The sequence below is a fragment of the Lacrimispora sanguinis genome, from assembly GCF_044987295.1.
Classification (GTDB): domain Bacteria; phylum Bacillota; class Clostridia; order Lachnospirales; family Lachnospiraceae; genus Lacrimispora; species Lacrimispora celerecrescens_B.
Genome location: NZ_CP173277.1, coordinates 173,015 through 230,685 on the forward strand (window position 1 = coordinate 173,015; position 57,671 = coordinate 230,685).

General features: G+C 44.0%; 53 protein-coding genes and 5 tRNA genes (2 of these 58 running past the window's edge). 40 read left to right on the forward strand and 18 right to left on the reverse strand.

Going from position 1 to position 57,671, the window contains the following annotated elements:
• The 8 genes from ACHZES_RS00780 to ACHZES_RS00815 all read left to right on the forward strand — a co-directional run.
• Window positions 1-559: the 3' portion of a flavodoxin family protein gene (locus tag ACHZES_RS00780; protein WP_038280819.1), read on the forward strand. It extends 62 nt beyond the left edge of the window; only the last 559 of its 621 coding nucleotides appear in the window; its start codon lies beyond the left edge, outside the window; its stop codon occupies window positions 557-559.
• 114 nt (window positions 560-673) lie between these two features.
• Entirely contained in the window at window positions 674-2,803 is a 2,130-nt protein-coding gene (gene nrdD / locus ACHZES_RS00785) for an anaerobic ribonucleoside-triphosphate reductase (protein ID WP_038280887.1), read from the forward strand.
• 10 nt (window positions 2,804-2,813) lie between these two features.
• Window positions 2,814-3,332: an anaerobic ribonucleoside-triphosphate reductase activating protein gene (gene nrdG / locus ACHZES_RS00790; protein ID WP_154520837.1), complete on the forward strand. Its 519-nt coding sequence runs from the start codon at window positions 2,814-2,816 to the stop codon at window positions 3,330-3,332.
• 160 nt (window positions 3,333-3,492) lie between these two features.
• Complete coding sequence (locus ACHZES_RS00795) at window positions 3,493-3,951, forward strand: LytTR family DNA-binding domain-containing protein (protein ID WP_395547313.1); 459 nt, start codon at window positions 3,493-3,495, stop codon at window positions 3,949-3,951.
• Entirely contained in the window at window positions 3,944-4,579 is a 636-nt protein-coding gene (locus ACHZES_RS00800; protein WP_395547312.1) for a DUF4318 domain-containing protein, read from the forward strand. Before ACHZES_RS00795 ends, ACHZES_RS00800 begins: the two co-directional genes overlap by 8 nt.
• A 98-nt stretch (window positions 4,580-4,677) precedes the next feature.
• The gene (locus ACHZES_RS00805; protein ID WP_038284631.1) at window positions 4,678-5,247 is read left to right on the forward strand and encodes a TetR/AcrR family transcriptional regulator C-terminal domain-containing protein; all 570 of its coding nucleotides are present in this window, start codon (window positions 4,678-4,680) and stop codon (window positions 5,245-5,247) included.
• A 150-nt stretch (window positions 5,248-5,397) separates the two neighbouring features.
• Window positions 5,398-6,546 carry a lactaldehyde reductase gene (gene fucO, locus ACHZES_RS00810; RefSeq protein WP_395547311.1) on the forward strand — a complete coding sequence of 383 codons (1,149 nt, stop codon included), beginning with the start codon at window positions 5,398-5,400 and terminating at the stop codon, window positions 6,544-6,546.
• A gap of 129 nt (window positions 6,547-6,675) precedes the next feature.
• Window positions 6,676-7,380, forward strand: coding sequence for a hypothetical protein (locus ACHZES_RS00815; RefSeq protein ID WP_395547310.1), 705 nt, complete (start codon window positions 6,676-6,678; stop codon window positions 7,378-7,380).
• A gap of 64 nt (window positions 7,381-7,444) precedes the next feature.
• On the opposite strand, the gene xdh is transcribed toward ACHZES_RS00815, so the two are convergent.
• The 6 genes from xdh to ACHZES_RS00845 form a co-directional block, all read right to left on the reverse strand.
• Window positions 7,445-10,009, reverse strand: coding sequence for a selenium-dependent xanthine dehydrogenase (gene xdh / locus ACHZES_RS00820; protein ID WP_395547309.1), 2,565 nt, complete (start codon window positions 10,007-10,009; stop codon window positions 7,445-7,447).
• A 17-nt stretch (window positions 10,010-10,026) separates the two neighbouring features.
• Window positions 10,027-10,845: an FAD binding domain-containing protein gene (locus ACHZES_RS00825; RefSeq protein ID WP_395547307.1), complete on the reverse strand. Its 819-nt coding sequence runs from the start codon at window positions 10,843-10,845 to the stop codon at window positions 10,027-10,029.
• On the reverse strand, window positions 10,839-11,312 hold the full coding sequence (locus ACHZES_RS00830; protein ID WP_154520830.1) for a (2Fe-2S)-binding protein: 474 nt from the start codon (window positions 11,310-11,312) through the stop codon (window positions 10,839-10,841). The genes ACHZES_RS00825 and ACHZES_RS00830 overlap by 7 nt, the downstream gene beginning before the upstream one ends.
• Entirely contained in the window at window positions 11,312-13,438 is a 2,127-nt protein-coding gene (locus ACHZES_RS00835; protein WP_395547306.1) for a xanthine dehydrogenase family protein molybdopterin-binding subunit, read from the reverse strand. Before ACHZES_RS00835 ends, ACHZES_RS00830 begins: the two co-directional genes overlap by 1 nt.
• A gap of 17 nt (window positions 13,439-13,455) precedes the next feature.
• Entirely contained in the window at window positions 13,456-14,079 is a 624-nt protein-coding gene (locus tag ACHZES_RS00840) for an NTP transferase domain-containing protein (RefSeq protein WP_395547305.1), read from the reverse strand.
• A gap of 93 nt (window positions 14,080-14,172) precedes the next feature.
• Window positions 14,173-15,102 (reverse strand): NTP transferase domain-containing protein, encoded by a 930-nt coding sequence (locus ACHZES_RS00845; protein ID WP_395547304.1) that lies wholly within the window; start codon window positions 15,100-15,102, stop codon window positions 14,173-14,175.
• Between the two features lie 235 nt (window positions 15,103-15,337).
• Here ACHZES_RS00845 and ACHZES_RS00850 point away from each other — a divergent pair, with 235 nt between their 5' ends.
• The 6 genes from ACHZES_RS00850 to ACHZES_RS00875 all read left to right on the forward strand — a co-directional run bounded on the left by ACHZES_RS00850 (window position 15,338) and on the right by ACHZES_RS00875 (window position 22,565).
• Window positions 15,338-16,702, forward strand: a complete 1,365-nt coding sequence (locus tag ACHZES_RS00850) for an MATE family efflux transporter (protein WP_395547303.1) — start codon at window positions 15,338-15,340, stop codon at window positions 16,700-16,702.
• A gap of 12 nt (window positions 16,703-16,714) precedes the next feature.
• The gene (locus ACHZES_RS00855; protein ID WP_395547302.1) at window positions 16,715-17,626 is read left to right on the forward strand and encodes an acetamidase/formamidase family protein; all 912 of its coding nucleotides are present in this window, start codon (window positions 16,715-16,717) and stop codon (window positions 17,624-17,626) included.
• A gap of 101 nt (window positions 17,627-17,727) precedes the next feature.
• Entirely contained in the window at window positions 17,728-18,798 is a 1,071-nt protein-coding gene (locus tag ACHZES_RS00860; protein WP_395547301.1) for a branched-chain amino acid aminotransferase, read from the forward strand.
• Between the two features lie 84 nt (window positions 18,799-18,882).
• Window positions 18,883-19,794, forward strand: a complete 912-nt coding sequence (locus ACHZES_RS00865) for an AEC family transporter (protein WP_154520824.1) — start codon at window positions 18,883-18,885, stop codon at window positions 19,792-19,794.
• A 378-nt stretch (window positions 19,795-20,172) separates the two neighbouring features.
• Entirely contained in the window at window positions 20,173-22,134 is a 1,962-nt protein-coding gene (gene thrS, locus ACHZES_RS00870; RefSeq protein ID WP_395547300.1) for a threonine--tRNA ligase, read from the forward strand.
• Between the two features lie 116 nt (window positions 22,135-22,250).
• The gene (locus ACHZES_RS00875) at window positions 22,251-22,565 is read left to right on the forward strand and encodes a DUF1540 domain-containing protein (protein WP_038284645.1); all 315 of its coding nucleotides are present in this window, start codon (window positions 22,251-22,253) and stop codon (window positions 22,563-22,565) included.
• Window positions 22,566-22,631: 66 nt separating this feature from the next.
• Here the strand turns inward: ACHZES_RS00875 and ACHZES_RS00880 are convergent, their stop codons facing one another.
• Window positions 22,632-23,045, reverse strand: a complete 414-nt coding sequence (locus tag ACHZES_RS00880) for an EamA family transporter (protein WP_038284646.1) — start codon at window positions 23,043-23,045, stop codon at window positions 22,632-22,634.
• A 364-nt stretch (window positions 23,046-23,409) separates the two neighbouring features.
• Between ACHZES_RS00880 and infC the strand changes: the two genes are divergently transcribed.
• Genes infC through rplT form a run of 3 tightly spaced genes read left to right on the forward strand, consistent with a single transcriptional unit; the run spans window position 23,410 to window position 24,515 of the window.
• Window positions 23,410-23,907, forward strand: coding sequence for a translation initiation factor IF-3 (gene infC, locus ACHZES_RS00885; protein WP_038284647.1), 498 nt, complete (start codon window positions 23,410-23,412; stop codon window positions 23,905-23,907).
• 23 nt (window positions 23,908-23,930) lie between these two features.
• Entirely contained in the window at window positions 23,931-24,128 is a 198-nt protein-coding gene (gene rpmI, locus ACHZES_RS00890; protein WP_013272956.1) for a 50S ribosomal protein L35, read from the forward strand.
• Between the two features lie 30 nt (window positions 24,129-24,158).
• Window positions 24,159-24,515: a 50S ribosomal protein L20 gene (gene rplT, locus ACHZES_RS00895; protein ID WP_024295099.1), complete on the forward strand. Its 357-nt coding sequence runs from the start codon at window positions 24,159-24,161 to the stop codon at window positions 24,513-24,515.
• A gap of 146 nt (window positions 24,516-24,661) precedes the next feature.
• On the opposite strand, the gene ACHZES_RS00900 is transcribed toward rplT, so the two are convergent.
• Window positions 24,662-25,252 (reverse strand): TetR/AcrR family transcriptional regulator, encoded by a 591-nt coding sequence (locus ACHZES_RS00900; protein WP_195841061.1) that lies wholly within the window; start codon window positions 25,250-25,252, stop codon window positions 24,662-24,664.
• A gap of 141 nt (window positions 25,253-25,393) precedes the next feature.
• Here ACHZES_RS00900 and ACHZES_RS00905 point away from each other — a divergent pair, with 141 nt between their 5' ends.
• The gene (locus ACHZES_RS00905; protein WP_395547299.1) at window positions 25,394-26,719 is read left to right on the forward strand and encodes an alpha/beta hydrolase family protein; all 1,326 of its coding nucleotides are present in this window, start codon (window positions 25,394-25,396) and stop codon (window positions 26,717-26,719) included.
• A gap of 382 nt (window positions 26,720-27,101) precedes the next feature.
• Here ACHZES_RS00905 and istB read toward each other — a convergent pair whose 3' ends face one another.
• From istB to ACHZES_RS00920, 3 genes are all read right to left on the reverse strand, one after another.
• On the reverse strand, window positions 27,102-27,878 hold the full coding sequence (istB, locus tag ACHZES_RS00910) for an IS21-like element helper ATPase IstB (protein WP_395549404.1): 777 nt from the start codon (window positions 27,876-27,878) through the stop codon (window positions 27,102-27,104).
• A 6-nt stretch (window positions 27,879-27,884) separates the two neighbouring features.
• On the reverse strand, window positions 27,885-29,435 hold the full coding sequence (gene istA, locus ACHZES_RS00915) for an IS21 family transposase (protein ID WP_395549405.1): 1,551 nt from the start codon (window positions 29,433-29,435) through the stop codon (window positions 27,885-27,887).
• Window positions 29,436-29,536: 101 nt separating this feature from the next.
• Window positions 29,537-29,674 (reverse strand): hypothetical protein, encoded by a 138-nt coding sequence (locus ACHZES_RS00920; protein WP_395548684.1) that lies wholly within the window; start codon window positions 29,672-29,674, stop codon window positions 29,537-29,539.
• Window positions 29,675-29,722: 48 nt separating this feature from the next.
• On the opposite strand from ACHZES_RS00920, the gene ACHZES_RS00925 reads away from it, so the two are divergent.
• Entirely contained in the window at window positions 29,723-29,929 is a 207-nt protein-coding gene (locus ACHZES_RS00925) for a hypothetical protein (protein WP_395548683.1), read from the forward strand.
• Window positions 29,930-30,279: 350 nt separating this feature from the next.
• On the opposite strand, the gene ACHZES_RS00930 is transcribed toward ACHZES_RS00925, so the two are convergent.
• Window positions 30,280-30,352 (reverse strand) — tRNA-Asn (locus ACHZES_RS00930).
• 65 nt (window positions 30,353-30,417) lie between these two features.
• Window positions 30,418-30,501: transfer RNA gene (locus tag ACHZES_RS00935), tRNA-Leu, on the reverse strand.
• Between the two features lie 158 nt (window positions 30,502-30,659).
• Between ACHZES_RS00935 and ACHZES_RS00940 the strand changes: the two genes are divergently transcribed.
• Together ACHZES_RS00940 and ACHZES_RS00945 are read left to right on the forward strand one after the other, a co-directional pair.
• A tRNA-Leu gene (locus ACHZES_RS00940) sits at window positions 30,660-30,743 on the forward strand.
• Window positions 30,744-30,793: 50 nt separating this feature from the next.
• Window positions 30,794-30,877: transfer RNA gene (locus ACHZES_RS00945), tRNA-Leu, on the forward strand.
• A gap of 155 nt (window positions 30,878-31,032) precedes the next feature.
• On the opposite strand, the gene ACHZES_RS00950 is transcribed toward ACHZES_RS00945, so the two are convergent.
• Window positions 31,033-31,851 (reverse strand): MerR family transcriptional regulator, encoded by an 819-nt coding sequence (locus tag ACHZES_RS00950; protein ID WP_395548682.1) that lies wholly within the window; start codon window positions 31,849-31,851, stop codon window positions 31,033-31,035.
• 156 nt (window positions 31,852-32,007) lie between these two features.
• Between ACHZES_RS00950 and ACHZES_RS00955 the strand changes: the two genes are divergently transcribed.
• From ACHZES_RS00955 to ACHZES_RS00990, 8 genes are all read left to right on the forward strand, one after another.
• A complete protein-coding gene (locus tag ACHZES_RS00955) occupies window positions 32,008-33,222 on the forward strand; it encodes a response regulator (protein WP_395548681.1) in 1,215 nt (404 codons plus the stop codon).
• A gap of 105 nt (window positions 33,223-33,327) precedes the next feature.
• Window positions 33,328-34,386, forward strand: coding sequence for an ABC transporter substrate-binding protein (locus ACHZES_RS00960; protein ID WP_038284656.1), 1,059 nt, complete (start codon window positions 33,328-33,330; stop codon window positions 34,384-34,386).
• 97 nt (window positions 34,387-34,483) lie between these two features.
• Entirely contained in the window at window positions 34,484-36,013 is a 1,530-nt protein-coding gene (locus tag ACHZES_RS00965; protein ID WP_395548680.1) for a sugar ABC transporter ATP-binding protein, read from the forward strand.
• Window positions 36,010-37,044: an ABC transporter permease gene (locus ACHZES_RS00970; protein WP_395548679.1), complete on the forward strand. Its 1,035-nt coding sequence runs from the start codon at window positions 36,010-36,012 to the stop codon at window positions 37,042-37,044. Before ACHZES_RS00965 ends, ACHZES_RS00970 begins: the two co-directional genes overlap by 4 nt.
• Window positions 37,044-38,054 carry a galactofuranose ABC transporter, permease protein YjfF gene (yjfF, locus tag ACHZES_RS00975; protein WP_395548678.1) on the forward strand — a complete coding sequence of 337 codons (1,011 nt, stop codon included), beginning with the start codon at window positions 37,044-37,046 and terminating at the stop codon, window positions 38,052-38,054. The genes ACHZES_RS00970 and yjfF overlap by 1 nt, the downstream gene beginning before the upstream one ends.
• Before the next feature lie 84 nt (window positions 38,055-38,138).
• Entirely contained in the window at window positions 38,139-39,929 is a 1,791-nt protein-coding gene (locus tag ACHZES_RS00980) for a sensor histidine kinase (protein ID WP_395548677.1), read from the forward strand.
• 1 nt (window position 39,930) lies between these two features.
• Window positions 39,931-41,802, forward strand: a complete 1,872-nt coding sequence (locus ACHZES_RS00985; RefSeq protein WP_404820308.1) for a substrate-binding domain-containing protein — start codon at window positions 39,931-39,933, stop codon at window positions 41,800-41,802.
• 115 nt (window positions 41,803-41,917) lie between these two features.
• Window positions 41,918-42,001, forward strand: a tRNA-Leu gene (locus tag ACHZES_RS00990).
• A gap of 65 nt (window positions 42,002-42,066) precedes the next feature.
• On the opposite strand, the gene ACHZES_RS00995 is transcribed toward ACHZES_RS00990, so the two are convergent.
• A complete protein-coding gene (locus tag ACHZES_RS00995) occupies window positions 42,067-43,710 on the reverse strand; it encodes a diguanylate cyclase domain-containing protein (RefSeq protein WP_395548675.1) in 1,644 nt (547 codons plus the stop codon).
• A gap of 300 nt (window positions 43,711-44,010) precedes the next feature.
• On the opposite strand from ACHZES_RS00995, the gene ACHZES_RS01000 reads away from it, so the two are divergent.
• Genes ACHZES_RS01000 through ACHZES_RS01025 form a run of 6 tightly spaced genes read left to right on the forward strand, consistent with a single transcriptional unit; the run spans window position 44,011 to window position 51,187 of the window.
• A complete protein-coding gene (locus tag ACHZES_RS01000; protein WP_395548674.1) occupies window positions 44,011-44,997 on the forward strand; it encodes a winged helix-turn-helix transcriptional regulator in 987 nt (328 codons plus the stop codon).
• A 47-nt stretch (window positions 44,998-45,044) separates the two neighbouring features.
• Complete coding sequence (locus ACHZES_RS01005) at window positions 45,045-45,740, forward strand: hypothetical protein (RefSeq protein WP_395548673.1); 696 nt, start codon at window positions 45,045-45,047, stop codon at window positions 45,738-45,740.
• A gap of 32 nt (window positions 45,741-45,772) precedes the next feature.
• Window positions 45,773-47,074 (forward strand): hypothetical protein, encoded by a 1,302-nt coding sequence (locus ACHZES_RS01010; RefSeq protein ID WP_038284681.1) that lies wholly within the window; start codon window positions 45,773-45,775, stop codon window positions 47,072-47,074.
• 25 nt (window positions 47,075-47,099) lie between these two features.
• Complete coding sequence (locus ACHZES_RS01015; protein WP_395548672.1) at window positions 47,100-49,253, forward strand: hydantoinase/oxoprolinase family protein; 2,154 nt, start codon at window positions 47,100-47,102, stop codon at window positions 49,251-49,253.
• A gap of 25 nt (window positions 49,254-49,278) precedes the next feature.
• Window positions 49,279-49,848, forward strand: a complete 570-nt coding sequence (locus ACHZES_RS01020; RefSeq protein WP_089987535.1) for a hypothetical protein — start codon at window positions 49,279-49,281, stop codon at window positions 49,846-49,848.
• A complete protein-coding gene (locus tag ACHZES_RS01025; protein ID WP_038284685.1) occupies window positions 49,826-51,187 on the forward strand; it encodes an FAD-dependent oxidoreductase in 1,362 nt (453 codons plus the stop codon). Before ACHZES_RS01020 ends, ACHZES_RS01025 begins: the two co-directional genes overlap by 23 nt.
• 29 nt (window positions 51,188-51,216) lie before the next feature.
• Here ACHZES_RS01025 and ACHZES_RS01030 read toward each other — a convergent pair whose 3' ends face one another.
• Window positions 51,217-52,434, reverse strand: a complete 1,218-nt coding sequence (locus ACHZES_RS01030; RefSeq protein ID WP_395548671.1) for a 6-phosphofructokinase — start codon at window positions 52,432-52,434, stop codon at window positions 51,217-51,219.
• A 402-nt stretch (window positions 52,435-52,836) separates the two neighbouring features.
• Complete coding sequence (locus ACHZES_RS01035) at window positions 52,837-53,211, reverse strand: hypothetical protein (RefSeq protein ID WP_395548670.1); 375 nt, start codon at window positions 53,209-53,211, stop codon at window positions 52,837-52,839.
• A gap of 85 nt (window positions 53,212-53,296) precedes the next feature.
• Between ACHZES_RS01035 and ACHZES_RS01040 the strand changes: the two genes are divergently transcribed.
• Complete coding sequence (locus ACHZES_RS01040; RefSeq protein WP_395548668.1) at window positions 53,297-53,500, forward strand: N-acetylmuramoyl-L-alanine amidase; 204 nt, start codon at window positions 53,297-53,299, stop codon at window positions 53,498-53,500.
• 209 nt (window positions 53,501-53,709) lie between these two features.
• Here ACHZES_RS01040 and ACHZES_RS01045 read toward each other — a convergent pair whose 3' ends face one another.
• Complete coding sequence (locus tag ACHZES_RS01045) at window positions 53,710-54,057, reverse strand: hypothetical protein (protein ID WP_404820309.1); 348 nt, start codon at window positions 54,055-54,057, stop codon at window positions 53,710-53,712.
• Window positions 54,058-54,095: 38 nt separating this feature from the next.
• Between ACHZES_RS01045 and ACHZES_RS01050 the strand changes: the two genes are divergently transcribed.
• The 4 genes from ACHZES_RS01050 to ACHZES_RS01065 all read left to right on the forward strand — a co-directional run.
• Window positions 54,096-54,461 carry a hypothetical protein gene (locus ACHZES_RS01050; protein ID WP_404820310.1) on the forward strand — a complete coding sequence of 122 codons (366 nt, stop codon included), beginning with the start codon at window positions 54,096-54,098 and terminating at the stop codon, window positions 54,459-54,461.
• Window positions 54,462-55,027: 566 nt separating this feature from the next.
• Window positions 55,028-55,900 carry a substrate-binding domain-containing protein gene (locus tag ACHZES_RS01055; protein WP_404820311.1) on the forward strand — a complete coding sequence of 291 codons (873 nt, stop codon included), beginning with the start codon at window positions 55,028-55,030 and terminating at the stop codon, window positions 55,898-55,900.
• A gap of 295 nt (window positions 55,901-56,195) precedes the next feature.
• On the forward strand, window positions 56,196-56,834 hold the full coding sequence (locus ACHZES_RS01060) for a hypothetical protein (protein ID WP_395548664.1): 639 nt from the start codon (window positions 56,196-56,198) through the stop codon (window positions 56,832-56,834).
• A 706-nt stretch (window positions 56,835-57,540) separates the two neighbouring features.
• Window positions 57,541-57,671 carry the beginning of a hypothetical protein gene (locus ACHZES_RS01065; RefSeq protein WP_395548663.1) on the forward strand. 325 nt of this gene lie beyond the right edge of the window, so only the first 131 of its 456 coding nucleotides appear in the window; its start codon is at window positions 57,541-57,543; its stop codon lies off the right edge, out of view.

Sequence of the window (57,671 nt, forward strand, 5' to 3'; positions counted from 1 at the left end):
TGAAGTGAGCTGGGCTTTGAATGAAGAAGGCATTGAGACAGAAATCCTTCATGTAGGAAGCCAGTCTGTCCATGGCTGTATTGCCTGTCAGAAATGTTCGGAAACAGGAAGATGCGTATTTAATTATGACTTGGTTAATCAGGTGCTGGATAAGATGGAAACAGCATCAGGGTTAATTGTAGGTTCCCCTGTTCATTATGCATCTCCCAATGGCACCGTGCTTTCCTTCTTGGACCGTTTGTTTTATGCGGGAAGAGATTTTGCCTTTAAGCCGGGAGCAGCTGTTGTTTCCGCCCGGAGGGCAGGAACCACCGCTTCTCTTGATGTCTTAAACAAATATTTTACCATTGCCCAGATGCCGGTGGTTTCCTCCACTTACTGGAACATGGTTCACGGATTTACACCTCAGGAGGTGGAGCAGGATTTGGAGGGGCTTCACACCATGAGAGCTCTCGGAAAAAATATGGCATGGCTTTTAAAATGTCTGGAAGTTGGAAAAGCCGCTGGAATCAGCCTTCCCGCCTGGGAGGAAATCCCAAGGACAAATTTCATACGATAAACAAGAAAAAATTCCCTTTACTTTTTTTAGTTGTGGTGTATAATGAGATAGGCACTATATGTAGTGATTCAAAACTTAGAGATACAAAATATAGAAGAGGTTAAGGTGACAGGGATGATTAAAGTTCAAAAACGTGACGGCAGAATTGTGGAATATGACAGGGATAAAATCATTACAGCCATTCGGAAAGCCAATGCAGAGGTGGAAGCTTCTGAGCGGGCTGGAGAGGAAATGATTGATGCAATACTGGATCATGTGGAGAGAGATAACGAAGGCGTGATCAGTGTGGAAGCCATCCAGGACATGATCGAGAGCAGTCTGGTAAATAAGAACAAATATACGCTTTCCAAAAAATACATCATTTACCGTTACCAGAGGGCTTTGCTTCGGAAGGCAAACACAACCGATGAGTCTATCTTAAAACTGATTAAAAATGAAAACAAGGAACTGGCAGAGGAAAATTCCAACAAGAATACCATTCTGGCATCGACTCAGAGAGATTACATCGCTGGAGAGGTGTCCAGAGACTTAACCAGAAGAATGCTGCTTCCGGAGCGGATTTCTCTTGCCCATGACCAGGGCTCCATTCACTTCCACGATGCGGATTATTTCGTACAGCCGATTTTTAACTGCTGTCTGATCAATATTGGTGATATGCTGGATAACGGCACCGTGATGAATGAAAAAATGATCGAGAGTCCTAAGAGTTTTCAGGTGGCGTGTACGGTCATGACCCAGATCATAGCGGCTGTTGCAAGTAACCAGTACGGCGGCCAGTCCGTAGATATCCGTCATTTGGGAAAATATTTAAGAAAAAGCAATGATAAATTCCATAAGCAGATCCGTGTAGAATTCGGGGATACGATTTCTCCTGAGATGGTGGAAAAGATGGCTGCCATCCGTCTGAGAGATGAGCTGAAATCCGGTGTCCAGACCATTCAGTACCAGATCAACACCTTAATGACAACCAACGGACAGGCTCCCTTTGTAACCCTGTTCTTATGCCTTGATGATAATGACGAATACATAAAGGAAAATGCCCTGATTGTGGAGGAAGTTCTTAGACAGAGGCTTGAGGGAATCAAGAACGAAGCCGGCGTTTATGTCACTCCTGCATTCCCTAAACTGATCTATGTTTTAGATGAGAATAACTGCTTAAAGGGCGGAAGATATGATTATATCACGAAGCTGGCGGTGAAATGCTCTTCCAAACGCATGTATCCGGATTATATTTCTGCTAAGAAGATGAGGGAAAATTACGAAGGCAATGTATTCAGCTGCATGGGCTGCCGAAGCTTCTTATCTACTTGGAAGGATGAGAATGGCAATTATAAGTTTGAGGGAAGATTTAATCAGGGAGTGGTAAGTTTAAACTTGCCGCAGATCGGTATTCTTGCAAAGGGAGACGAAGATACGTTCTGGAAGATTTTAGATGAACGTCTGAATCTTTGCTATGAGGCCCTGATGTGCAGACATAAATCACTGGAAGGCACTCTTTCCGATGTAAGCCCGATTCACTGGCAGTACGGCGCCATTGCAAGGCTTAAAAAGGGAGAAAAGATCGACCCGCTCCTTCAAAATGGCTATTCTACCATATCGTTAGGATACATCGGCCTTTATGAGACCACAAAGCTTATGAAGGGGGTCAGCCAGACCGATCCGGTAGGAGAAGAGTTTGCTCTCCGCGTCATGAATTATATGCGGAAGGTTGTAGACCAGTGGAAAAAGCAGACCGGCCTTGGCTTTGGCTTATACGGGACACCGGCGGAATCTCTCTGCTACCGGTTTGCTAAAATTGACAGAGAGCGGTTCGGAAACATACCTGATGTGACGGACAAGGGCTATTACACCAACTCCTATCACGTGGATGTGCGGGAACCCATTGATGCGTTTAAAAAATTCACCTTTGAGAGCCAGTTCCAGACTATTTCCTCCGGCGGGGCCATTTCCTATGTGGAGGTTCCTAATATGCAGAACAATCTGGAAGCTATGGAAGAAGTGGTGAAATTCATTTACGATAACATCCAGTACGCAGAGTTTAATACCAAATCAGATTATTGCCAGGAATGCGGTTTTGACGGTGAGATCATAATCAATGAAGATATGGAATGGGAATGCCCTCAGTGCCATAACAAAGATAAGAGACGGATGAACGTGACCAGAAGAACCTGTGGTTATCTGGGAGAGAATTTCTGGAACACCGGAAAGACAAAAGAGATCAAATCCAGAGTCCTTCATCTGTAGGAGGTGTGCCATGAATTATGCGACCATAAAGCCTACGGATGTAGCAAACGGCCCGGGGGTCAGGGTATCATTGTTTGTCAGCGGCTGCACTCACCGCTGTAAGGAGTGTTTTAACTCCGAAGCCTGGGATTTTCATTACGGCCAGGAATACGGGCCAGAAACCGGGTCAAAGATACTGGAATATTTAGACCATACCTATATTGCCGGCTTAAGCCTTCTGGGGGGAGAACCCATGGACCCAATGAATCAGAAGGGCATCCTGTCTTTGGTAGAGAACGTAAAGAAACGGTTTCCGGAAAAGACGATCTGGTGCTATACCGGCTATGATTTTGAAAAGGATATTCTGGGAGATATGGCAGGAAGGCTACCTGAGACAAAGCGGATATTATCCTGTCTGGATGTCCTGGTAGACGGAAAGTTTGAAGTGGAAAAAAAGGATTTAAAGCTGCGGTTTAAAGGGTCATCCAATCAGAGGATCATTAAAGTGCAGGAATCCCTTGATATGGGAAAAGTTGTGTTGTGGGAATAAGTAACAGGGTATTTTGCAGTCTGCTGTAAAAGGCGGCGGCAAAATACCCTGTTTTTTCATAGGTGAGCTTCTTACCGTTTAAAACCGGCCACTTACCTATAATCCCTGTAAAAACCGGTTCGAATATGATATGATGAACTGGCAGTCAGGAGGAAGCAGTATGAAAATTAAAATTAAAACAGTCAGTCATGAAGTGGAAGAATCTGCCGATCTGTGCATCCATGAGCGGGATGAGGCGGTGGACCGCCTTGTAGAATATCTGGAACAGGATTTGTTCCGTACGGTAACACTCTTGTGCCAGAGGGAAGAAAAGATCTGCAGGGTCCCGAGTCCTGAGATTTATTTGATTGAAACGGTGAATGAAAAGCAGGTGGTCCATACGAAAGAGGAAACCTATGAGACAAATAGGAGACTTTACGAACTGGAGCGGCTTCTTCCGTCTAATTTTATCCGGATATCCAAGTCTGTGATCATGAATATCGATAAGGTAAGGACCTATACTCCTATGCTAAATGGGCTTATGAAGGTCTCTATGATAAATTCCCAGGTAACTTATATTTCCAGGAAATATTTAAAAGAGGTAAAAGACAGGATTTTGGAGGTGAGGCATTATGAATAAGAACGAGGGAAAAAGAGAGATTTTTTGGGAAATTCTGTTTGCCGGAGCCGATCTGGGGATGATTTTATTTGTAGGTGCTTTAATGGGACTTTGGCTTTTCTCCGACAGACAAGGGCTGGAGATTGTTATGGACCGCTTGGGGCTATTTTTTGTCATTTATTTTGCGGCAGGCTGCCTGCTTCAGTTCTTTAAACGGCTACCTGAATTGGATTTAAGCTGGCTGCGGGGTATGGCTTTTATGTACTGGTTTGATATTTTATTAGTTCTCTTATTGTTTCTTGCAGCATTTCTTCCGGATTATTTAAGATACATGATCTTATCGGATGCTGTGGTGCTTGTGGGGAGATGGGCGTTAAATTACCTTTATGCAAAGCGTACTGCCAATGAACTGAATCACGCAAAGGGAGGACGTACCCTTGTCATTGATTTAAATGAAAAGCCGGGCACTAAGGAAGAATTTTACTCTGTCCTGGAAAATTACTGCATCAAAAACCGCTTGAGCCTGGAATATATAGAACGGGATATTCCGGCTGTGGTTAAGATTGACGGAGTCCTTCATGAGGTGGATTTAAGGAGTTACTATACGTATGGAGGACCTGTGTATACCATGGACATTACAAAGCTTTAAATGGCAAGTCAGGAGACTATCCGAGTATGAGAGTGTTCACAAACCTGGGAACCTATGGTAAAATAGATGAAGTAGAATGAACAGGACAGGAGCGGAACATGACTGACAATCCAAGGAAAAGTGAAAAAACAAAATATCGTCTGGCTGATTCCATAAAGGATTGCATGAAAGCCAAGCCCGTTGATAAGATTACGGTCCAGAACATTGTGGATGGATGCGGGATGACCAGACAAACCTTTTACCGTAATTTTAAAGATAAATACGATTTGATCAACTGGTATTTTGACAAGCTGGTTCTGGAATCCTTTGCACAGATCGGGGTGGATAAAACCGTACGCCAGAGCCTGAAGGAAAAATTCGAATTCATCAAGAAGGAAAAGGTATTCTTTACGGAGGCGTTCCGTTCTGACGATTATAATTCTTTAAAAGAACATGATTTTGAACTGATCATGGGATTTTATACGGAACTCATTACCAGAAAGAGACAGGAAATGCTTTCTGAGGAAATCCAGTTTCTTCTTGAGATGTATTGCAGAGGCTCCGTATATATGACGGTGAAATGGGTCCTTTCGGGCATGAAGCAGACTCCGTCCGAGATGGCGGAAAGTCTGACAGAAGCTATGCCGCCCAAGCTGGAAACGGTATTTTCAGAAGCAGGCCTGATTTAGTCATGATTGCCATAAAGTAAAAGTTACAGTTTGTGTATTTTGTAACAATTGTTACAAAGCATATGGATTGTAACTTTATTTTATGCCTACATGTTGTTAAAATTATAACATAATAACATGTCAATTTATTAAGGAGAAGGAGAGGTTATCATGGCAAACAGGATTGTATTAAACGAAACATCATACCACGGCTCCGGTGCAATTAAGGAGATTCCAGGCGAGGTAAAAAGAAGAGGATTTCAGAAGGCATTTCTAGCATCTGACCCCGATTTAATCAAATTTAACGTAACCTCAAAGATCACAAAGATCCTGGAAGAAAACGGAATGGATTATGAGATTTACTCCGATATCAAGCCGAACCCGACCATAGAAAATGTCCAGACAGGGGTAGAAGCATTTAAAGCGTCAGGAGCGGACTATATCATAGCGGTTGGCGGCGGCTCTTCCATGGATACCGCAAAAGCCATTGGCATCATCATTGCAAATCCGGAATATGAAGATGTGAGAAGCTTAGAGGGAGTGGCTCCAACCAAAAAGCCAAGCATACCGATCATCGCCGTTCCCACCACGGCAGGTACGGCAGCGGAAGTTACCATCAACTACGTGATCACTGATGTGGAAAAGAAACGCAAATTTGTCTGCGTAGATCCTCATGATATTCCCATCGTAGCCATCGTTGATCCGGACATGATGTCCAGCATGCCAAAGGGTCTGACGGCCGCTACAGGCATGGACGCCTTGACCCATGCAATCGAAGGTTATATTACAAAGGGTGCCAATCCCATCACAGATATGTTCAATTTAAAGGCAGTTGAGTTAATTGGAAAAAGCTTAAGAGGAGCCGTGGAAAACACCGCCGAAGGCCGGGAAGGCATGGCACTAGGCCAATACATTACGGGAATGGGATTTTCAAACTGCGGTCTTGGTATCGTGCATTCCATGGCACATGCGCTTGGCGCTGTCTATGACACGCCTCACGGGGTGGCAAACGCCATTCTTCTTCCAACCATCATGGAGTATAACGCCGAAACAACCGGTGAGAAGTACCGGGATATCGCAAGGGCAATGGGCGTGGAAGGAACTGAGAGCATGACGGAAGAAGAATTCCGCAAAGCAGCGGTTGATTCGGTCAAAAAACTGTCTGCAGATGTAGGGATACCGGCTGATTTGACCCAGATTGTAAAAGAGGAGGATGTGCAGTTCCTTGCAGAATCCGCAGCAGCAGATGCCTGCGCTCCGGGAAACCCAAGGGAAGCCAGCCTGGAAGATATCATCAAACTTTATAAATCACTTATGTAAGCAAAAGAAACCTCCTGGCCTTGGTCAGGAGGTTTTTCCTATACCCCGATATCTATGGAAAAAGAACTTGAAATAAGATCCAAATCGGTTATTCTGAAAGTAATATAAAAGGATAAGGAGAAGACCCATATGAATGATCGAATAAAAAAGGCCGAATCAGTCCTAGAGATGCTTCCCGGCTTTCAATATCTCTATAAGGGAGAAGTGAATACAGAAACTATGAAGTATCTGATAAAGAAGGGCTGGGCTCTGGAGGCAGAAGATTGCGGCTCTGTTCATCTGGCCTCGCTGGCCGGTATGGACAGGAACGATATTTATTTCCAGGCTCTTGATAAAGAGGCGGCAGCCATAAAAGCAGTCATTGGGACATGCAGGTTCGTTGCTTCCAGTTTAAAAGAGATAGAGCTGATCAATGAAGCGGCAGCCGGAAATCTGGCTCCGGGGCATCTGGAAGTGATAGGAATTGCCGTGATAGCAGAAGCATATGACGATGGAACAATGACGGGCTTTCGAGTGGAAGAAATATCCCAATTAGCCGCAGAAGCCAGAAAATTACGTTCCATATCCGTACGAGGCTGTTTCATCAAAGGCAATACGAAAGGCCTGTCCGGAGAAACCCTTGGAAGATATTTTAGAGACTGCTATGAAACTGCCAAATTGGTTACCACAACCATACCCTGTGGTATGTCTTATATAAACGTCGGCAATTCCATAGAACCAGCTGAGCAAACCATGATATCAGGCCAGGAAGCTCAGGAAAAGCTTCAAACTGCAGCAAAGATCATGACCAATCAGAATCAGACTGCTTTTTATGCGAAATTGCTGCTGCAATAAAGGAAAATACTCCCCGCTGCAAGAAACTCTATCTGTTTCTTGCAGCGGGGAGTGTTAAGTTCCACTATTTCTTTCTATAATATGTGTTCTTTAACGGCAGACTTTGTCTGAATACTCCATCCAGCCTGTAATAAGCATGAGCACAGGCGGGAGAGGTGGGGATCATGCACAATTCCCCGCATCCTTTGGCACCAAAGGAGTAAGGCAGTTTATCCTCTTCCTTTGGCTGGCAGAGAATGACTTCCAGTTCAGGTGCTTCGTCTGCTCTCATAAATCCGATGGTACCGAATTTGCTGGCAGGATATCCGTTTTCACATTTAAACTCTTCTGTGACGCCGTAACCGATTCCCATGATCATACCGCCTTCAATCTGGCCTTCCACGGACCCAATGTTTACTGGAGTTCCCACGTCAAAGGCAGATACTGCCTTGGTGATTTTTCCTTCTTCATTTAAAATAATTACCTGAGTCCCGTAGGAATAAGATACGTGGCTTACAGGATTATCCTTGATGGCTCCAAGTGGATCTGTCTGAGCAGAATATTCTCCGAAGAATTCGTGACCTTCTAAGTCTGCCAGGCTGTTTCCGCTGTCTAAGGCGCATTTTAGCTTTTCACCGGCTCTGCGGGCTGCTTCTCCTGTAACAACCGTCTGTCGGGAAGCTGTGGAGGTTCCGGAGTTAGGTGTCCTTACGGTATCCGCTGCTTCATAGATAAAAAGGGCAGGATCAAGTCCTGATGCATGACAAATTTCGGTTAAAGCCATTTGACCGATTCCCTGGCCCATACAGGAGGCGGAGGTACGGATGTGAACCTTTCCCTCCTCAACGGAAAGAAGAACACGGCCGACATCCATTTTACCCATTCCGGTTCCTGCGTTTTTAAAGCCGCAGGCAATTCCGGCGTATGGATTGGAATAATAGATATCCTTTACAGCGTCAAGGCAGGCTTCCATATTGGTATTAGGGTCAGCGGTCTGTCCATTTGGAAGGATATCGCCTGGCTTGATGGCATTTAGCCGGCGGATTTCCCAGGGATCAAGACCAGCCATTTCTGCTAGCAGGTTGATATTCATTTCCGTTGCAAAACAGCTCTGGGTCACGCCAAATCCCCGGAAAGCGCCGGAAACCACGTTGTTGGTATAAACGGACATACCAAAGATGTCAATGTTCTGATAGTTATAAGGGCCGGCTGCATGAGTGCAGGCGCGGTGGAGCACTGGGCCTCCCAGAGAAGCATAAGCTCCCGTATCGGCAATGATGACACCCTTCATAGCAGTCAGACGGCCGTTTTCATCACAGGCTGTGGTGAATTCCATTTCCATTGGATGGCGTTTTACATGATAATTTAGGGATTCCTGGCGGCTGTATTTGACCTTAATGGGTTTTCTGGTGTACCAGGCCATTAAGGCAGCATACTGCTGTACAGACATATCCTCCTTGCCTCCAAAACCGCCGCCCACTAAAGGTGCATGGCAATGGACCTTTTCCTTTGGAAGGTTAAGCATCTGAGCACATTCTCTCTGAACGTCATATATGGACTGGCTGGTGGTGTAAATCAGCAGGCCGTCATCCCCTTCGGGAAGTGCCACGCAGCACTCCGGTTCCATGAAACCATGCTCCTGCCAGGAGGTTTTGTATTTTCTTGTTACTACATATTTTGAATTTTTTATGGCTTCATCTGCATTTCCCCGCACCAGGTTGGCACGGCTCATAATGTTGCCGTCTTCGTGAATGAGAGGAGCATCCCCCTTTAAAGCCTCATAAGGGCTGGTGATGGCAGGAAGCTCCGTATAATCAACGTCAATGAGAGCCAGGATTTCTTCCAAGGCTTCTGCACGGGTCGCTGCAATGACTGCCAGGGCATTTCCAACGTAACGGGTAATATCTCCTTCGCCCATGAGAACATCCCAGTCCTGCTTGATGTGGCCGATCTTATTGCATGGCACATCCTTTTTCGTCAGGATTTCCACACAATCCGGATGCTCCAGAGCTTTTGATACGTCGATCCGGTTGATCATGGCTCTTGGATACTTGGAATACAGACACTTGGCATACAGCATGCCAGGCAGATACATATCATCGGCAAAGATTCCCGTTCCGTTTACTTTTTCAGCAGCGTCAATGCGCTTAAAGTGTTCATTCATGTGCAGGGCAGTAGGAGACTGTGGGATCTCCAGTTTCTCTCTGAAAAAGTCAGCCGCCAGAAGAATGGCATCTTCAATCTTTTTATAACCGGTACAGCGGCATAAATTGCCCTTGATTGCCTTTTTAACTTCCGCTCTTGTAGGAGTGAGATTTGTATCCAGAAGACTTTTGGCGGAAATGACCATGCCAGGAATACAGAAGCCGCATTGAACGGCACCGGCCTCTGCAAAGCAGTGTTCATAAACCTTCATTTCTTCCGGGGCAATTCCTTCTACAGTAAGAATGTTTTTTTCCTCCAGCGTGCTGATTTTGGGAACACAGGCCTTTACTTTTTTTCCGTCAATAAGAACGGTACAGGTTCCGCAGGCTCCTTCACTGCATCCATCCTTTGTAGCTGTGAGACGAAGATCATCCCGCAAGAAACGCAGCAGCTTTTTGTCGTGGGGTGTTTCGTAGTCCTGCCCATTGATGTGCAATATGTACATGTGCAAACTCCTTCCGGCTAAATGCCTTTTTCTTCTAAGAAATCCTTAAGCAGGTTCATACAGACTGCTTTGCGGTATTCTGCAGATACGCGGCCTCTGGTTAATACAAGGCGTTCCCCGTAAGCAGACAGCAGCTCTTCTTTGATAGCACTGGCTTCATCGAGGGTTTTTCCTGATAGTCTGTCTTCTAAATCCTGAAAGCGGAGAACGGTATCGGACACGGCGCCAAATGCGGCAGCCATCTGTTGGATCCGTCCATTTTCTACAGTCAGGAGACCGGCAAATGAAACACGGGAAATGGCAAGAGCGTTTCGCCCACCGACTTTTTTATAATAATAGTTATCCAGGCCCCGTTTAGGGAGGAGTATCTCTACAATCAGTTCCTCCGGCTTCAAATCCAGTTTTTTTCTTCCCAGATAAAAATCTTCCATGTTTACGGTCCGCTGACCGTGGACAGAGGCAAGACGTATTTTTGCGCCGCAGACAAAAAGGATCAGCACGGAATCGGCCTTGGCAGACCCGTTTCCGATATTGCCGCCAAAGGTTCCCGTATTCCGGATTGCAGGGGCGGCAATTTGTGCAACAGCTTCTTTCATAAGCGGGTGAATTAAGTCAGATTCCAGCGCCTCTGTAAAGGTGACGCAGGAACCGATGGAAATGTAATCCCCTTCCTCCTGGATATGCCTTAATTCCTCCAATCCGTTTAAGAAAAGATAGGAGACTCCTTTTCTGTTTTCCACCATCAGGTCAGTGCCGCCTGCATAAGGAACGGCATCGGTAGTTTTCTTTATTTCCAGTGCTTCCTGCAAGGAAGCTGGTCGATATCCATTTACCATAATCCATTTCCCTCCTTTGCGGCGATATGAATTGCATTTACAATGGCGTTATACCCGGTACAGCGGCACAGGTTACCGGATAGTCCTTCCCTTATCTGGCTGTCTGTGGGATTGGGAATCTTACTTAAAAGGGCTTCGGCCGCCATTACCATTCCTGGAATACAAAAACCGCACTGCACCGCCGAAGTAGCAGCAAAGGCTTTATTTAATACGGCAAAGCGCTCCGTCTTTCGAAAACCTTCCAGAGTGACAATGTTAGCTCCCTCTGCGGCACCCATAGCAACACAGCAGGAGTTTACCAGAATTCCGTTCATCAGGACGGAACAGGCGCCGCATTCTCCTTCCTTGCATCCGCATTTAACACTGGTCATACGGAAGGAATCTCTTAAAACATCCAGAAGACGGTCTGCAGCGCTGCCGTCATAAGCAGTTTCCTCTCCGTTTAACAGAAAATTGATTGCCTCCATTATAACCCCTCCTTCATAATCACTTTCATGGTATCTTCTGCTGTAAATGGGGCGCGGTTCAGCTTGACTCCATGCCCAAGGGCCTGTTCCACAGCCTCTACATAAGCGGCAGGAACCCCTACCAGAGGCAGTTCTCCGGCTCCTTTGGCCCCATAGGGTCCGTCCGGGTATTTTTCCACATGCAGCATGCATGTTAGGTTCGTCACATCGGCGGAAGTGGGTATTAAATAATCAGAGAAAGAATTGTTTCGGATTCTTCCTTTCTGGTCGTAATCCATATATTCGGTGGAAGCATAACCGATCCCCTGAAGGAATCCGCCTTCCATCTGTCCCATGACAATGTTGTAGTCAATGGGAGTGCCAACGTCAAAATTGCCGTAAGCCCCAAGAATCTTCGTCAGCCCTGTATAGGTATCTACCTCTACTTCTAAGGCGTTGACTCCCCAGGCATAGGTGGGATAAGCATCGCCCTGGAATTTATCCAGGTAGAAAGGAATGACAAAATCAGGTTCTTTAAACCGTTCTTCCACCATCTGATCTTCTCCGTCCTTCCATTGGGTGCGCAGCTTAATGGCACAGCGGCGGAGGAGTTCCCCTACAACCATAAGGGAGCGGGAGGCAACAGTAGGGCCGGAGTCCGGAACCCGGGCCGTATCCGGATGATCGTAATAAACCTTATCAAGAGGAAGGTTTAATTCCCTGGCAACGATTTTAGGAAACGTGGTACGCAGTCCCTGGCCGATTTCACCGTTGGAAGCCAGGATTTCTACCGTGCCGTCGGGATATTTGTGAAGCCTGCATACGGCTTTGATAATGTCCCGTTCCCCGGAACCGGTAAACCCGGCCCCATGAAAATGCATGGAAATTCCGATTCCTCTGCGGTACCGTCCGGTCTGAGGCTTCGCATATTCCCGGCGCTTTCTGCGGTAATCACATTCCTGGTCGATTTCTTCGATCATGGAAGGAATGGGGACAGGAAAATGGTATTTTCCGGAGGTGGAAGTGGAATCCCCTTGTTTCACAATGTGTTTTTCCTTAAATTCCAGACTATCGATTCCAAGATCCATTGCAATGTGGTCCATCATCATTTCAACTGCAAAAAATGTCTGAGGGGCGCCAAAGCCGCGGTAGGCTCCATTGGGAGTGGTGTTGGTTTTTAAGGCCCTTCCTCTTACATGGAGATTTTCAATGTTATAGATTCCGTTTGAACAGATAATTCCCCGTTGAAGAACCACGGCAGACAGGGTGGTGTAAGCTCCGCTGTTGAATTTTACATCTATGTCCATGGCGGTCACTTTGCCGTTCTTAACGGCAACCTTATATTTGCAGAGGGAAGGGTGGCGTTTTGAGGTGAATTCTAAATCTTCCCGGCGGTCAAAGATGCAGCGGACGGGAGCACCGGCCTTTTTGGCAGCAACAGCTACCTGACAGCCCAGGATTGACGGAAATGCTTCTTTTCCGCCGAAGCCTCCTCCGGTCACATCCTGTTTGATATGTACCTGATCCGGTCCGCAGCCAAGGGCCCGCATAACGGCTCCGTGCACGTAATAGGCGCATTGGAGAGAGCCGTGGATGAACATTGTTCCGTTTTCCTCAGGTTCCGCCATCATTCCCTGGGTTTCTAAATAGGTCTGGTCCTGATATCCGGTGGTGAATTCTTCTTCATAGATCTTATCGGCTTCAGCAAAGGCCTTCTCCATATTTCCTTTGCCATATTCATAGTCAAAGAATACGGTATCCGCATTGCCAAGGTCCAGGACAGGTTCCAGTTCTTCATAGGAAACCTGGATCTCGCCTAGAATGCGGTCAACCACCGCTTCTTCCGGCCCTACTACCATACCAATGGGCTCGCCGATGTATTCTACCGTTTCCCGGGCATAAACAGGCGTATCGTCCATGACGATGTTTACATGATTATCACCGGGAACATCAGACTTATCAACATAAAAATAGCCGTTGGGAAGCGGTGGGATGTTCACGGCGGAAAGCCTTGCACGGGCCAGCTTGGAACGAAGCATTTTTCCTACCAGAACCCCGTCATTTTCATAATCGCCTACGTAAACAGAGCGGCCCGCCATCTTTGCCTCATGGTCTTTTTTAACTACTGGCTGACTGATGTTTTCCATTGTTTCATTACCTCCTTTTAAAGTTTGACCGGACAAAACCGGCTGATGCAGACTTCATAATCTTCCATGGTGTCCAGATCCATCCATACCCCGTCATCATCTACCGGTACGTGGATGATGGAATCTTCCTGCTGCTTCCATAACTGGCGCAGACCGCCTTCTCCTTCAAATTGCAGTATGATGTCACGGAATCTGTAATCAATCAAAGGAGGGTGCTTCCGATATCCTCCCAATGTGGGAAAGAGGACAGAGGGCTGGTCGTCTGGCCGGGCTTTTAAAAGTTTAAGGAATGTGTTTTTTTTAACAACCGGCATGTCACCTGGGAGCAGAAAAAATGCTTTGCAATGGGGCATGGAGCGAAGACCGTATTTTATGGAAGTCAGCATATCGGTAGTTTCATAGTGAGGGTTGCAGGCGTAAATAATTTCTTTCCCATAATGAAGGCGAAGAACTGATTCAATTTCATTTCCCCGGTAACCCAGAACGATTACGATCTGTTTCACTCCTGCGGCCAGCATGCTGTCGATGGTGCTTTCAATCAGGGTTTTTCCCCGAAACGGCATCAGCGGCTTAAAATCCCCCATGCGGCTGGATAATCCTGCGGCCAGTATAAGGCCGCAGGCAGAACTGGACCCAAGCATAAAAAATCCCCCTTCCATAACGACACTATGATTATAATGCCATTATAAAAGGGGGTTATGTATGTTTCAAATTCTTCCTGGGAAGCACTCGCTTTACCGGAATAATCCGTTGTCACAAAACAGGGAGGAAAACTCCTTTTGTGTAAACTGAAATATATTATCCTCCAGCTTCTGCCATGTCTTTAAGAACTGGATGCCCTGAGGAGTCAGGGTGGTATTTCCACCGCGTTTGCCTCCATGTTTCCGCTCTGCAATGGGATATCCCGTTTCTTCTTCCAGCTTATTTAACATGTCCCAGGCTTTCCCGTAGGATAAGGCCATGCGGTCACAGGCACTGCGGACGGAATGGGTGTCAAGGATCAGATACAGCAGAAGCTTGATTCTTGTATTAAAGAAAACGGATTCCTTTTGGAGGTTTAACTGAACGGTAGGATGGAGAAGCGCCCGGTTGTGCTCTGCCAGATAGTCCTCCAATTGACGGCAGTCCCGTACACTGATAAAAATCCCGGGGTCATCCACCGGTAGAAAGATACGGCGGTCGGGCATTGAAGAAATGGCCGTCTTTAACCCTCCGATTCCAGAGAAAGCAATGATTTCGGGAACAACTGATTCTGAAAGAATGATGGGATGGCCGCCTTTGCCCTTGCAGGAAGGCGTTATAATATCTCCGTTAGCGGCCATCAGGCTATTTAAAGTAGCAGGAGTGAACATGGGTACATTTACCGGTGTAAAAACCATCCGGTCACATTTCCCCAGTAAATATTTCAGGCCTATTTTTACGGAGTCAATAAGTTCTGGCTGCTCACAGTTCTCATTGCGGATAAAGATCACACCATAGCTAGATAACTGGTATTTTACTTCATCCTCCTCTGCTCCGGTTACGACAACAATGGGAAAAATTCCCGCCTGTTGAAAGGATATAACAATACGCTTTATTATGGGGATTGTCCCGATCTGCAGCAATGGTTCCGCATCTTTTTTGCTGGCGGCTGCAATCACCCCGCCAATCCGGCTGATTTTCATATGGGGTCCTCCTCCTCAAATAAATATCTGATTCAATCATAGCATGGAGCCGGGAACCGGGCAAGTTCTTGTAACAAGGATCTTGACAGAATGGTTATGGAAGATAAGCCTATTTAAGGGATAGGAAACTCTGTTAATATGTATTAATTGCTGTTACAGGATTTTATAGGGAAAAACTGGATGCAAAATCAGAAGGAAGATGTTATGATAAAACAGGTAAGGAGATAATATTAAAATGGCAGATACAAAGAATGATTTTTCAAAAGGAAACGTGGTGGAAAACATATTAAAGCTGGCCGTCCCTATGACATTGGCCCAGCTGATCAATGTGCTTTACAACATCGTTGACAGAATTTACATAGGAAGGATTCCGGAAAATGCAACAATGGCATTAACAGGGCTTGGCTTGTGCCTTCCCATCATTTCCATAGTCATAGCCTTTGCCAATTTATTCGGCATGGGCGGTGCGCCTTTGTGCTCCATTGAGAGGGGACGGGGGAATGAAAAGGAAGCGGAGAAGATCATGGGAAATTCCTTCATTCTTCTGGTGGCCTTTGGTTTAGGTCTTACCGTTTTGGGTCTTGTTTTAAAAAAGCCCATGCTATACTTGTTTGGTGCCAGCGATCTTACTTATCCTTATGCGGATCAATACATCAGCATTTATCTGCTTGGTAATGTTTTCGTCATGATTGGCCTTGGGATGAACACCTTTATCAACTCTCAGGGATTTGGAACGATGGGGATGGTGACGGTTCTTTTGGGAGCGGTTGCCAATATTATTTTAGACCCCATATTTATTTTTGTTCTGGGTATGGGAGTAAGAGGTGCGGCCCTTGCGACCATATTGTCTCAGTTTCTTTCTGCACTCTGGATTGTCAAATTCCTAACAGGAAAGAAAGCCATTTTAAAGCTGAGGACATCCTGCTTTCGTTTGAGAAAACACCGGGTAAAAGATATCATTGCCCTTGGAATGTCAGGCTTTACCATGTCCATTACCAACAGCCTGGTGCAGATCATGTATAATGCATCCTTGCAGCACTATGGCGGCGATTTGTATGTGGGAGTTATGACTGTAATCAATTCAGTCCGGGAGGTTATTTCCATGCCTGTAAGCGGAATTACCAACGGCGCACAGCCGGTCATGGGCTTTAATTACGGGGCAAAAAAATACAACCGGGTAAAGCGGGCAATTATTTTTACATCTGTAGTTTCCATTACATATACCACGGTCATGTGGGGGCTGGTCCATGGCTTTACGGAGTTTTTCATCCGGATCTTCAATCAGGAAGAAGCACTGTTACAGGCAGGTGTTCCTGCGATGCGGATCTATTACTTCGGCTTTTTTTTCATGTCCCTGCAGTTTGCCGGTCAGTCTGTGTTTGTGGCCCTGGGAAAAGCAAAAAAAGCGGTATTTTTCTCCATCTTCCGCAAAGTGGTGATCGTGATTCCTCTGATCCTCATCCTTCCTGGCTTGCTTCGCAATGGCACAGCAGGAGTCTTTATGGCGGAACCAGTTTCCAATTTAATCGGTGGCGGAGCCTGCTTTATTACCATGCTGGCTACCATATGGCCGGAGCTTAGTGAAAAAAGACAACAGTAAAAGGAGAAAACTATGAAAACCATAACCAGGGATTATATTACAAATGTTCTTGCAAAGGAGAATCCGCCCTGTGACAGGGTAAGGGCAGGAGAGATTGTGGCCTTTGAGACTTATGACTGTTTCACAAACCAGTTTCTTCCGGAAGAGGCGACCTTTGAAAATGTAATAAGAAAGCCGGGAAATCCGGCTACAGGGCCTCTCTATATTGAGGGGGCGATGCCGGGAGACATGCTTAAGATCGATATTCTGGATATTGAAATGGGCCCTGTGGGAATTGTCATGCTTGGGCCTAACAGCGGAAGCGAAAAAGAGGAGTTTCCCCGGAAAGTATTAAGACGGGTGCCTGTAAAGGGAGGATATGCCCATTTTAATGAAAGAGTCAAGATTCCGCTAAAACCCATGATCGGTGTCATCGGGGTAGCTCCGGCAGGTGAGGGAGTATCCACCATTACTCCCATGGATCATGGCGGAAATATGGACTGCACTCAGATCAAAAAGGGAGCCTCCTTGTATCTGCCTGTATTTGTGGAAGGGGCTCTTTTGTCCATGGGAGATTTTCATGCTGTCATGGGAGACGGGGAAGTGGAGGACTGCGGTCTGGAAATAGAAGGTCGGGCTATCATCCGGGTGAGCGTTGTGAAAAATAAAAACTGCGTCTCCTATCCGATGATCGAAACAGAGGATAAGCTTATCACCCTTGCTTCCAGGGAACAGGTGGAGGAAGCCTGGCGGGCGGCTGCCAGGCAGATGTATGAGTTCATGAAGGAAAAGATTGGGATGGATTATGAAGAGGCCGGCATGCTGCTTACCATGACCGGGGACCTTGTTATCTGCCAGACAGTAAACCCCATGAAGACGGTGAGAATGGAACTTCCCCGCCATATAACTCAAAGTTATGGTTTTGATTCCATTTCGGTAGAGTAAATAAGACTTAAGATTCTTGACATCCAACCCTTTTTGGAAGATAATGATAGATAAATTACAATAACTGACAGATATGCCGGTAAGGGAAAGGAAGAGTATCAATGCAGACAATCAGAATCGAAAAAACAACTTGCCCGAAAGAAAAACCAGGCAATGATAACCCGTTGACATTTGGAACCATATTTACGGATCACATGTTTGAGGTGGACTATGAAGAGGGAAGGGGCTGGTATGATCCCAGGATCGTGCCTTATCATAAGCTGGTGCTGGACCCTTCTTCCATGGTATTCCATTACGGACAGGAGATGTTCGAGGGCTTAAAGGCATACAAGACAGAAGATGGCAGGGTCTTGCTGTTCCGTCCTGATAAGAATATCGAACGTGCCAACAGAAGCAACCGAAGGCTTTGCATCCCGGAGATTCCGGAAGATCTGTTTTTAGAAGGATTAAAAACTGTTGTAAACGTAGATCAGGACTGGATCCCTACAAAACCGGGAACCTCCCTTTATATCAGACCCTTTGTAATTGCTACCGATCCCTTCTTAGGGGTCAGACCTTCCAATACCTACAAGTTCATGATCATCTTATCACCTGTTGGAGCTTATTATGCCAGCGGCCTTGATCCTGTCAAGATATGGATTGAAGATGAATATGTGAGAGCGGTAAAGGGCGGCATCGGTGAAGCTAAGACAGGGGGAAATTATGTCGCTTCCCTGGCTTCTCAGGTAAAGGCTCATGACGAGGGCTATTCCCAGGTGTTATGGCTTGACGGCGTTCACCGGAAATACATCGAAGAAGTAGGTGCCATGAACATCTTCTTTAAGATCAATGGCGTAGTCATCACGCCGGAACTAAACGGAAGCATTCTACCAGGTGTTACCAGGGATTCTGTGATTGCCCTGTGTAAAAAATGGGGAGTGGCTGTTGAAGAACGGAAGATTTCGGTTGATGAGGTGGTCGCGGCAGCAAGAACCGGAGCAATGGAAGAATGCTTTGGTACAGGAACAGCAGCCGTTATATCCCCGGTTGGTGAGCTTCGTTTTGAAGAAGATAGAATGTCTGTAGGCGGCGGAAAGATCGGAGAATTGACCCAGAAGCTTTATGATTCCATTACCGGCATCCAACTGGGCATCATGGAAGGGCCAGAGGGCTGGTCCGTAGAAGTAAAATAGATATTACGGAATGAATCCGGCGGAGCTGATATAATAGCGCCGCCGGAAGTTTTGAGAATACAAAAAAGAAAAAGGGAGCCGGATATGACAGCGGTACTGATAAAGGCAGTTGCATTTGTATCAATTATTATTATGGGATACCTGCTCAAACGGGCAGGTTTTTTTCAGGCCAAGGATTTTTACCTGGTTTCCAGAATTGTGATCAAGATTACCCTTCCTGCAGCTATTGTTTCTAATTTCAGCAGGATCACCATGGATTACTCCATCCTTTTTGTCTGTGTAATCGGATTTTTGTGCAATTGTGTGACGGTTGCCGTCGGGTATATGATGTATAACCGAAGAACAAAGGCCGAAAAGGCTTTTGCAATGATCAACATGTCTGGTTATAATGTGGGAAATTTCACGATGCCCTTTGTACAAAGCTTTTTAAGCCCGGTTGGTTTTGCAGCAACAAGCCTGTTTGATGCCGGGAATGCGGTTATGTGTACCGGAATGACTTACTCCCTGGCCAGCATGGTGGTGGGAGAGGAGGAAAAACCTTCCGTAAAAAAGGTTGTGCTTAAGCTGTTTTCCTCGGCTCCTTTTGATGCGTATGTCATAATGACTGTTTTAAGCATACTTAATATAAAGCTGCCTTCTGTTTTGATCACCATTGCGGATACAGCAGGAGGAGCCAATGCGTTTCTCGCTCTTTTAATGCTTGGCATCGGTTTTGAGATCCGAATGGAAAAAGAAAAGATGAGCCACATTCTTAAGATCTTAGGGGTACGGTATATCCTTTCGGTTTTAATGGCAGCTGGATTTTATTTTCTGACACCCTTCGGCCTTGATGTACGCCGGGCCCTGGTGATCGTGTCACTTGGCCCTGTATCGTCAGTGGCACCAGCTTTTACCGGTGCTTTAAACGGGGATATCGAGACAGCAAGCGCAATCAATTCCCTGTCAATAGTGATCAGTATAGCTGCAATCACGGCAGCTTTAATCATTCTTTTATAATAAAATTTTTTATCACACTTGACAAACGGCTTAACCGTGTTATAATCTAAAACTATAAAGCAATATAAGAAAAAGCATTGACAAGACCAGTATCATATCAGGAAAGGCCAGAGAGAGACGTGTTTGGTGAAAGCGTCTTACTGGAATGATGTGAGAAAACCAGCTTGGAGCGTCCCGTAATGGGGAACGGTGATTCCGTTATCATCATATGAAGTGGTTTGAACGTTTAATTTGTTCACTCAAGTAAGGGTGGAACCGCGATTTCTTTGAATAGAATCGTCCCTTTCTGTATGGAAGCATACAGAAAGGGGCTTTTTTTATTTGTAAAAGCTATTCACAAAACATTTAACAATAATAGGTAAAGGAGATTGATGGAATATGAAGATTACATTAAAAGATGGCTCAGTCAAGGAATATGAACAAGCAATGTCAGTGATTGACATCGCTTCCGATATAAGCGAAGGCCTGGCTAGAAATGCCTGCGCCGGTGAAGTGGATGGAAAGGTTGTGGATTTGAGGACTGTTGTTGATGGGGATTGCAGTTTAAGCATTCTTACGGTCAGCGACCCGGCAGGCCTTTCTGCTTACCGTCATACCGCAAGCCATATCCTGGCAGAAGCCGTAAAAAGGCTGTATCCCCAGGCAAAGCTTGCAATCGGACCGTCCATTGAAAATGGATTTTATTATGATTTTGATATCCCTTCCTTTTCAAGAGAAGATCTGGATAAAATCGAAGGTGAGATGAAGAAAATCATAAAGGAAGGTGCGAAAGTTGAACGCTTTACCCTTCCGAGAGAAGAAGCAATTAAATTTATGGAAGAAAAGGGCGAACCTTATAAGGTGGAACTGATCCAGGACCTTCCCGAGGATGCGGAAATTTCCTTCTATCGTCAGGGAGAGTTTACGGACCTTTGCGCAGGACCTCACCTGATGAGCACCAAATCCATCAAGGCATTTAAGCTTATCTCTTCCTCCGGAGCATACTGGAGAGGCAGCGAGAAAAACGCCATGCTCACACGTGTATACGGCACTGCTTTTGCTAAGAAGGAAGAGATGAATGAATACCTGGAATATCTGGCAAACATTAAGAACCGGGATCATAACAAACTGGGCCGTGACATGGAGATTTTCGCAACCGTTGATGTAATCGGCCAGGGACTTCCTCTATTAATGCCAAAGGGTGCAAAGATTGTCCAGACTTTACAAAGATGGATCGAGGATGAAGAAGAGAAGCGCGGCTATATGAGAACAAAAACTCCTCTTATGGCAAAGAAAGACTTATATATCATCTCCGACCACTGGGATCACTATAAGGAAGGAATGTTTGTACTGGGAAATGAGGAAACAGATGATGAGGTATTTGCTCTCCGCCCAATGACCTGCCCATTCCAGTACTATGTTTACAAACAGAGCCAGAAATCCTACCGTGATCTGCCTTGCAGATACGGCGAAACCTCTACTCTGTTCCGCAACGAGGATTCCGGCGAGATGCACGGATTAACCCGTGTCCGTCAGTTTACCATTTCCGAAGGTCACTTAATCGTGCGTCCTGATCAGATTGAAGAGGAATTTAAAGGTTGTGTGGATCTGGCAAAATACTGTCTTACAACACTTGGCCTGGAAGGCGATGTGACTTATCAAATGTCCAAATGGGATCCAAGTAAAGCGGATCATTATCTGGGCACACCGGAGATGTGGGATGAAGTAGAAGGCATGATGCGCAAGATCCTTGACCACATCGGAATCGAATATACGGAAGCTGCCGGAGAGGCGGCGTTCTACGGACCTAAGCTTGATATTCAGGCAAAGAACGTATATGGTAAGGAAGATACCATGATCACCATTCAGCTTGATATGTTCTTAGCAGACCGCTTTGATATGAGCTTCGTGGATAAGGATGGAACAAAGAAACGTCCATATATCATTCACAGAACTTCCATGGGCTGTTATGAAAGAACTCTTGCTTGGTTGATTGAAAAATATGAAGGAGCATTCCCCACATGGTTATGTCCGGAGCAGGTGCGCGTTCTTCCGATCTCTGAAAAGTACCATGATTACGCAGGAAAAGTAGCCGCTCAGTTAAAGGAAAACGGGGTTCTGGCAACGGTTGATGAACGTGCGGAAAAGATCGGATACAAGATCCGCGAGGCACGTTTATCAAAGCTTCCATATATGCTGGTGGTAGGTCAGAAAGAGGAAGAAGAAGGTGTCGTATCTGTCAGAAGCCGCTTTAACGGCGATGAGGGACAGCGTCCGCTTTCCGCTTTCATCGATGATATTAGCCGTGAGATCCGTACAAAAGAAATCAAAAAGGTAAATGTAACAGAAGAAGCAAAATAAAATTTGTTATGGCTTAAGGAAAAGAAGGAAAATATTCGTGAGAATATTTTCCTTCTGCTGCGTGCATAATAGTCCTGAAACATTAACTTAAGTTAGATGCCAGGAGGAAATAAGCCATGACAAAATTAGATTGTAATGTAACAAACTGTCTTCACAACTCCGATAATTACTGCTGTAAATCCGCCATTATTGTGGAAGGATCCCAGGCAAAAGACAGCTATGATACCTGCTGCGGAAGTTTTGATGAAAATAAGGACGGTTCTTTCCATAACTTATTCAAGACTCCGGAAAGCCGTCTGGAAGTTGACTGTGAGGCTGTCAACTGTGTTTATAATGAAGGCCGCCACTGTTCTGCGGAGCATATCGGAATTGCAGGAGATGGTGCAAACGCAGCAGAGCATACGGAATGCTCAACTTTTAAAACCAGATAAACATTATAAAAATAAGATGCGCCAGGAGAAAGTTCCTGTCGCATCTTATTTAAATAGACCATCGGATCATAAGATCATAACAAAGGTTCCTGCCGTAATCAGTAGTATACCTATGAGCTTTTTAATCGTGAATTGTTCGTGGAGAATAAGAAACGCCAGGATCACAGTAAGGACGATGCTTAGCTTATCTACGGGAACAACCTTGGAAGCTTCTCCCATTTGAAGGGCTTTGTAGTAACAGATCCAGGAGAGGCCGGTGGCAATGCCGGACAGGATGAGAAACAGCCAGCTTTTTTTACTGATTTCAGAGAGACCTGTCTGGGCTCCTGTGAGAAAAACGATAAACCAGGCCATGAGTACCACAACAATTGTCCGGATGGCCGTAGCCAGATTGGAATTGACTCCCTCGATTCCCATTTTAGCCAGAATAGAAGTGAATGCGGCAAAAATGGAGGAAAGAAGAGCGAAAACAAACCACATAAAAGCGCCTCCTGATTCATTTATTTTATTACATACTACCATTGTAGCTCTCTCGATAGAAAGTTGCAAGATAAACCTTAAAAGGAAAGAAGAGCGGTGTTATAAAAAATATGTTGACAGATAGATAAATATATAGTATTATTATGTAAGTTGTGAAAACAGCAAACAGGAAAGTAGGTATCCGCCTCACCACGGCACGAGTAAGTGTCCCTGGTTCATAGCCTTTGGTACATAGGTGTACTGTGTAGAGACTTTGGTGGTGGATAGCGTTTGTCTATCTACTTTTTTTATGCCTATGGGCAAGCAATGTGGATTCCAGCCAACACACACTATATGATGGAGGTGCACGACAATTAGCGATTTAATGATTAATGAACAGATCAGAGATAAGGAAGTTCTGTTGATTGGTGAAAACGGAGAAAAATTGGGTATCATGTCTACCAGAGATGCTTTGCAGATGGCAAAGGAAGCAGAACTGGATTTGGTTAAGATTGCTCCGACTGCAAAACCCCCAGTTTGTAAGATTATCGATTACGGTAAATATCGTTATGAACTGGCAAGGAAGGAAAAAGAAGCTAAAAAGAAACAGAAGGTAATCGAAGTAAAGGAAGTTCGTTTATCTCCTAACATTGACACCAACGATTTAAACACGAAGATGAGCGCCGCAAGGAAGTTCCTCGAAAAGGGAGATAAAGTTAAGGTAACCTTACGTTTCAGAGGTCGTGAGATGGCGCATATGTCAAAGTCAAAGTATATTCTGGATGATTTCGCTGAGAAGTTAGCCGATATCGCAGCTATTGACAAGCCAGCTAAGGTGGAAGGAAGAAGCATGGTTATATTTTTAAATGCAAAACGCCAGTAGAACTTATCAAGGAGGAAAATACAATGCCTAAATTAAAAACCAGCAAATCAGCTGCAAAACGCTTTAAAGTTACAGGAACGGGAAAGCTTGTAAGAAATAAAGCTTACAAATCTCACATCTTAACTAAGAAATCAACTAAGAGAAAAAGAAATCTTAGAAAAGATATTGTTACCGATGCAACTAACGCAAAAGTAATGAAGAAGATTTTACCATATCTATAGGATCTTTAAGTTAAGAAGGAGGAAAAACCGATGGCAAGAATTAAAGGCGGTATGAACGCTAAGAAAAAACATAACAGAGTGTTAAAGATGGCTAAAGGCTACAGAGGCGCTCGTTCCAAACAGTATAGAGTAGCAAAGCAGTCAGTTATGAGAGCATTAACAAGCTCCTATGCAGGCAGAAAAGAAAGAAAGAGACAGTTCAGACAGTTATGGATCGCTCGTATCAATGCTGCTGCACGTATTAACGGTGTATCTTACAGCGTATTTATGCACGGCTTAAAGTTAGCTGGAGTTGATTTAAACAGAAAAGTTCTGGCTGACATGGCAGTAAATGATGCAGAAGGCTTTGCAAAATTAGCAGAACTGGCTAAGTCCAAAGTGGCTTAATCGCATATTCAAACCTCGGAAACCTCGTGTTTACGGGGTTTTTTTGATGCCCGCAATATACACGCGATGTACGCGCGATATACGGATGCAGACCTCCGGACATGCCAAAAAGGCTGCCTTTTGACAGCCCGGAAAGTCTTTCTGTTTTAACTCTGGTTTTCTTTGCCAAAAAGGCCGTAAAGAAATAGTTTTCTCATACCTGTTTTGTATGTTGTATCCCTTCCCAAAAACTCCGGCTGTTGAAACACATACAAAGACATGGTCATATAATTTAATGCTGCGTCAGTAGGTATTGTATGATCAATTTCACCTTCCCGTTTTCCTAATTCTATAAAATCGCGGTACAATATAATTGCTCTATCTTTAACAGCTTCTTCAAATATCTGGCGTAACGCTTTATCGTCTAAGGCCTGCTCGTCAAAATGCGAGCACAAGAGTTTGTCGGTCAAATCTTCCTTATGTTTCATAATTATATTTAGCTTTTCAGCAAAAGAAATATCTGATTTCAGAATTTTTTCATATTCAATAATCGCATCCTCAATCATGGATACGAAAGTAGCCTTTGCTAATGTATTTTTATCTCCAAAATAATTGTAAATGGAAACCTGTGATACCTTTGCCAATGCCGCAATTTCTTTGATACTCACATTGTTAATACCCCGTGTGAAAAACAATTCACGGGCAGCGTCTATAATAGAATTTTTTTTAATGGTTGTCCTTTTTTCATAACCGTTCATTTTCATCACCTACCAATAGTATACCAATAGTTTTGAAACACGTCAACAAACATTTCAAAACATATTGACAGACAATCTCTGGAACTATATAATGAAATCGAGATCTACAAATTTCAAAACCTTTCCTTAGGAGGTGTTTTTGTGAAAGTCAATTTTAGTGATAAAACAGTAGGTGGATTTAATTATGAATTGACAAGAGGGGTATCGCTTCAAACTGCGGGCGCTGCGGAATTTGGTGAGTGCATGGAAACGATGGAGCGTATTCAGAATAACGATTTTAACAGTTGGACGCAGGAATGGGGGAAAACAGCGGACTTTGTAGCTGATTATGCTCGGCAACGGCTGGAGAGCGGAGATACGAATGCTGCACGAAAAGCATTCATGCGGGCCAGTAATTACTATCGCATGGCGTGTTTCTATACTGCTCATACAGATGCCCGTCACAGGAGCCTCTGGGAAAAAAGCAGAGAGACATTTCACTCTATGCTGCCATTATCCGAGCATCCGATTGAGTGTGTAAGTATAACGTTTGAAGATGCCTTACTTCCCGGCTACTTTATTCCATGTGGTCAGGCAAACCGCCCAACACTGATCGCCATTGGCGGTTTCGACTCCACTGCGGAAGAGGTATATTTTTGGATTGGACAGGCGGCGAGGGTGTATGGCTGGAACTGCCTTATCTTTGAAGGACCGGGGCAATGGGGTGCATTGATGGATAATCCGGGATTGGTATTTTGCCCGGATTATGAAAAACCGGTGGGTGCGGCCGTAGATTATCTCATGACTCGTGCCGATCTTGACAAAGAAAAAATCGCAATCATCGGATATTCCATGGGTGGGTATCTATGCGTGAGGGGAGCGCTCGATCCTCGAATAAAGGCATGCATTCCAAATACAATCGTTGTGGACTGCGGCGCGGCGGCAAGAGCCGGAATGAAGAACATGGTAAAACACCAAGCTTTCATGGATAAAACCTTTAACCTTTTAGCAAAAATAAATACACCGGCACGCTGGTCGTTTCAGCATTCATCGTGGGCGCTGGGAATAAACTCCGTTCACGAGTGGATTGAAGCGTATGAAAAATTCACATTACTTGGATATGAAGATTTATTAAAAGAAAAGCCTATGCTGTTTTTGTTTGGCGAGGATGACATTAAAGACGCGGCCGCGCCCAGCAAGGAAATTGTAGCAGGTATATTGGACTATATCCATTCCCTTGATTGCCCGCGTTATATCCGCTTATTTACAAAACAAGAGGGGGGATCCAGCCATTGTCAAATGGGCGGATTGGTGTATGCACAAGCCGTCATATTCAGCTGGTTAGAACATGCACTCTGTGGTAAGCCGATGAATACGCATATTGGCCCGCAAATATCGAATCAGTTTGTTACTCTCTTTGAAAAATATGGTGGCAGTCCAGGGGAAGAAAAAGCAAAAGATTTACTCTCTGAGGTTACATTTATTTAAAAGGATGCCTGGTGCAGTTGACCCCGGAAACCATGTGTTTTCAGGGTCTTTTTTTTGACACTTAAAACGACACTTATCCACAATAATGTGGAAACAATTGTGGATTGTATGTTAATGTCTGAAAATACGACAAAATTGTGCAAATTACAACAGGACTACGACCTACGGTTATACACAATTTCAGCGTTAACACACCTTGTCTAACTGTCTCATATAATATAGTGTAACACAGTAAAAAGGGCCCGCTGAAATAAACATATATCATCAAATCATCAATTCTTTCCTATTTTAAAATGAGTTTGAATATTCTTGTGCGGTGAAACCGCAGTTCCGGGAAATCGGGAACCGATTGACCGGAACATGGGAACCACCTTATGCGAGTTTACTCGCTCATGTTTTTGTCTAGTCCGTATACCTCTCGCATTGAGATATCCTTTGAAGGATCAATGCTTTGGATATTAATTTTATAGGCATCATAAACAATACGATCCAGAATGGCATCAGCCAGAGGACTGGATTCACCACCTAACTGTTCATACCATCCTTCCTGCAGATACTGGGAGCAGAAAATCGTAGATGATTTCTTACGTCTCCTATGCAGAAGTTCAAATATATCTTTTTGTTCATTGTCAGTTGGTTTGAGCAAGAGCCATTCATCAATGATAAGAAGAAGTGGATTGGCATATTTCGCCATGACCTTTTTGTATGTACCTTCATTTCTTGACATCTCCAGCTCAATCAAAAGATCTGGGAGACGTACATATTTAGTATTGTAATACTGCTTACATGCTTCCATACCGAACGCGCATGCCATGTAAGTCTTACCACTACCTGTTGCACCAGTAATAAATAAGTTACGGTGTTCAGATATATATTCGCAAGCAGCAAGTCTCCTTATGAGTTCTCTGTTCAGCTTGCGTCCTGAAGTATAATCGATATCCATGATACTTGCTTCAGTCTGGTCGAATCCAGCGTTATGAATCAGTCTTTTCAGTCGATTATTCTTACGGCTGCTGAATTCGATGTCGGTCAGCATACCAAAGCGGTCTTCGAAGGAAACTTCTTTCATCTTTGGATCATTTAGCTGATTACGGAATGCATCTGCCATAGAGCTAAGACGCATTTCTATTAATTTATCAATCGTACTTTGGTTTGTCATAAGTGTTTACCTCCGATAATAGTCGGCACCTCTTGTGATGCCATACTTGTTTTGTGTGTTTGCTGATTTTGTTCCAAAATCAGTATCAACAGATTTGTCATGCCCCGCGGTGAGTATGTTTTTAATACTTTTGTAGCTAGGCGTTGCTGTGTAGCTGAGAGCCTTTTCACAGGCAGCTTCTAATCTCTCTACTGAGTATTTATCAGCAAGCTTAAGAAGTCCCATACAGCCTTTATAAGTCTGTTGTTCCACACGTTTGGAGGTAAGGATTGCATCCACTACCTTGTACGTATTGTTACCGATCCGCTCACCCCACTTACGGAAACGGTCACCGTTCCACTCCAGATATTTCTGGTGGTCTTCTGGCATATGTTCCAGGATCGTATCATACTGACCTTTTCTGCCATGAAGTCTTTTGTGAGAAGCTATGCGGTTGTGGTTGTAGAAAATTTCAATTGTAGTATCTGTTACCCTGACATCTACCTTGCGTTTAATGTATTCATATGGAACCGAGTATAGCATTCCATCAATGGATATGTGATAATTGAACTGAACAGTGGCCTGTTTCCAGTCCGCCAGTTCAAAAGAGGTAGCAGGTAGGGGAGCCAGCAATGGCAGTTCTTCGTCGCGGAAGAGTTCCAATCGGCTACCTTCTTTCTTTTGAAAGAGCCTTTTATTGAATTCTTCTAGTTTCTGACGTATCACACGATTTAATTCTGCAAGTGAAAAGAACTGTTCATCACGTAGTGCAGCGATAATCCAGGTGGAAATATTTCCGACGGATCCTTCTGCATTTGGCTTGTCCTTAGGTGCACGCACTCTGGCTGGAATAATAGCAGTACCATAGTGTTCAGCCATTTCCTGATATGTGGCATTGATTCGTTGATCATTCCAGTTATTATTATGTATTACTGCTGTTTTGCAGTTGTCAGGAACCAGAATCTTAGCAACACCACCAAAGAACTGATACATGTGAACATGTGCTCTAATCCACGCAGGTTGCTTTTCATCAATGAATGCTTCTGCATACACGTATTGGCTATAGGTCATAACACCAACGAAAACGTAAGCATTTATGATTTCACCCGTATCTGGATCGATGAGGTGAGCTGGATCACCAGCCCAATCCACTTCCACCTGTTCACCAGGTTTACGATTGATGTGCATGGTTGCACGGTGTTTCTGCTCATCCTGCTGGATATAATAGCAGAACTGGGAATACATCAAAGGCTCATCGCCATTTAATCGGCAATCCTCCATGTATTCAGTCCACAGGAGCTTTTTACTAACGCCATTGCGGAGTAGCTCCTTGCGGATGTAAGCATAATCAGGCATACGTTTATTCGATGCTTCGATATGCTTGCCTTTTTCTGGAAAAAGAATTCCAGCAAGGACTTCGTCGGTCTGGTTCTTATCGAGTGGCCATGAAATATTTAATTCGCTGGCTTTCTTAAGAACACTGTTGACGGTTTTTTTAGAGACACTGCAGCTATCTGCAATACTCTGTTGGCTGAGATGTAGACTATGTAGTCTTAAAATCTCTCGATATTTGGTCATGATAGTGACCTCCCATAATGAATTTACACCGACAGGGTGCATGATTTCATTATAAGACTTTTATGTTTAAATGGTTTCCAACACCGAAATGTCGGTTTCCTTTAAAACGGAATAACGGTTTCCATAGTCCGGACAGATGGTGTAATCAGCTCCGGATTACTCAGAGTTAGAATAAATACATAGAAATAGCTCTTAATTGAGTGAATGCCGATGTCAAGATCATCTTTTGCAGCATTCACATCTTTTCTAATGATTCCATATAATAAACTATATAAATAAAAAAAGAGGTGCAAATATGGGCTGTTTTTGGGGCGGCTGTAATAATAACTGCAGGCGTAGTTGCAACAATAACTGCAAATGTGAAAATAGATCTTGTTGCGAAGAACAAAAAGATGAATGTGAAAAGGAAAGAAGAGAAGCTTATTGCGCAGGTTTTCGGGACGGCTGCAACAGCGCTTCCCGCTGGCGCGGTGATGATGACTGCTGAGAAATGAATGTAGAGTAAGGGAAGTGCTCCAGGAGGCTGAGGGTTTCTGATTTGGAATGTGGCGCTGCATCAGGCGTTTGTATGCCATCTTTTAGGACGGTTATGTAAACTTATAAATATGATTGCCTACAAGTAAAATATAAAATAGCATAAAATCTTACGATAAATTAGCCCCGGGATTTTCTCTTCGGGGCTTTTGTGGTGGGAGATTTCTTTCAGTATAGGCAAAATGTATACCAAGATTATGGTAGGACGTCTATATTTCCTCCCTATTCGGTTGTATGCCGGTTACCTCGTTCTGCCAGAATGGTTTTGGTACATAATCACGTGTGCCTCATATTTTTGGGCAATAAAAAACTCCCCGAGTAGGACTTGAACCTACGACCCAACGGTTAACAGCCGTTTGCTCTACCGACTGAGCTATCGAGGAATACATGATTTATTATACTCGAAAAGATAAATATGTCAATAGGAAAATCTAAACAATAAAAAAAGTGCGGGAGATGGGACTTGAACCCACACGTCTATACAGACACAAGATCCTTAGTCTTGCCTGTCTGCCAATTCCAGCACTCCCGCACAACGAACTCTATCTTATCACCATAATGTAGAATTGTCAATATTTTTTGAAAAATATATACAAAAAAAATATTTGAAAAATTTGGAGAAATGTTGTTGACAGATAGGAGCTTGTATACTATAATAGCTATTGTTGTTACGAGAGATAACAACGAAATGCAGAAGTGGCGGAATTGGCAGACGCGCACGGTTCAGGTCCGTGTGGTAGCAATACCTTGAGGGTTCAAGTCCCTTCTTCTGCATGAAACTATACAGATTGTCATAGCTGTGTGGTTTTCATTTTATATGACATGCGGGAGTGCTGGAATTGGCAGACAGGCAAGACTAAGGATCTTGTGGTTGTATGATCGTGTGGGTTCAAGTCCCATCTCCCGCATTAATAAGACATATTTTCACTTTGTGAAAGGTATGTCTTTTTTTGTATATACAGAGTGCGGCAAAAATGTTTATAAAGATACGCCCAGCTTTTAAGTGAGAAAGCAGAGCGTATCTTTTTTATAAACGATAGTCAGTAAACAATCAAGTAAGATATTATTTCTTTTTAACAGGATAACAAACCTCTGTCACTAATTCATCCGGATTCTGCGTTTGAGCAGGGCTGACGTGATAGATGCAGAACATAGCTCCGTTAAATTCAAAACCATTGTCATTTACCCAATTTGCCACCGCACGGTTTACAGCGGTGAGCTGCTCGTAGCTGCCTTTGTAGGTTGCCGAAGCAATCTCAACTATGGGCATGGTTTTAAACACTACATGTTCCGTGTCCGGATAACTGCCTTTCACTGTGATCTGGATTTCCACATCCACATCGTTTTCCTTATATCCCTCGTCATGGAAGATTGCAAGGCTGCAGCAATTGTCGGCAGGCTGCATCTGCAGCGGAGCCGTTTCCGTCATCATAAGATTCCATAGGATCCCTTCCTGGTTGTAGGAGGGAATCACCTTTCGTACACTTGCGACATAGCGCTCCGGAAGATTCTTTAATGTAACATTGTAATTCATAGCGGTATCATCCTTTCTCAGCCGTTTGATGGCTGTATCAAGGAGCAGCAAACGGCGGCCTGTTTCTTCAGCTTCTGCCAGAACCTCAGCCTGCTTTATTACCAGAAAATCAGCCAGCGCCTGAGGTTTATCATAACTCTTTAAGATTTCTCCAATTGCGGAAAGACCAAATCCCATATCCTTAAGAGCCGTAATTCTGCTTGCAACCGGCAGTTGATCTTCTCCATAGTAACGGTAGCTGGTAAAGCTATCCGTGGTTTTAGGCACCAGCAGGCCAATCTCATCGTAATGCCGAAGCATCCTTATACTGATCCTTGAAAGTTTTGAAAAATCACCTATTTTCAGCATTTTTATTTCCTCACATATATGTGTATTTTTGAGCTCAATGATAGTATAGAGTATACCACAGTGTGAGAGTCAATGGGTATTTTTAAATGATAAATAGATACTGTTTTAAGAATTGTGCTATAATGAAAATCAAATAAAATTTCAGGAGGAGCACCTATGGGGTACAAAGTATTGGTAGCGGATGATGAGTATATCATTCGTCGGGGGATTATCAGCTTTTTAAGACAATACAGCGATTTCGAGCTTGCAGCAGAGGCAGAGGATGGAGAAATGGCACTTGAACTGGCAAAAGATATCTCTCCGGATGTTTATTTTGTTGATATTAATATGCCATTCCTAAATGGTCTTCAATTCATAAAAAGCTTAAGGGAAATAAACTCCAGGGCGGTGGTAGTGATTATCACTGGGTATGACCGGTTTGAATATGCCAGGGAAGCTCTGAAGCTGGGAGTCTTTGAATATCTGCTGAAACCTCTGATGGAAGGTCCTTTCGATGAGATGATACAGCGGGTTCGGGAAAGACTTAAGAGAGAGGAAAGCGAAGATAAGTATCTTGATTGGGCAAAGAGCATGCTTGCACAAAACCGTACCTATCTGGCTTCTAACTTTTGGCAGAGGGCTCTGGAAGGACATTACACAAAGGAAGAGATCAGGGAACGTTCTCAGTACTTAAACCTGCTGCTTCCTGAACCATTTACGGTTACTGTGGTTTCCCTGGAATATCAGAAAATGGAGGATGTAAAAGGCACCTGGAATGAAGATCTGCTGTTTTTTGTAGCTGAGAATATTGCAAATGAAATGTTTCATGGGCTGGAAAACCCAAACAGCTGCCAGGACAGGCATGGTAATCTGGTGGTGATTTCAAAAGCTGTGGCACCGGAAGCTGCAGACGAGCAGACGGAGACTTACTGTAATATGCTGGAGTCGCATTTGCCGGTGCGCAGCGTGGTCATGCAGGGAAACGGAGATGATTACGGAACTCTGGCGGAAACCTATGAAACGGCTGTCAGCCGGTTAAAGGAGCTGGAAACCGGTTCCTCTGTAATTAAGGATGTGAAGCTCTATATTGAAGACAACTATTCCCGGGAGGACTTTTCCTTTCAGGATGCGGCCGGCCATGTGAATCTGTCTATTCCCCATTTAAGCAGGATGTTTCGCAGGGAGATGGGGGTCACCTTTATCGATTACTTAACCAGCGTCAGGATCCGCAAGGCAATCGAACTTTTACATAGCGGTGAATTAAAGATTTATGAAATTGCGGAACTGTCCGGTTACGCAAACCAGCATTATTTCAGCAATGTGTTTAAAAAGAACTTGGGAGTCAGTCCTGCGGAATACCGGAGGCTGATTAAAAATGATAATCAAACCTAGACCATGCAATGATTTTATACCTTTTACTCAAATTATTGCAAAGACTTTCTTTCCTCCTTCCGGCATAATAACTGTATCGTTCAAATAAAAAAGGAGGATTATAAAATGAAAAAAAGATTTTTAAGCGTGTTGCTGTGCGCATCCATGGCGGCAGTTTCTTTAGCCGGCTGCAGCAGCGGAGCCAGCAGCTCAACCGCAACCACAGCGGCTCCTCAGACAACGGCTGCACAGGCTGAAACCACAGCAAAGGCAGAGGAAACCACGGCCAAAGCTTCCGAAACTGCAGGGGAAAAGCTGGTAGTCGGCTTTGCCCAGATCGGTCAGGAATCCGGATGGCGTGACGCAGAGACCCTTTCCATTCAGACCTATGCGTCTGAAAACGGGGATAAGGTGGAGCTTCTTTTTGCAGATGCGCAGCAGAAGCAGGAAAATCAGATTAAAGCAATCAAGAACTTCATTGAGCAGGGGGTCGATGTCATCGGTCTTGCACCGGTTGTAGAAACTGGCTGGGATCAGGTGTTTGCTGAGGCGAAAGAAGCAGGGATTCCGATTATTCTTCTGGACCGGAGAGCAGATGTCGGCGAAGACTTATATGCAACCTTTATCGGCTCTGACTTTATTGAAGAAGGCAAGATGGCTGCAAAGGAAATGGCAAAGCTGATTGGGGAAAATGGAAAAATTGTTGAACTGGAAGGAACGGTAGGCGCTTCCGCAGCAACGGACCGTAAAACCGGATTTGATGATGAGATCAAGGCAAGCTATCCGGGTATTGAGATCGTAGCTTCCCAGACCGGTGATTTCACCAGAGCCCAAGGAAAAGAAGTCATGGAGTCTTTCTTAAAATCCAATAAGGATATTAAGGGCGTTTATGCCCACAACGATGACATGGCTCTTGGAGCAATCGAGGCAATCAAAGAGGCTGGATTAAAACCTGGTGAAGACATTAAGATCGTTTCCATCGACGGTGTCCGTGGAATCTTTGAAGCAATGGCAGCCGGAGAGGCAAATTGTACCGTAGAATGTAATCCACTGCTTGGACCGCTTTTATTTGAAACAGCAGCAAAGCTGAAGGCAGGCCAGTCTGTTGATAAATGGGTGAAATCGGTAGATGGCGTATTTACTGCTGATATGGCAGCTAAGGTACTTCCGGACCGCAAATATTAAACCGCGGGGTTGTTGCAAAAGTATATCATTATTTTTGCAGCAACCCTTTTCATATCAGAGGAAATGCCTCTTAATTGAAAAGCGAGGAGGAAACGCCATGAGTGCTGGGAATCAGCTTTTGACAGTGAGAAATATATCCAAGGCATTTGGGAAAGCGGTAATTGCTTTGGCTGATGTGCAGTTTGATTTGAATCGGGGGGAAATACATGCCTTGTTGGGGGAAAACGGTGCGGGGAAATCAACGCTCATTAAAGTGCTGACCGGAGTGGAAAATAAGGACCAGGGTATCATTGAGATGGACGGAAGGCAGATCAATCCAAGATCCACTCAGGAAGCACAAAACGAAGGGATTTCAACGGTATACCAGGAGGTTAATCTCTGCCCCAATCTTTCCGTGGCGGAAAATATTTATATTGGGCGGGAACCGAGAAACCGTTTTGGAACAATTAATTGGAAAAAAATCAATGCCGATGCCAGGGAACTGCTGGATAAATTTGATTTACATATAAATGTTACGAAGAATCTGGATCATTACTCTGTGGCGGTCCAGCAGATGGTGGCCATTGCAAGGGCCAGCGATATTGATGCCAAGGTTCTTATCTTGGATGAACCCACCAGCAGCCTTTCCTCCGCTGAGGTCGATAAGCTGTTTCAAATTATGAGAAAGCTTCGTGAAGAGGACATGGGTATAGTCTTTGTCACACATTTTCTGGATCAGGTTTATGAAGTCACTGACAGAATCACCGTACTTCGGAACGGAAAATATGTGGGGACGTATCTGACAAAAGAACTGCCAAGAGTAGAACTGGTAGGAAAAATGATAGGTAAGGATTATGCAGGCCTTAAGGAAGCCATGAATGCAAAATGGCCGGAGGAAGCGGAGAGGCAGGAGAAGGAGACATTTATTAAGCTGGTCAATGTCAGCAGTCCCGGAACGGTTAAGGGGTTTGAGCTTACAGTAAAAATGGGGGAGGTTCTGGGTTTTTCCGGTCTCTTAGGCTCCGGTCGTTCGGAGACAGCAAAGGTTTTGTTTGGAATAGATCCCATCAGCGAAGGCGAAGTAAAGGTGAAAAATGAGATGGCTCATTTACATTCTCCCTTAGACGCAATCCGAAATGGAATCGCTTTCTGCCCGGAAAACCGGAAGACAGAGGGAATTATCGGTGAGCTTTCCATCTGGGAAAATATCATACTTGCCCTTCAGGTAAAACGGGGGATCTTCCATAAGATTTCCAGGAAAGAAGCGGAGGAACTGGCAAAGGAGTATATTGAAAAGCTGCAGATTAAAACACCGGGTACAGAGCAGTTAATCAAGAATTTAAGCGGAGGAAACCAGCAAAAGGTAATTCTTGCCAGATGGCTTGCCACGGATCCGGAGTTTCTGATGCTTGATGAACCAACCAGGGGAATCGATATCGGAACAAAGGCAGAGATCCAGAAAATCGTCATGGATCTTGCAGGAAGAGGGATGGCGGTACTCTTTATATCATCGGAGATTGATGAAATGCTCCGATGCTGCACCAGGATGATTGTGCTTCGGGATATGAAGCAGGTAGGAGAGTTAAACGGAAAAGAGATATCAGAAGAAGCAATTATGCGGATTATGGCAGGAGGTGAAGCATCATGAGAGAAACCTGGAATCGTTTGTCAGAAAAACAGTATTTCCGCCCCCTCATAATTTTTATCATAATTCTGCTCTTTAATGGTATTGTCAGCAAGGGAGAATTTTTTACACTCTCCATCGTGGATGGGCATTTATACGGACGTATTATTGACATCGTGAGAAATGGGAGTAAGCTCATGATACTGGCTGGCGGCATGACCATGATACTGGCAACAGGCGGTACCGATATTTCCGTAGGCTCTATCATGGCGATCAGCGGAGCCATTGCCTGCAGCATCGTAAACGGAAATATTTTTCCGTCATTCAATGGGAGTGTTGCCGCAGCGATTATTCTTGCAATCCTTGCAGGAACTGTCAGCGGCATCTGGAATGGCTTTTTAGTGGCCAAAATAAAGATTCAGCCAATTGTAGCTACCATGATTTTAATGGTTGCCGGCAGGGGGATCGCACAGCTGATCACCAGGGGGAAGATCGTTACGATTACTTCGGAAACCTATTATTTTATTAATGGAGGTTATATTTGCGGACTCCCATTTCCCCTGTTTATTGTACTTTTCCTGGTTGGCTTTCTCGTGCTGTTTACGGGAAGAACAGCATTTGGCCTGTTTTTGGAATCAGTTGGCTGTAATCCAACCGCCTCAAAGTATGTGGGCATTAAGGTTGACCGGATGCTGTTAGCAATCTATACACTTTCAGGAGCATTTGCTGCGGTGGCAGGCTTGATTGAAAGTGCCGGGATCAAAGGTGCGGACTGCAACAATGCAGGGCTGGGGATTGAAATGGATGCCATTCTTGCCGTTGCAATTGGAGGAACAAACTTAATGGGCGGGCGTTTTTCCATTCCAGCCAGCGTCATAGGTGCATTGATCGTACAGAGCATCACAACAACTGTACTGGCGCTGGGAGTTCCGGCCGCCTATATCCGTGTGCTAAAGGCATTGCTGATTATCATCATCTGTTTGTCGCAGTCAAAACAGTTTAAGGATCTGGTCATTAAGCGCAAAATGATAAACAGAAAGGTGGTTGGCAGCTGATGGAACAGACAGAAAAAAGAAAAAAAGTTCATATCAATAATATTTCACTGGTTATCACCGTTGTGCTGTTTATCCTGATGTTTTTGTTTGGTTCTGTAAAGTACAATAATTTCTTATCGCTATCAACCTTTTTAAACCTCTTTAATGACAATGCATATTTAATGATAGCGGCGATCGGAGCAACCTTTGTGCTGATAAGTGGAGGGATCGATATCTCCATCGCCTCTACCATAGCTTTTACCGGCGTAAGTTCTGCATTCCTTTTGGAACGGGGGGTCCCGGCATTCCTAGTAATTCTTCTGATGCTTCTTGTAGGAATCATCGTAGGCTGTACCCAGGGTACCTTGATTCATTATTTTAAGCTTCAGCCGTTTATTGTGACTTTGGCAGGCCAGTTTTTGATGCGGGGGCTATGCGTTGTGATCAGTGAACGCTCCATTCCCATCAGTGATCCGTTTTTTAAAACCATGGCACTTGGAAAAGTGGCAGTTCGCCTGGGAGAAGCGAAAGCGTGGAACGGGAAAATTTATTACTATGTATTTATCCTTTTGATTGTTTTTGCGGCTGCCGTCTATACCCTGAGATATACGAAATTTGGCAGGTGTTTGTATGCGCTTGGTGGCGGTGAAACGTCCGCTAGCCTCATGGGATTAAATGTTGCAAGAACGAAAATTGCGGCATACGGAATCAGCGGCTTTTGTGCCGCTCTCGGAGGAATCGTGTTCAGTTTTTATACTCTGGCCGGATTCGGCCTCCAAAATCTGGGCCTGGAACTGGATGCACTTTCATCCGCTGTGATCGGCGGTACTCTGCTAACCGGGGGCGTAGGCACTGTGGCGGGTACGGTAGTCGGAGTTATGATAGAGGGAATCATTCAGACAATCGTTACCTATCAGAATTTAAATACCTGGTGGACGAAAGTTACCATTGCGGCGCTTCTGTGTTTCTTTATTGTAATACAGAGAATCATTGCGATCCGCGCTGAAAAATCAAAGGGGAAGAACGAATAATAAAGCATAATAGTTGTAAGAGTCTGTTAACTTCGGTATACTGAATGAAGCAGGCGATATGATATGAAAATAGGAGTGAGAGCAATGAAATATTGGAAGAAACGATTCATGGATATGAAAATTCGTGATAAAATGATCAATTCTCATATTTTTATTGCGCTCATTCCTTTTTGCTTTGTCGGGATATTGGGGATTATCAGCTCAACCAGAGAGGCGGAGCGCAATGTGACCCAGCATACGTCTCTGCTGGTGGGACAAGTGCAGCATACAACAGATATCTATATAAGCAGCATTGAAAAGACTGCGAATATGCTGATCCAGATTATTGAGCCAATGCATCTTGGCAGAATCCCATCCGCAGAAGACAGCCGCTGGAAGGAATATGAGGCAGCACTGAAAAACAGCTTTGAGGTGGTAGCGGAAACTCACGATGAAATAGCGGGCATTTTTTTTGCTACGGAGCATGATATGTATGTGGGGACCGGGATGTCAAGAATCTCCCGGGACCCGTTTGCAAAAGAGGTCTGGTATGAAAAAGCAGCGGCATCTCCAGGGGAAATGCAGATCATCAGCAATGTTACCGGAAGGAATATTGTTACGGAGGCGGCCTACAGCGTTGATGATGTATTTTCAGTAATGAAAGCTGTTATAGACCCGGAGACAGGGGAGCGGGTGGGCGTATTGCTGTTTGATGTAAAGCATGAAATTATATCCTCCGCAATTCAGGATGCGAATATCGGTGAAAATGGATTTGTATTCGTCCTTGATGAGCAGAATCACTTAGTATATGCGCCAACCAATAAAATCGTCTACCGCATCCGGCCGGAATGGCTGTGGAATGAAGAAGAGCCTGTGACCGCGGTTACCAATGGGGAGAAGTATCAGATCAGCTATCAGAAATCCGCCTATACCGGCTGGAAAACCGTCAGTGTCTCGTCTTACCGGGAAATCATGGGCGGAATCAATACCATGCTGATCATGTTTGGCTGGGTTTTGATATTAACAATTCTCACGGTATTTATTGTAGCGGTAAAAATATCGGAGACGGTCACAAAGCCCATTGTCAGGCTCCGCAACTTAATGAAGGAGACGGAAAAAGGCAACTTATCCGTTCGGTTTGAGGGCGATTATTTAGATGAGGTCAGCGAGCTTGGGCGCCGGTTTAATCAGATGCTGGAGCGAATACAAGAATTGATGGAAGAGGTTTATAAGGAACAGGAAAACAAGCGGAAAGCGCAGCTTAAGGCAGTTCAGGAACAATTTAAACCGCATTTTTTATACAATACTCTGGACACCATAGGCTGGATGGCGAGAGAACATTCCGCTTATGACATCGTTCATCTTGTGGATGCTCTCACCAATGTTTTTCGCATCAGCTTAAGCAAGGGCAAAGACTATATTACCATAGAAGAGGAAATCCGGTATATCTCCAATTATCTCTACATACAGAAAATCCGTTACGGTCCTAAGGTACAGTATGAAATTCAGGCAGAGGAAGACTGTATGAAGGTGGTTCTTCCAAAGATGATCCTTCAGCCGTTGGTGGAAAACTCCATTTACCATGGGGTAAAGATGAAGAATGGAGACGGGCATTTGAAGATCACCGGACGGGTGGAAGATGATTGGGTGAGCCTGGAAGTTTGGGATGACGGAAAGGGCATGGAAGAAGAAAAGGTTTGGGAGTTATCCAGATTGTTAAATGAACCGGGTGAAGCCGGCAGAAACAGGAGCTTTGGTTTGTTTTATATTAAGGAGCGGCTGCGCATCCGGTACGGAGAGCAGTTCCAGGTATTGGTGGAAAGCAAAGAGGGGCAGGGGACGCGTATTGTTATACGAATTCCGAAAGAAGTTCAGAATGATCTTGAAAAAGGATAAAATGGAAAAAAGAACGAAATTACTATTGGTATTACTGATATCGGTATTTGTCTTTTTGGGATACCGTATTTATAACGGGGCGATTACCCAGACGGTTTATAAAAGCGATGTGGAATATGTGATCGGTGTTTCCCAGGCAAATATGAGGGAAGCATGGAGAGTAGCCCTGATCAATGAGATCCAGGAGGAGGCGGGAAAGTATCCCAATATCAGGATCGTTACGGCAGACGCTACCTCAAACGTAGAGAAGCAGGAAAAGGATGTTGACCGGCTTCTGGATTTTGGCATTGATCTGCTGATTATTTCTCCCTGTGATTCCAGCCGTCTGACAAAGAAGGTAAGAGACGTATATCAGGAGGGAGTTCCTGTGATTGTTATGGACCGGAGCGTGGAGGGCTTTGATTACAACCTGTTTATCGGTCCGGACAATAATCTGATCGGGAAGCAGGGCGGAGAATGCGCGGCCCAGCTGCTTGGAAACGGAAAGGGAAAGATACTGGAGCTTCGTGCAACAGCCGGCTCTCTTCAGAGCGAGGAGCGAAGCGAGGGTTTTGATTCTGTGATCAGAGATTATCCTGACATAGAAAAGACTGTCTGTGATTTAAAAAATGACATGAAGGATCCGGCCTATGATGCGGTTTATGCCATGAAGGAGGAACTGAAAGGTGTTTCTCTAATATTTGCCAACAATGATTCCGTGGCCTTTGGAGCATACGAGGCCTTAAAGGACAGGAATCTGGCTGAGAAGATAAAAGTCATCGGATGCGACGGCTTTACAGGAGAAAATGAAGGAGTGGATTTGGTCAGAAAAGGAAAGCTGGCGGCAACAATTTCCTGCCCCACGGGTGGTAAAGAAGCGGTACAATATGCGATTAACATATTGAGGAAGGAAAGCGGTGTACCCAAACAAGTAATTTTAAGAAGCCATACAATCTATCCCCAGAATGCAGGTGAGTATTTGGCGGCTCTTGACAGAGAAAGTATCGACGATGGCAGGAGAATTACCGTAGGATATTCCCAGGTGGGGCAGGAGAGCCAGTGGCGGCTAGCCAATACTCGCTCGATTCAGGAGGCAGCCAGGGAGTTTAACATGGAGCTTCTTTTTGACAGTGCAGATCAGTCTCAAAAAAAGCAGATTGAAGCGATCCGGAGGTTTATTAAGGAGAAGGTGGATGTAATCGTAGTTTCCCCTGTTGTTGAAGCCGGATGGGATGAGGTCTTAAAAGAGGCAAAGGAAGCTAATATTCCTGTAGTAATGTCCGACCGGAGAATAGAAGCGGGAGACGATTTGACAACCACTTATATTGGAGCTGATTTTTTAGAGGAAGGACGCAGGGCCATGCGCTGGCTGAAAGAACATGTAAAACCAGAGCAGGGGGTTGTCCGCATTTTGGAGCTTCAGGGAAGTGAAGGTGCTACACCTACAGAGGAGAGAAAGAAAGGTTTCTATGAAATATTGGAGGAGAATCCCCAGTACCAAATTGTATACACGGATTATGGTGATTTCACTTATGAGGGAGGAAAACAGGTTGTCGAGGAATACATAAATAGTCACACCTGGGATGTGGATATTATCTATTCCCACAACGACGATATGGCCCTTGGAGCAATTAAAGCATTGGAGGCCCATGGATTGAAACCGGGGAAAGACATAACGATTGTCTCTGTGGATGCGACGAAAGAAGCGTTTCAGGCAATGATAGACGGCAAGTTGAACTGTGCGGTGGAATGCAGTCCGCTTTTAGGTCCTTCGCTTATGAAGGCGATCCGGGATATGATAGCAGGAAAGGAAATGCCTCTTCGGATTATAACAGAAGAAAAGGTGTATGATCAGTCGGATGCGGAAACAGTTATAAAAACCAGGGAATATTAACAGGCTTTGTTATTCTGCTAAAAAATTTAAAAAAAGAAAAAAAGTACTTGATTAATTCCCAAAAGTATAGTACTATAATTGTGCGAATTGATTTACCAATTTGCACAATTAGAAAGCAGAAGTGGCGGAATTGGCAGACGCGCACGGTTCAGGTCCGTGTGGTAGCAATACCTTGAGGGTTCAAGTCCCTTCTTCTGCATAGAGATGCAAAAAAGTCCTGTGGAAAACTCCACAGGACTTTTTTGTGTTATCGGATAAAACATTTTATAAATTTGCCATACTCATGCCGGGTTCATAAACTGCATATTGGCTGCGGCCATGCTTCTTTGCGTGATAAAGAGCAATGTCGGCCTTTTCATATAATTCCTCAAATGCAGTTCCATCTTCCGGATAGGCGGCTGTTCCCAGGCTGCCTGAAATATGGGCTTCCGGTTCCAGAGCACTGCCTATGAGACTGCATAAATTTTCCAGACGTGCGTACAAGTCCATGCTGTAAGCCACATCTTTTAATAATATGATGAACTCATCGCCTCCCAGCCGGCCAAAGATGTCATCGCGCCTTAATGCGGATTTAAGTCTTGAGGCGGCGCGGTGGAGGGCCTTATCCCCAAACTGATGGCCGTAATTATCATTCAGCTGCTTGAAACGGTCAATATCCAGCATAATAAGGATGTGGTGCCCCTGGCTGTTTTTTAATGTATTGCGTATTGCATGTATGGCAGTTGCCCTGTTTAACAGTCCGGTTAAGGAATCCTGTTTGGAAAGCTCCTGTAAATTCAGGGCCTCCCGCTTGGATTCGTCAATATCCTTAATGAGGATAAATGCCTTGATCGTATCGGTATAGGGATCAGAAACAATCTGTACCATGCCAAGCCCCCAGTAGACGCTGCCATCGGGCCGTATACGCCGGTGCTCCAGCCGTAAGGACCGGTTCCCCCTATAGTAGTGATAGAGTAATTGGTTTTTATTGAAGAATTTTAGAAACATTTCCCGGTCTTCTTCAAAAATGTGATTTTCTGCTATGTAGGTCATAATGCTGGAAAAAGAATTGGTAACATATTCCGGCATAGTCTGGGTCATTTCTCCAATGATTTCTTCGAATAAGTCAAATTTTAAATTATATTCATAATAGCCGATACAGTCCCTTTTCTGTTCCCGCATGTACTCCATCCATTTTTGATAAGCCAGCTCTTTTTCATACTGGTCTGTAATATCCTGGTAGGATATGATTCCCCTGAGAGGCTTTTGCTTCTCAGTGCACACCAGCGAGTATTGGGATGAGAACCAATGATAATCCCCGGAACCAGTTTTTAAGCGTGTGATGCATTTGCCCTCGGGTATCCCCTTCTCCATGTCATCATAAAAGTCCAGAAAGTCAGTAACACTTTCCTTGTGTACAATGCCGTTTTCAATAAGGAATTCGGGGGAGAGCGGCAGAGTATGAGGAAAGGGAAACGTTCTGGAAAATTCAGGTGAGGGGGAAATGGTTCTTGAAGGAATATCATAGATACTTACAAGACAGCCGGAATGCCGGCTTGCCAGCCGGTATTGTTCTTCACGAATCCGTAAGTGTTCCTGGAATTTTTTCATACATGTGATATCGGAGATAGCACAGTACAATAGTTCCTCCTCAGGGATATAATTCAATTGTAAGGAATACCAGATGCAGCCTTTTTGTATTTTAGCTTTGAATTCCAATTCAAAACTGGCTGCCTGGTCTGTCAGGTGGCTGCGTATCTCCGTCAGCAGCTCCGGATATTCTGATTCACATACCATGTCCTGAAGTGAAGCAGGCGATTGAAACAATGATTGGATCGCCTGATTGGAGTAAAGAATGGTAAGGTTTTCATCAGTTTTAAGCTTCAGTATGCCGCAAGGAATGCGATCTAAAAAAGTTTCTCCGTTCATCTTCACTTTCTCCCATAAGTGCTATGAAAATAGAAATTGGCCTTATATAGAATATATGAAGCATGTTGTCAAAAAATGCACAAAAAAATATAAATATAGTAAACTTTTGGAAATCCATGGGTTTTGGACAATCGTCACAAATGATTGGAGGATTTTGACAAAATCAAAATATAAATTAGTGCAGGTTGCTTAAAGTGAAGGAAATGAATAAGATTCGATTGACAATTTGTTACAAATAGGATATTTTTAAATCAGAACTTAATTCGGAGACCGAAAAAAGAAAGAAGGCGCTGTACAAATATGAAAAAAAGCGGTTTACAGGACATGAAACGGGAAAATTTACGATTGATCATGAATGTAATTTTAGAAAAGGAAACGGTTTCCCGTATAGAATTATCCGAGATCATAGGGCTTTCACCGAGTACGGTTTCATCTCTGACATCGGAATTAATAGAAAAAGGTTGGATCGTGGAAAATGGTGTGACCACGCCCACAGGTGGCAGAAAAAGGATCGAATTATCGGTGAATAGCAGCAAAGGGTATATCGCAATTTTGGAGATTGGCTGGAGAAGAGCCGTCCTCCATTTTTTAGATCTGGCGCTGGAAAAAAAGCATAGTGTTCTGATATCAGATTATTACATTACCGGCAATGAGCTGCTTGAACAGGTTACCCATTTCTTAAGAGAGGAAGCGGAAAATTTTTGCAATGGGAAACTGGCCGGTATCGGACTTTTGTTCCAGGAAGATATGAGCCCCAGTGATTTTAATGTTATGTATTCCACTTCATTGTCTTCCGCCAGCATATCATTCTGTGAGGCGGTGAAAACCCAGTTTAAGGTACCTGTCATGGAAGAATATTCTCAGGTTTATTCCTTCCGGCAAATTATGAAAAAAGAAGAGAGTACGAACAGTGCACACATTGAGATTGGAAAAAAGGTTTTTGTTTCCATAACCTCCAATGGGACGTTTCTTGATATGACGGAGGGAAAGAAAGCTGATATGACTCCCTTCATCGAAAATACCGGTAAAAAAATGAACGCAGACAAACTTTCCGAAGGAATTGTTAATTTACTGCAGATGATCTGTATGATGTTTCCCATCGAAAACGTATATCTGTCAGGCCGGCTGGATGAGGGAGACCGTCTGGCGGAACGTATAAACGGACAATTAAAGAAAAGTGATTTATTAAAGCACGCTGTTGAAGTCAAGGCTATAAAGCCTGTGATTAACCATATGGAAACAGATTTAGGTAAGAGAGTACTGAAAAAAGTAATTTGTGAAATGTAGCCGTCCGGACGGCCGCCGCAAGACTGCATTTCAGAAAGGAGATGTCAATGGATTTTAAAACAATGGTAAATGAAAACAAGTTTACCTTGGTGGTTAGCCTGCCGGAAAACAATCTGGAACTAGCCAAAGCCGCATTAGAAGGAGGAGCTCAGGCAATTAAAGTTCATGCAAATGTATGGCACCGTGCAAGCGGCCATACATTCGGAACTTATGATGATAACCGGCAGTTTTTAAAAGAATTGATTGCACTATGCAAAGATGTGCCGGTTGGGCTTGTACCTGGAGGAGAAGATGCGTTTATTACAAGGGAAGAAAGGCTGGAAGTGGAACAAATGGGGCTTCGGTTCTTTTCCTCCTACCTTCACCATCTGCCGTGTTATATGATGGAGAGCCAGACATTGACCAAAATGGCTGCCATTGATGATACGTATGATCAGAATACGCTGGAAGCAGTCCGGCATTCCTGCATAGATATTTTAGAATGCAGCATTCAGCCGGGAGCACGCTACGGGACTCCGCTTAATTACGCAGATATTTTGCGATATTCCCATATATCTGCTAATGCAGGGAAGCCGACGTTAATCCCTACCCAAAAGAAGATTTGCCCGGATGAGGTAAAGCATCTTTATGAAGCCGGCTGTAAAGCCGTCATGATCGGGGCCATTGTTATGGGAAAGGAACCGTCTGCAGAAGAAGTAAAAAAGGTAACCGGGCAGTTCCGGAATGCAGTAGATAAATTATAAACACCATCTAATTGAAAAATGGAGGATTTCGTATGTTACAGGGAACATGTATCATCATTGCTTTTCTTGTTATTGCAGCATTTATGATGGCAAAAAAACTGCCTACTTTGCTGGCTCTGCCCTTTCTGGCGGTTGTCATCTGCGTGATAGCAGGAGTTCCGGCAGTGGGAGTGAATGGGGAAGGGGCTCAGATTGGCTGGCTTTCCACTGTTTTAGAAGCTGGTACTGTCAGAATGGGATCGGCAATTATGGCAGTCATCTTCGGCGCGTGGTTAGGACAGCTGATGAATAAGACGGGAGTGACCGAAAATATAATCAAAAAAAGTGCCGAACTTGGAGGCGACAGACCGCTAATTGTTACCCTGATCATGGTAACGGCAGTAGCACTTTTGTTTACTACGTTAAATGGATTGGGTTCTGTTATCATGGTAGGAACCATTGTTTTGCCTATATTGATTTCCGTGGGTGTTCCGGCCATCAGCGCTGCCAGCATCTTTTTGATGGCATTTGCAGTGGGACTTAGCTTTAATATTGCAAACTGGACTTCATTTTCCAGCATCTTCGGATTGGAAATTGATAATATTAAAGGGTTTGAAGTCTATATGCTGGCTGTAACGCTGATCGCGACAATTATCCTGATTTTTGTGGAATTTAAGAAAAATGGAGTGAAATTTGCTTTTTCCGCACCTGTTTCAGATCAGATCCAGACAAAACAGTTAAGAGGAACAGCCGGTGGGCTTGCTATGATCACACCACTTGTTCCCATCGTTCTGGTAGCGTTTTTAAAGGTGCCCGTTGTTCCTTCTTTCCTGGCAGGCATATTCTGGATTCTGCTGTTTACATCCAAGAGTTTTTCCAAAGCCATGAATCTCCTTGTAAAAACCTGTTATGACGGAATTACCGATGCAGCGCCTGCAATCATCTTAATGGTAGGCATTGGAATCTTATATCTTGCGGTAACGCATGCCATGGTAAAGGAAGTGCTGAACCCATTTTTACTTGCCGTAGTCCCAACTTCAAAAGTCGGATACATAATCTTTTTCTCAATTCTGGCACCATTGTCCTTATACAGAGGTCCCATGAATTTATTTGGACTCGGTTCCGGAATTGCAGCCCTGGTGATCGGACTTGGAACACTGAATCCGCAGGCAGTTATGGGTGCATTTCTTTCCGCAGAAAGAATTCAGGGCTGTGGGGATCCCACCAATACACAAAACGTCTGGACGGCTAACTTTGCCGAGGTCGATGTTAATACAATTACAAAAAAACTATTGCCCTATCTTTGGACTATTTCCGTGATCGGTGTGATAATCTCGGCATTCATTTACTTTTAAGCAATCGGACAGGAGAATTTAATTTATGAAAGTACGCATCGGGATTGATGTGGGCGGTACCTTTACGGATGCCGCCGCCATTGATAATGAAACTTTTGAATTAATAGGAGTGGTGAAAACTCCTACGACCCACAATTCCAGGCAGGGGGTGGCAGAAGGAATTGTAAAGGCGCTGCAGCGCATTATGGAGGATTGTCATATTAATCCGGATGACGTTGTTTTTATCGCTCACGGTACGACTCAGGCAACCAATGCACTTTTAGAAGGAGATGTGGCTCCGGTTGGCATTGTGACGCTGGGAAGCGGGTTACAGGGGGCAAAAAGCAGGTCGGATACCAACATCAGCAACATAGAACTGGCAGCCGGTAAATTTTTGGAAAGTCAGAACGAATATGTGGACACTTCGGATAAAGACAGTCTGGGAAGCAGGATCGATGACGCCATCCACTCTTTAAGAGAACGGGGGGCTTCCAGCATTGTGGCTGCAGAGGCTTTTAGTGTAGATGATCCGTACCATGAGAATCTGGCTCTGGAAAAATGCAAGCAAATGAATCTTCCGGGAACGGCTACCAATGAAATATCGAAGCTATACGGCCTGAAAATAAGAACCAGGACGGCCGTGGTAAATGCCAGCATTATGCCTAAGATGCTTGAAGCGGCAACCATGACAGAAACGAGTATCATAGAAGCTGGAATCAAAAACCCTCTCATGGTAATGCGCTGTGATGGCGGGGTTATGACTGTGGATGAGGTGAGAAACCGGCCGATCATGACAATTCTCTCGGGCCCGGCAGCCGGTGTTGCAGGCGCTCTGATGTATGAAAAGCTGACGGATGGTCTTTTTTTTGAAGTCGGCGGCACCTCCACGGATATATCCTGCGTAAAGGATGGCAAGGTTATGATCCAATATGCAGAAGTGGGAGGACATAAAACCTATTTAAACAGTCTTGATGTCAGAACCGTGGGCATCGGCGGGGGAAGCATGGTACAGATAAAGGAGGGCAAGGCCGTTAACATGGGGCCTCGAAGCGCTCATATTGCCGGTCTGGATTATGAAGTCTATACCGATGCCGACCTTATTAAAAATCCTAGGCTTATGACAGTCAGACCCGTTCCATCTGATCCGGAATATGCGGTCATTGAATGTGACAACGGAGTACGGGTGACCCTTACCATGGCGGGAGCCGCGAATATTGCTGGTTATGTCAGGCCGGAGGACTATTCCTACGGGAACTTAGAAGCAGCAAGGAAAGCCTGGAAGCCTTTAGCGGATCAAATGGGCTGCACCGTGGAAGAAGCGGCAGAAAAGGCGATGGCATTTGCAGCGGCTAAAAATGCTAAGGTTGCAGAACAGCTAATAAAGGACTATAAAATGCGGCCGGAACAGACCGTGTTTGTGGGAGGCGGAGGCGGAGCTGCCAGCGTGGTTCCCCATCTTGCAAAAACTATGAAGCATAAATACCGGATTGCAGGCAATGCCGCGGTGATTTCCACCATTGGCGTCGCTCTTGCCATGGTGCGGGATATGGTGGAACGGACGGTGTCAAGTCCTTCCCAGGAAGATATTTTAAGCATTCGCAGGGAGGTGGAACAGAAAGCAATTCAAAGCGGCGCCGCACCGGGGACCATTGAGGTTCACGTAGAAGTGGATACGCAGAAAAACCTTTTAAGGGCAATTGCCGTAGGTGCCACGGAGATGAGAAGTAAGGTTCTGGGCAATACAAAACTGACGATTGACCAGCTTCTTAAGATTTGTGCCGAAAATATGGATATGAGTCCGGGAGAATTATCCATAACCGCTCAAAACGGAGTGATGTATGCTGTGCAGTCCCAGAAACTGGAAAAGAAATTTCTTGGACTGGTGAAAAAGAAAACAACTCCCCTGCGTCTAATTGATGAAGAAGGCGTGATCCGCCTTCAGAAAAGCAATGCACTGGTTTCAGAAGTGAAGATTGTGGACTGGGAAACAAAAATTGAATGGTATTTGGAAGAGATGACGGTGTTTAATGATGGCGGTGCCAATCTGCCCAATATTTATCTTGTATCAGGGAAACGGGTCATTGATTTATCCGGACTCCAGAGCAAAGAGCAGATTTGTGCACTGGGAAATGCAGAACTGACAGGTTTTGGCAATGAGGAAAAGGTCCTGATCATTGCTACCGGCCGGACAGATGGATAAGTGCAGGTAAGGTGGTGAGTGGATTTTGAATACAGGTTCCATGCCGTTTCCGGGAAAGGAATTGGCACAGGATGAATTAAGCCGTGACAGCTGTTATGATAAAATCCGGTCTGAGGACAGAAAAAGGATCACAGACCGGGCGTGGCAAAAGGGAGAAGCGGCAGCAGAAATGATCTTTAAGCGTTACAATGGGGAACATGATTTTTTTAGAATTGCAGCAGAAAGCGGCTTGTCCTGCGAGAAGGTTGATGTCGATTATGTTGCAGGGAACCAGAGATATTTCAGTGATTATCTGACCGGACAGAAGAAGATCCATCTTTATTTGAAATCCATTTCGCTTTGGGCAAAAGAAAATAAAATGGAGATGGCGGAAGCCATGAATCTGATTTTAAGCCATGAATATTACCATTTTCTTGAATGGAGTGAACTGGGATTTACCAGTAAAGAATATCTGGTGCCAATGCTTACGATTGGCAGTCTGAAAATCGGACGGACTGGGATTCGGGCACTATCGGAAATCGGTGCTCATGCCTTTGCCTGCCGCTATGATCAGCTGATGAAGGAGGAGAGATATGAAACAGAACTTAACCTATGATGTGGTCATCATTGGAGGCGGGCCTGCCGGTACCGTAGCGGCAATCGCCAGTGCAAGATGCGGAGCCAAGACTCTTTTGGTAGAGCAGAATGGATATCTGGGCGGTATGCTCACGATGGCCGGAACGGGTCCTCAGATGACATTCCATGCAGGAAGTACGCAAGTCGTGCAGGGAATTGCTGAGGAAATTGTAGCACGCTTGGTAAAAGAGGGCTTTTCTCCAGGTCATATGGAGGATTTTGTGGGGTATGCCAGTTCCGTGACTCCGTTTGACGCAGAAGGAATGAAATTGATTCTGGAGACCATGGTAAAAGAGGCTGGAGCTGATCTGCTTTATCATACCGTCTATACAGGCTGTGAATGGGAGGACCGCAAGATTCGCAAGGTACGTCTGTATGGAAAACAGGGGTTCTTTGATGTATCCGCCTCCGTGTTCATTGATGCTTCAGCAGATGCAGACCTGGCCACTCATGCAGGAATTGGAAGTGTTTACGGCAGAGAAGAGGATCATCTGGCTCAGCCCATGACAATGAATATCAAGGTGAGCAATGTGAACCGGGATAAGATGATTGAATATATAAAGAATAACTCTGGCGATATGCTTGAGACCATTCCATTCGAACGTCTGCAGCTAATTCCCAGAAGCGGCATGCAGGGGGCATATTCAGTTATTCGTATGGCAAAGGAAAAAGGGGAATTCCCGATTGACAGAGATATGGTGCTTTGCTTTGAGACCAACAATCCTGGAGAATACATCCTTAACATGTCCCGGATCATTAAGAAAAGCGCACTGGACTCTTTTGATTTAACGGAAGCGGAGATAGAGGGCAGAAAACAGGCACATGCTATCGTTGCATTTATGAGAAACTACATCCCTGGATTTGAACATGCGGTTATCGTTACCACAGGGCCGCATATCGGGATTCGGGAAAGCCGTAAGATAAACGGCGCATATCGGTTGACTGCCTCCGATTTATTAGAGAACAAAATGTTTGAAGATGCCATTGCCATGGGCGGCTATCCCATCGACATCCATTCCCCTGATGGAGGAACCATGGAGCATCATTATTTAAAGAAAGGCAGCTGGTACTCCATTCCATACCGTTGTTTGTATACAAATGAACTGGATAACCTTCTGGTAGCCGGGCGATGCATCAGTGCGACTCATGAAGCCTGTGCGGCAGTTCGTGTAACGCCAATACTGATGGCAATCAGTGAAGGAGCCGGTACTGCGGCAGCGATTGCGGCAAAACAGGGAATTGGGGTTGCCGCAATCGACGTGGCACAGCTTCAGAATCTTTTAAAGGATCATGGCGCTTTTCTTGAACCGTATAATTAACGGGTTTTAAGATTTGGAAAAGCGGATGATTATCTCCGGTACAGGTACACGGGTCTGCCGCTTTCCATCTTTCTTTGAGGCTCTCCCTGGATCAGCGGTATGGCATATTCCAGAAAATCTGGGGAGATATCCGTGCCATTGCCGCAGATCCACTGGGCGGGGAACAACTTTTCCTGATTGCATACTTCGTTGACGTCAACGGTGATACATTCCATGGAATATGGGGAATTTCCTGTGCGGTGAAAGGCAACCATTCTTCCGGTAATGCCTTTTAAAGCGGCCTTTACTCCTTCAGAGCCTGCCTGCACGGATTCTTCTATGTCGGTTGCAGAAGCCAGCATGCCGCTGCAACGCTGATTTACATTCAGTTCAATGGAACGGACCTTTACACCAAAACGGTCACGTACAAAGTTCTCCAGCATTTTACCACTTCCGGTCAGCATTTTATGGCCGAAGGTGTCCAAACGGACTTCATCCGCGTATTCGCAAATAAATTTGCCCTGGGAATCAGAGAGTCCTTCAGAGATGCAGATAATAACGGAATTGTGTTTGTTAAGGGCAGCTTTTACATCCGCTGCGAACCGCTCAAATTCAAAATCCGTTTCAGGAAGATAAATAAGCAGGGGATTATCGCCATCAAATTTTCTGGCCAACGCACTGGCAGCAGTAAGCCAGCCTGCATGACGGCCCATCAGTTCTATGATGGTGACTGACTTTTGCTGGTACACAGAAGAGTCCAGAACGATTTCGCGGACGGTATCAGCTACATATTTGGCAGCACTGCCGTATCCGGGAGTATGATCCGTTAAAATCAAGTCGTTGTCAATGGTTTTGGGAATTCCAATGAAACGGATAGGGCTTCCATGATGGGCGGCGTAGCGGGAAAGCTTACTTACCGTATCCATGGAATCATTACCGCCAATATAGAAGAAATATCCGATATCCATAGCTCGGAATTTTTCAAAAAGAGCCGGATAAAAAGGAGAAGACAGATCATCAGGAAGTTTATAGCGGCAGGAACCTAAATAAGCAGCTGGTGTTAATTTCAAAAGCTCCAGTTCTTCTTCTGTTAAGTTACCTGTTAAATCCATATAATTGCCGGACATGAAGCCTTCTATGCCATTGAGCATTCCGTAAACCCTTCCGATTTCGGCCTGGGCCATTCCTTCCTTGATTACGCCGTAAAGGCTTGCGTTGATCACAGCGGTTGGTCCGCCGGATTGTCCTACGATTGCATTTTTCTTCATGTAATAATATCCTCCAAGTTTGCATATGCCATGGGCACCTTCCCTATTCTATAATAGAACGGGTTTCTTTGCAACTGGGAAATATTTGGCCCATAAAAGGGAGGAGCCGGTGAAATGTGACTTTCACCGGCCAGTTATGAAAAAAAGTTTTATTTTTAACAAGTATTGGAGTTCTTCTTGTTACTATCTTAATTATAAAAGACAGATGTGAAAAAAGTTTGTAGAAGGTGTAAATAAATTTTGTACGTCTTGTGAAAAAACTGTGAATGAATGGTGTTGGCTTTTTATAAATGATTGTAGACGATTTATGCAACTGTAGCTGATTATAACTGAATAATTATGAAATAAGAGTATTATGAAATCGCATTGGTAGTAACATACTATACAACAAACTATACAACACTATAAAATCTTCTCTATTTCCGTTCTAAACCATTCAATATTCATGTTAGTATAAACTCTATAAACATGACCTAAAAAGCCATGTTCGGATTCTTTCTTCAACAGAGAGTTTCTGAATGTATTTTCAATATATCTATACAAACCGTGAAATTTTTGAGTTCTTCCAAATAACATAGGCCTGCCTATATCAATGGCTTCATGGTAATACTTATGAATTATTGGTAACACCTTTGGAAGAATGGGAACTGTTCTATTTATACCATTGCTAGTTTTTACTCCGCCAGTATATGTCCTGTTTTCTAGATCAATGTTATTTACTGCAAGAGTAATGACCTCACCTGGACGCCAGCCAGAGTAGCATTGAACAATAGTCATCCGATGCGGAAATTCCCGTTTCGGTTGTTACATCGGAACTTTTTGGCCTGGGTGATCCTGGGCCTTTTTCGATGGAGGGAATTGTATGCAGATCAAGAAATTACTTACACCCTATAATTTTAATACCGGTACTGCGGACCGCATTAAGTATATTGCAATCCATTATGTAGGGGCCCTGGGAGGAGCAGAAGCGAACTGCCAATACTATGCCTCCCAGTACATTGGGGCCAGTGCCCACTATTATGTTGGGTTTGACGGGGAAGTTTGGCAGTCCGTTGAGGAAAAGTAATTTCTTTATTTATTATGAAACAAGCACTTATCTATTCGGAAGTATATATAAATATACTAGAAATATAAATAAAGGAATCATGAATATGCATTATGATTATCAATATGGGAATTTATATTCAAGAGGAAATATTTATTCAGGCATGAACTGGATACCTACACCAGTTGAAAGAAGAGCAAATTATAATTATAAACTTTTTGAAAATCAAATTACAGCACCCACAGGCCCGACAGCACCCACAGGCCCGACAGCACCCACAGGCCCGACAGTTCCCACAGGCCCGACAGTTCCCACAGGCCCGACAGCACCCACAGGCCCGACAGCACCCACAGGCCCGACAGTTCCCACAGGCCCGACAGTTCCCACAGGCCCGACAGCACCCACAGGCCCGACAGCACCCACAGGCCCGACAGTTCCCACAGGCCCGACAGTTCCCACAGGCCCGACAGTTCCCACAGGCCCCACAGCACCCACAGGCCCGACAGTTCCCACAGGCCCGACAGTTCCCACAGGCCCCACAGCTCCCACAGGTCCCACAGCTCCAACAGGTCCCACATTTCCAGGCTTTCCAGGGATCAAAATACTAACAGGCCCTATGACCCCAACAGGCCCTATGACCCCAACAGGCCCTATGACCCCAACAGGCCCTATGACCCCAACAGGCCCTATGGCCCCAACAGGTCCTATGGCCCCAACAGGTCCTATTATCCCAATAGATGAATTTGAAAATATTGAGTCACAAGAGTCGCCATCTTTATTACCGAGTACAATTGTTTCAATCATTGAAGATTGCATGGATTACATGGTTTATGTCTGGATGAAAGATGGAGATAATTTTTGGCTGATTCCTAGAAGCAGTACTCAGAGAACTGTTTCTGGTTACCGATGGAATCAAAACGCAGTGTGGAATAATGAGGAAATATACTACAACGATATTTATAGTGTTACATGTGTTTCTTAAAATCCAGGATCAGGATGGGGCCCTACAAATCCAGGACTGGCGGAATAAATAAATCTGCTCACAATTCCGTGCAATAAGGCGGGTATCCGGTATTCGGTCCCGCCTCTCTAGAATTTACCCAAAAGAAAACGCCCATCGACTATTCCGACAGGCGTTTCTAAATAGGGAGGGCTCCTGATGAATAATTAAATAAGAATTTTATGTCGTTATTATACTATTAAGATATAAAGCTTCAACCTTACGCCCCCTCCCTCGCATATAATCGAATATCCGTGTATTCTTCAAAATCTGTAAGTTATACCGGTTATATGAGTATGAAAGCACCTTCTGCTATGGATTCGAATTTTATTTCAAGAATTGGAAGTATTCCAAATTTTAGCCTGGGGGACAATATTTTATTTACCTGGATAAATATTCCGCTGTTACAAGTGAATAACAGTTTATAATCTTTATGCAAGTCGGTGATATATCATTACACTCGTTGTAAAACCTGAATTTCAACTCCAGGTGTGAAAGTAATTGGACCAACATTAAAATTGATTATTAATATAGGAGATGTTGTAGGAATGGACCATATAGTAAATGAGAATTATAAAATTATTTTAATAACCATGGATAAAAGTGATCACTTTTGGAAGGTTATGGATAATGGTGCTAGAGAAATGGCTTCTATGTTAGGTGTTACATATGAATGGGACGCTCCCTTAACGAGAGATGTAAATAAACAAATTGAGATATTTAATAATGCCGTAGTAGCGGGAGCAGATGCAATAATGTTAGCGGCGAGTGATCCTTTAAAGATTTCAAGAGCAGTTGAAGAAGCGAAAGCAAAGGGTGTAAAAATCATTTATGTTGATTCACCAGCGTTTGAAGAAGCAGTCATAACTTTAGCTACAGATAATTATACAGCTGGTAAGTTAGCTGGAGAAAATATGTTTTACGAATTAGAGGAGATTGGTCTCACATATGGTTCAATAGGAATCATTGGGGTAACTCCTGAAAACAGAACGACTGTAAATCGGGAAATGGGATTTCGCGATTATTTTAAGCCGTTTGTCAGATATCAAATATTAGATACAATATACACGAATGGTGACCAAGAGTTAGCAAAACAAGCAACGGAAAAATATATAAGAGACAATCCCAATCTTGTTGGTGTTTTTTCAACGAATGAAGGATCTACGTTAGGGATTGGGTACGCTTTGAGAGAAAATGATATAAATATTATCGGTATTGGATTTGATATCACAGAGATAATTCAGGAAATGATAAGAGATAATACTATAAAAGCTGTATTGGTACAAAATCCATTTACGATGGGCTATTTGGGTATGGCTGAGGCAGTTGCTGCATTAAGGGGATTTGATACAGGTCCAAAATTTATTAATACTGGAGTAACTGTAGTTAATATATATACGCCAAGTCGAATATTATCATAATATATTTGAGAAATAAGGGGATTTCTATAAAGGAAAACCGGTCAGACAGTTTGTCACAACTGTCTGACCGGCCCATTTATTTCCTTATTCCGCCGGTACTTATAATAAGCCCGGTTTTTCCTAGTAATTCCAGAGGCCAAGTGTGGGCAGAGCACACAAAAAGAAAGTTACAGGTAACGAATATTGGTGTTAGCAATTATAATTGATTTAGAGAGCGAGGATTGATTTCCCGCTCTTTTCTTGAATATTATATATAAATATGATATGTTTCATATATACGAATGGGGGATGTGATATGAAAAAATATCTTTTAACAATTGCTTTGGCTCTTGGTATTCTCGGTATTACAGGCTGTTCAAAAGAAGGTTCGAAGGTACAAACTACCACTGAAACTGGGGACGGTGTTACGATTTACGAAGGAGATAGGAGAGTCATATTTGATTTGAGTGTTTTGCCTTGTGATATGGAATACAAAGGGCATATTCTTCAATTTTCATCATGTGAACTGTATCAGGAAATGTCAGATGTAAATGATTCCTATACGCCTTATTTAATTGCCAAAGTTAAAATAGATGAAATTGATGATGAAACATTGCATCAGTTTGATGAAGATTTATATGTTTATGGAAAAATATCTAATGATAAAAATCATTTAAATAATAAAGAATTATCTAAAATTTGTGAGGTTGATAATGCAGGATATCGATATTATGTATTCTCACAGTCATTATTTATATCTGGTGATTATAGATATGATTTTTCAGAATCTGCTTTCAATGTGGGTTTTTTGATTCTTCAAGGGGAAGATTACAGAGCTTTGCATTATATCTATGATGAATATTCAAGTTCAAATGTTAAAGATTTGAAAGATATAAGTAAAGAAGTCTGGTATGAGATCAAGCATACGCAGAATCTACAGGGTTTGGCGGAATAGGGTCCCAAAGGAATTTGTAAGATATATTTAATAGTATGTACGTAATTCTGAACATATAATATACTAGCAGATAAAACTGCTGGCAATCGTGTATAGGATGGTAGGCCTCAATTCTACATAGAATGGAGGTGTTGCTCATGAAGTATTATGACTTTAAGGACTTGATGTCTTTCGGCATGTTCTTTCTGGCACTGCTGACATTCGTCTTAATGACGTGTCGCTAAATACAAAAAACCTTCCCTGTACTTTGGCCGGTTGGGAAGGTCTTTGCTTTTCTAATTAGCCAACCACCCTGTGGCGATTGCCTTTTTTTATTATATTATCCATACCGTTAGAATATTACAATTTCATGAATTTTTGCAGAAATATGCTTATACCCCGCGTATTACAACATAAACCTTGCACTTGTCTGACTCCCAAAGAGTTTCTTCAACTACAAATTCCGCTTCCGGAACAAATCCCCTTAGCATCGCTTCCATCGGTGACAGACAATGGATTTTACATGGACTGTACTCTTACCGGTTTTATCAATAGAGTTAATATTAGTTACCGTTATTTTACTAAAATTACATGCTTCTTAAGATTTGAAACTTTTACTGTCAAATTTTTACAAATAGTTTACTTGTTTTTACAAATACCTAAACTTCATTGACTTGAAAATGCTATAGACTATATACTTTAACTAAATTTAAGGAGGTCAAGATCGATGAAAAAAAAGTATTTAGCAGTTACAGCTTTATCTATAGCGTTAGCCATGGGAAGTGTTATGTCATCATTTGCTGCAGGATTTGTGAGCACCCCGCAGGGGGTAAAGTATCAGTGGGGATCTGGTGATTA

Bases quoted from the DNA above. Each gene is read 5' to 3' on its own strand.
- ACHZES_RS00965 (WP_395548680.1), top strand. From the start codon at position 34,484: ATGAGTGCTGGGAATCAGCTTTTGACAGTGAGAAATATATCCAAGGCA.
- ACHZES_RS00980 (WP_395548677.1), top strand. From the start codon at position 38,139: ATGAAATATTGGAAGAAACGATTCATGGATATGAAAATTCGTGATAAA.
- ACHZES_RS01025 (WP_038284685.1), top strand. From the start codon at position 49,826: ATGAAACAGAACTTAACCTATGATGTGGTCATCATTGGAGGCGGGCCT.
- ACHZES_RS01010 (WP_038284681.1), top strand. From the start codon at position 45,773: ATGTTACAGGGAACATGTATCATCATTGCTTTTCTTGTTATTGCAGCA.
- ACHZES_RS01035 (WP_395548670.1), bottom strand. From the start codon at position 53,211: ATGACTATTGTTCAATGCTACTCTGGCTGGCGTCCAGGTGAGGTCATT.
- fucO (WP_395547311.1), top strand. From the start codon at position 5,398: ATGGCAAACAGGATTGTATTAAACGAAACATCATACCACGGCTCCGGT.
- ACHZES_RS01015 (WP_395548672.1), top strand. From the start codon at position 47,100: ATGAAAGTACGCATCGGGATTGATGTGGGCGGTACCTTTACGGATGCC.
- ACHZES_RS01040 (WP_395548668.1), top strand. From the start codon at position 53,297: ATGCAGATCAAGAAATTACTTACACCCTATAATTTTAATACCGGTACT.
- nrdD (WP_038280887.1), top strand. From the start codon at position 674: ATGATTAAAGTTCAAAAACGTGACGGCAGAATTGTGGAATATGACAGG.
- ACHZES_RS00800 (WP_395547312.1), top strand. From the start codon at position 3,944: ATGAATAAGAACGAGGGAAAAAGAGAGATTTTTTGGGAAATTCTGTTT.
- istB (WP_395549404.1), bottom strand. From the start codon at position 27,878: ATGACAAACCAAAGTACGATTGATAAATTAATAGAAATGCGTCTTAGC.
- ACHZES_RS01045 (WP_404820309.1), bottom strand. From the start codon at position 54,057: ATGTGGGACCTGTTGGAGCTGTGGGACCTGTGGGAGCTGTGGGGCCTG.
- ACHZES_RS01060 (WP_395548664.1), top strand. From the start codon at position 56,196: ATGAAAAAATATCTTTTAACAATTGCTTTGGCTCTTGGTATTCTCGGT.
- yjfF (WP_395548678.1), top strand. From the start codon at position 37,044: ATGGAACAGACAGAAAAAAGAAAAAAAGTTCATATCAATAATATTTCA.
- ACHZES_RS00955 (WP_395548681.1), top strand. From the start codon at position 32,008: ATGGGGTACAAAGTATTGGTAGCGGATGATGAGTATATCATTCGTCGG.
- ACHZES_RS00960 (WP_038284656.1), top strand. From the start codon at position 33,328: ATGAAAAAAAGATTTTTAAGCGTGTTGCTGTGCGCATCCATGGCGGCA.
- rplT (WP_024295099.1), top strand. From the start codon at position 24,159: ATGGCAAGAATTAAAGGCGGTATGAACGCTAAGAAAAAACATAACAGA.
- ACHZES_RS01005 (WP_395548673.1), top strand. From the start codon at position 45,045: ATGGATTTTAAAACAATGGTAAATGAAAACAAGTTTACCTTGGTGGTT.
- ACHZES_RS00840 (WP_395547305.1), bottom strand. From the start codon at position 14,079: ATGCTTGGGTCCAGTTCTGCCTGCGGCCTTATACTGGCCGCAGGATTA.
- nrdG (WP_154520837.1), top strand. From the start codon at position 2,814: ATGAATTATGCGACCATAAAGCCTACGGATGTAGCAAACGGCCCGGGG.
- ACHZES_RS00950 (WP_395548682.1), bottom strand. From the start codon at position 31,851: ATGCTGAAAATAGGTGATTTTTCAAAACTTTCAAGGATCAGTATAAGG.
- rpmI (WP_013272956.1), top strand. From the start codon at position 23,931: ATGCCTAAATTAAAAACCAGCAAATCAGCTGCAAAACGCTTTAAAGTT.
- ACHZES_RS00850 (WP_395547303.1), top strand. From the start codon at position 15,338: ATGGCAGATACAAAGAATGATTTTTCAAAAGGAAACGTGGTGGAAAAC.
- ACHZES_RS01055 (WP_404820311.1), top strand. From the start codon at position 55,028: ATGGACCATATAGTAAATGAGAATTATAAAATTATTTTAATAACCATG.
- thrS (WP_395547300.1), top strand. From the start codon at position 20,173: ATGAAGATTACATTAAAAGATGGCTCAGTCAAGGAATATGAACAAGCA.
- ACHZES_RS00880 (WP_038284646.1), bottom strand. From the start codon at position 23,045: ATGTGGTTTGTTTTCGCTCTTCTTTCCTCCATTTTTGCCGCATTCACT.
- ACHZES_RS01000 (WP_395548674.1), top strand. From the start codon at position 44,011: ATGAAAAAAAGCGGTTTACAGGACATGAAACGGGAAAATTTACGATTG.
- ACHZES_RS01050 (WP_404820310.1), top strand. From the start codon at position 54,096: ATGACCCCAACAGGCCCTATGACCCCAACAGGCCCTATGACCCCAACA.
- ACHZES_RS00830 (WP_154520830.1), bottom strand. From the start codon at position 11,312: ATGGAGGCAATCAATTTTCTGTTAAACGGAGAGGAAACTGCTTATGAC.
- istA (WP_395549405.1), bottom strand. From the start codon at position 29,435: ATGACCAAATATCGAGAGATTTTAAGACTACATAGTCTACATCTCAGC.
- ACHZES_RS00825 (WP_395547307.1), bottom strand. From the start codon at position 10,845: ATGGTAAATGGATATCGACCAGCTTCCTTGCAGGAAGCACTGGAAATA.
- ACHZES_RS00845 (WP_395547304.1), bottom strand. From the start codon at position 15,102: ATGAAAATCAGCCGGATTGGCGGGGTGATTGCAGCCGCCAGCAAAAAA.
- ACHZES_RS00835 (WP_395547306.1), bottom strand. From the start codon at position 13,438: ATGGAAAACATCAGTCAGCCAGTAGTTAAAAAAGACCATGAGGCAAAG.
- xdh (WP_395547309.1), bottom strand. From the start codon at position 10,009: ATGTACATATTGCACATCAATGGGCAGGACTACGAAACACCCCACGAC.
- ACHZES_RS00970 (WP_395548679.1), top strand. From the start codon at position 36,010: ATGAGAGAAACCTGGAATCGTTTGTCAGAAAAACAGTATTTCCGCCCC.
- ACHZES_RS00855 (WP_395547302.1), top strand. From the start codon at position 16,715: ATGAAAACCATAACCAGGGATTATATTACAAATGTTCTTGCAAAGGAG.
- ACHZES_RS00875 (WP_038284645.1), top strand. From the start codon at position 22,251: ATGACAAAATTAGATTGTAATGTAACAAACTGTCTTCACAACTCCGAT.
- ACHZES_RS00815 (WP_395547310.1), top strand. From the start codon at position 6,676: ATGAATGATCGAATAAAAAAGGCCGAATCAGTCCTAGAGATGCTTCCC.
- ACHZES_RS00900 (WP_195841061.1), bottom strand. From the start codon at position 25,252: ATGAACGGTTATGAAAAAAGGACAACCATTAAAAAAAATTCTATTATA.
- ACHZES_RS00865 (WP_154520824.1), top strand. From the start codon at position 18,883: ATGACAGCGGTACTGATAAAGGCAGTTGCATTTGTATCAATTATTATT.
- ACHZES_RS01030 (WP_395548671.1), bottom strand. From the start codon at position 52,434: ATGAAGAAAAATGCAATCGTAGGACAATCCGGCGGACCAACCGCTGTG.
- ACHZES_RS00795 (WP_395547313.1), top strand. From the start codon at position 3,493: ATGAAAATTAAAATTAAAACAGTCAGTCATGAAGTGGAAGAATCTGCC.
- infC (WP_038284647.1), top strand. From the start codon at position 23,410: ATGATTAATGAACAGATCAGAGATAAGGAAGTTCTGTTGATTGGTGAA.
- ACHZES_RS00995 (WP_395548675.1), bottom strand. From the start codon at position 43,710: ATGAACGGAGAAACTTTTTTAGATCGCATTCCTTGCGGCATACTGAAG.
- ACHZES_RS00805 (WP_038284631.1), top strand. From the start codon at position 4,678: ATGACTGACAATCCAAGGAAAAGTGAAAAAACAAAATATCGTCTGGCT.
- ACHZES_RS00985 (WP_404820308.1), top strand. From the start codon at position 39,931: ATGGAAAAAAGAACGAAATTACTATTGGTATTACTGATATCGGTATTT.
- ACHZES_RS00860 (WP_395547301.1), top strand. From the start codon at position 17,728: ATGCAGACAATCAGAATCGAAAAAACAACTTGCCCGAAAGAAAAACCA.